Source organism: Dermabacter sp. HMSC06F07 (assembly GCF_001807345.1).
In the GTDB taxonomy this organism is placed as follows: Bacteria; Actinomycetota; Actinomycetes; order Actinomycetales; family Dermabacteraceae; genus Dermabacter; species Dermabacter hominis.
Genome location: NZ_KV788577.1, coordinates 1 through 57,260 on the forward strand (window position 1 = coordinate 1; position 57,260 = coordinate 57,260).

A 57,260-nucleotide genomic window follows, 5' to 3' on the forward strand; every position below is an offset into this window, starting at 1 on the left:
TACGTGTCCACGATTTGCGGGTAACCCCACCGACTTTGCCCCTTCGGGAGACAAGACAGTTCTTGTATCGTTCGGAAAGCATTCGTCGCTGCCGGGGTGAAGTGGCGGTTCCATACGCGGCCGTGATGTGCACCTGTGTTTCGCAGAACGGTGAGTTGTTCGCACCATCGAGCGAGGGGATCTTGGTTGTAGTAGCTCTTCTTCTGCTTAGAGTTCAATCGATCGACGTCGCCAAAGAAACCGAAACTGTGTGCAATACTCCGCTGATCATCAAGAGTGAGGCCATCAAAGAGGATGGAAATATCGGAAAAATCAAGGACATCAGCAAGAACCCAGAATGGGTAATCCCCGTAGTTGACACTGTAGTGATCCACAGCGCGGTTACGTTTTCGCTCGCGATCCACACGCTTCTCAGCAGTCTCTAGCCAGTCTTGATGCCGGAAATCCTCACGAAAGATACCTGGATCTTTGTAAGATAAGGCTCCTTTCGCGACGAGTAGTTCGCCGATCCGTGCACGTAGCGCAACCTCAATCCGCTCAATCCCATCGTAAATAAGTGTGCGCATTTTACGGTCGAATTCGTAGAGAGCGACTATTTCTTCGAACTTCGTGCCTCGCACAAAGCTGTCGGCGCGTTGCGGCTGTTTGGGGTCTTCAGGCTCTGGGAGAATCCGGTAGGCGTACCAATACCCGGACAGCCTGTAGTAAGAGACGCTAGACAGCCACTGCCTTGCTAGGGATTCGTTGAGCTCCATCCCTCGTGAGCGCATGAGGGCAATCTGCACTTCAACCGTGGTGGGATTTTTGATCTTCTTCATCGGGTTTTCATGCCTCGAAAGAAATCCAGCCCGTCTCCAACCTGATGGTCGAAGCGGGCTGAACGATTACCTAAATAATGCCACGGCCCCAGCGCGTTGGGTGGCCTCATTTGGCTACAGGAGCATGACGGCTAGATCGAGAAAAACAAAGACCGGCCCTGGGCTCCCACCAAAATGGGTAGCGGTACCGGTCATGTTGGTATTCAGGCTAGGCGATGACACCTAGCTGTGCAACGGTGAGGGCTCGACAAGCCACTCGATAATGTTTTTGTGTTGGATCCCGTCGCGGCTCATGTCGAACTGGTCCATGCTCAGCACGGTTTTCGGGAAGTTGTCGGTAACCCCGCGAAAGGCACCGAACTCGCGGTCGACGGTGTTTTGGCTGCCGAGCAGGTAACTCACCTGGAAGTACTCAGTGTCGGAACCTTTGCGGGCGATGAAGTCAATCTCGCGCGCGCCGGCTCTTCCGACACTTACCTCGTACCCGCGCGCAAGCAGCTCCACGCACACGATGTTTTCGAGGGTCAGCTCAATGTCGGCCTGGTTCGAAAGGCCGAGCGTTTCACGAAAACCGTGATCCACCGCATAGTACTTCTCAGTTGCCCGAAGCCTCGCCTTCCCCGCAATGTCAAAGCGCGGAACCCGATAAATCAAGAAAGCGTTCACGCAAAACTCAAGGTAGTTCAACACGGTATCAACCGAAACGGTGCGCCCCTCGCTTTTGAAAAAACGCACCAGTGACTGCGCCGAGAAGGTTTTTCCAATATTTGCGAAGCAGTAACCGACGATGCGGTGAAAAATGTCGACGTCGCGGATCTGGTGATACTCAATCACGTCTTTGAGCACAACCGAGTTGTACACCGAGTCAAGGTAGTCGAGCGAGGGTTCCCGGTCGAGGTTGAAGTATTTCAACGCCGGGAAACCGCCGAACTGCACAAAGTGCTGGAAGTGTTCGCTCAGTGTGCGGTCGCTTTGGCGGTGCAGCTCGACAAATTCCGCAAACGAAAACGGTTGGATCAAGAACTCAACGTAGCGACCGGCAAGATGTGTGGCGAGATCACCGGAAAGCATGCGCGAATTCGACCCGGTGACATAGATATCTGCGTCATAGTCGACGCGGATCGCGTTGATGGCTTTCTCCCAGTCGGCGACCTGCTGAATTTCGTCAAAGAAGAAATACGCGCGGGTGTTTTTGTTGAGGTTTTCGGCTTCGATGCGCCGTAGCAGCGCCGCTGCGTCTGTGATGTGAAGCCCGTCAGCGGACTCAAAATTCATCGCAAACACTTGTGGATCAGCGCTGCCCGCGCGAATCACTTCTTGCAGCTGCTGCAGAATCGTAGATTTGCCGCAGCGACGCACACCGGTGAGCACCTTCACGAGGGGTTTGTCGATAAAGGGCTGGATCCGCGAAAAGTATCTCGGGCGTTCAATGATTCTGTCCACCACAAACCTCCCTGTCTTGTCGAGTATAGTCGACAAGCTGCTACTTTGCGGAGGTTTTGTCGATCATAGTCGACAAGAATCGCGCTGGCTCGGGCACAAAACAGCGCACCGCGGGAAGGTTGCCGGCGTGTGCCAGCGTCCAACCCGCGGTGCGCTATTCGGACGGTGCGGCCCGAATCGAGCCGCTGAGCCCTCGAGCCGTTAAGCCCTTGAGCCTAGAAGTCCCAGTCGTCGTCGGTGGTGTCTTCGCCCTTACCGATGATGTAGCTCGATCCTGATCCACTGAAGAAGTCGTGGTTTTCGTTGCTGCCAGGTGACAGCGCCGCGAGAATCTCAGGGTTCACTTCGGTCTCTTCAGCGGTAAACCGCGACGGGTAACCGAGGTTCATCAGCGCCTTGTTCGCGTTGTAACGCACGAACACGGCAACGTCGTCCATCAGGCCGAGCGGCTCGTACAGCTCACCCGAGTACTGCAGCTCAAGCTCGTAGAGCTCTTCCAGCAGGTCGAAGGTGAACTTGCGCATCTCTTCCTGACGCTCTTTGCTCTGCGTCTCGAGTCCGCGCTGGTACTTGTAACCAGAGTAGTAACCATGCACTGCCTTGTCACGCAGAATCAGGCGGATCATGTCTGCGGTGTTCGTCAGCGTCGCGTGCACCGAGAAGTGCAGCGGCAGGTAGAACCCTGCGTACAGCAGCAGCGACGACAGCAGCGTCGAAGACACTTTACGCTTGAGCGGATCATCGCCGTAGTAGTGGTGCAGCACCTTCTTGCAGCGTTCCTGCAGCAGATCGTTGGCAACTGCCCAGCGGTAGGCGTCGTCGATTTCCGGGGTGCTCGTCAGCGTTGAGAACACCGAGGAGTACGAGCGGGCGTGCACCGACTGCATGAACGCAATGTTGGTGTAGACGGCCTCTTCGTGTTCGGTGCGGGAGTCTTGGATCTGCACGATCTCACCGACAGTTGCCTGCACGGTGTCGAGCATGGTCAGACCGGTGAAGACGCGCATCGTGAGGGTGCGCTCTTCCTGGGTCATTTTCTGCCACGCGGGGATGTCGTTTGACAGCGGCACCTTCTCTGGCAGCCAGAAGTTCGCGGTCAGACGGTTCCACACCTCGAGGTCTTTGTCGTCGGTGACGCGGTTCCAGTTAATGGGGCGCAGCCGCGCTGCCGGGTCGTGGCGGTACGACGGCGGGGTGACCGAGATCTCTTGCAGCGGGCGGTCGGTGTTCAACGGATCAGTCATAGTTCAATAAAGCTCTTTCACTAGTGGTGTCTGGTGGTCAGTGCGCGGAGTGCGCGGACGGCGCGCGGTGCGCCCGCGCGCGCAGCACGGGCGCGAACGCGACTACAGCGCGCAGGAAACGCAGCCTTCGATCTCGGTTCCCTCGAGCGCGGGCTGGCGCAGGCGGATGTAGTACAGCGTCTTGATGCCCTTGCGCCACGCGTAGATCTGCGCGCGGTTGATGTCGCGAGTGGTCGCCTCGTCTTTAAAGAATAGCGTGAGCGACAGACCCTGATCCACGTGCTTGGTCGCAGCAGCGTAGGTGTCGATGATCTTCTCGGCGCCGATTTCGTAGGCGTCTTCGAAGAACTCGAGGTTGTCGTTTGTCATGTGCGGAGCCGGGTAGTACACGCGGCCGAGCTTGCCCTCTTTACGAATCTCAATCTTCGAGGCGATCGGGTGGATCGAAGCCGTCGAGTTGTTCACGTAGCTAATCGACCCGGTCGGTGGCACCGCCTGCAGGTACGCGTTGTAGATACCGTGTTCGCGGATCGACTCGCGCAGCTGTTCCCAGTCCGCAACCGTCGGCAGCGCAACTCCAGCCTCGGCGAAGAGCTCACGCACCCGCGCGGTTTCTGGCACCCACTCCTCGGCCGTGTAACGGTCGAAGTAGCTGCCGTCAGCGTAGTCGCTCTTCTCGAAGCCCGCGAAGGTCGCACCGCGGTCAATCGCCAGCTGGTTCGAAGCGCGCAGCGCGTGGTAGGTCACCGTGCGGAAGTACGCGTCGGTGAAGTCAATTCCCTCTTCGCTGCCGTAGTGGATGCGCTGCGAAGCGAGGTAGCCGTGCAGGTTCATCTGGCCGAGGCCGATGGCGTGTGACGCACGGTTACCCTCGGCAATTGACGGCACCGCCTGAATGTCGGTCTGATCCGACACACTCGTCAGCGCCCGCACCGCAATCTCAACGGTTGCGCCGAAGTCCGGGCTGGCCATTGCCTGCGCAATGTTCAGCGAGCCGAGGTTGCACGAAATGTCGTGACCGATCGTCTCGTACCCGATTGCGGCGTCGTACTCAGAGGCGGTGTTCACCTGCAGAATCTCCGAGCACAGGTTCGACATGTTGATGTGCCCCTCGAGCGGGTTCGCACGGTTCACAGTGTCTTCGAACAGCACGTACGGGTAGCCCGACTCGAACTGCAGCTCAGCGAGGGTCTTGAAGAACTCGCGCGCGCTGATCGTGGTCTTGCGGATCCGCGGGTTCGCGACGAACTCGTCGTAGCGCTCGGTGATTGACTGATCCGAAAGCGGAATACCGGTTTCGCGAAGCACATCGTAGGGGCTAAACAGGTGCATATCTTTGTTCTGCTTAGCCAGTTCGAAGGTCACATCCGGAATCACAACCCCAACCGACAGGGTCTTAATGCGGATCTTCTCGTCAGCGTTTTCACGCTTCGTGTCGAGGAACCGCATAATGTCGGGGTGGTGCGCGTGCAGGTACGCAGCGCCTGCGCCCTGGCGAGCGCCGAGCTGGTTCGCGTAGCTGAAGCTGTCTTCGAGGATCTTCATCACGGGAACAACACCGGAAGCCTGGTTCTCGACCTGCTTAATCGGGGCACCCGCCTCGCGGAGGTTTGACAGCAGCAGCGCCACACCGCCGCCGCGCTTGGACAGCTGCAGCGCAGAGTTAACGCTGCGGCCAATCGATTCGAGATTGTCTTCAACGCGCAGCAGGAAGCACGACACGAGCTCGCCGCGCTGTTTCTTACCCGCGTTCAAGAACGTCGGAGTTGCCGGCTGGAAACGGCCCGAGAGGATCTCGGTGACCGTCTTCGAAGCCAGTTCCTCGTCACCCTGACCGAGGAACAGCGCCGTGGCAACAACTCGCTGCTCGAAGTTTTCGAGGAAGAGGCTGCCGTCGAAGGTTTTCAGCGCGTAGGAGGTGAAGAACTTAAACGCACCGAGGAAGGTCTGGAACTTGTGCCCGAAAGCGTCGGCCTGTTCGTGGAGGCGCTCGACGAAGTCCTTGTCGTAGGCGCGCAGGTATTCGGCTTCGTAGTACTCGTTTTCGATCAGCCACTCCAGGCGTTCCCACACCGAAGCGAACTGCTTCGTGTTCGGGATGACCTGCTGGTTCAGGTAGGCCTCCGCCGCTTCGTGATCCTTGTCAAACTGGATCGACCCGTCCGCCGCAAACAGGTTCAGCTGGGCGTTGAGCGCGTGGTAGTCCTTCCGCTCGCCGACCCCGCCAACCCGTGCAGTGTTGGGGGTGGTTGTTTCTGATGGTGTGGCGATCGTCATGCGACGTCCTCCTCATTTGCTTCTGCTTCTAATGTGTTCTGTCGTGCCCAAAATTCGTCTAAACCAGCCTTGACTCGAGCAACGTCGCGGTTGGTGCCAAGAAGTTCAAAGCGGTACAGCTCAGGAACTTTGCACTTGGCTGAGATGATCGGTCCTGCGATGCAGTAGTGCTCACCGAAGTTGGTGTTCCCCGCGGTAATCACGCCGCGGATCAGCGCGCGGTTTGCAGGATCGTTCAGGAACGTAATCACCTGCCGCGGCACCGCCCCGGCCTGCGCTCCGCCGCCGTAGGTCGGAACCACGAGCACGTAGGGCCTGGTCACTCGGATCATTCCCTCTGTGCGCGGTCGGAGTGGGATCCGCACCGCCGGGCGCTCGAGCTTCTCGACGAAGCGGAGGGTGTTCTCCGAAACGCTCGAGAAAAACACCAGGTCAGGTGAATCTTGCCCCTCGAGCACTCGCACCTCCGCGACGCTTCGTGTTCGGCCTTCCCTGCGTTCACTCATCAGCATGTTCTCCTCTCAGCATTTGCACCTCAGCAATCCCACCCCTACATCTAGTCCTGACCCACATTGCGGGCACCACATATAGTGGTTAGCACGAATAATCTCACAAATCTACGACACGCCGAAGTACAGACTACGTCATACCGAACCTGGAGTGCTCTAGGTTTTTAGGTCCAGGTGACTTGAGTGCTGTCCATTGATGCCCTGCCTGTGGGTGGGGAGAATGGATGAATGGTGAAGAAATTCAGCAAGCATACTCCCGAGCAGATTGTTCGTAAGCTCGATAGGGCGCGGGAATTGAAGGAATCGGGATCAACTACAGCTCAGATCCTGACCACGTTGGGGATTAGCGAAGCCACGTTGAACAGGTGGCAGGCTACCTATGGGGCGATGACCAAGAGCGAGGCGAAAGAGCTCCAGCGCCTGCGCGAGGAAAACACGCGCCTCAAACACCTCCTAGGTCAGGCAGAGCTGGAAAAGGCTGCGTGGAAAGAATTGTCGGAGGGAAACTTCTAAGCCCAGCTCGCCGCCATGATGCCGTCTGGCATCTGGTCGGGCTGGGCTACTCCCAAAGACTTGCCTGCCAGATTGTTGGGCTCTCTCGCAGTGCTTACCGGCGCGCTAGGACCCGCGAGAACAAGCCGGATAAGTACGCGGACCTACGGGCGTGGATGCACGACTTCGTTAAGGATCATCGCCGGTGGGGACACCGGCGCGCCTGGAGAAACGCCCTCGCCGAAGGGTACGGGATATGCCGCGAGACTTTCCGCAGGATCTGGCGTGAAGAGGGCTTGCGTGTCTTGCCTAGGAAGAAGCTCAAGCGTCTAGCTGCCGATACCCATCGTGATGTTCCTGCCGGCCAGTACCCGAACAACGTGTGGGCGTTGGACTTCCAGTTCGATTCAACCTGGCACGGCAAGACAATCAAAATCTGTAACATTATCGATGAATACACCCGCGAACACCTCGCCTTCACGGTCGACAAGAACATTAACGCGGTCTCGGTGACCGAACTCCTTGACGTGGCTTGTCTGGAGCACGACGGGCGCCCGCGGGTGATCCGGATGGATAACGGGCCCGAGTTCATCGCTCATGCGCTCCAGGAGTGGGCAGCCGAGGGTGAGACAATCCAGGCATTCATCCCACCAGGCCAGCCCTGGCATAACGGGTTCGTTGAGTCTTTCCATAACCGGATGAGAGACGAACTCTTGGAGGACAACAGTATCGAGAATCTCGAGCATGCCCGCCTACTCGTGGCCCAATGGTCATCACGTTACAATAACTTCCATCCGCATTCCTCACTCGGCTACCTCAGCCCACGGAAATACGCGGAACAATGGAAACAAGAAAACACGGTCAACACTTAAACCGAGTGGGCCTAATTCTTAGGCCACTCCACTCGACGCCCCAGGCATAAGGGCGTTGGTATTCAGGGATGACAAACTCGTAGTCTCCATCATTAAGTAGCCTGCCGACGCTTATTTCCTTTGCATCGAGCTGCCTATTTTCGCCAGTCATTACTTGCCCCTAAGTCGTCGGTTGGATGGCATTCTCTCAAATTGCTCATGGATTGCGGAGTGAACCAGTCAGGCGGCCAAATCGTAGCTCGCGCGCGTTTGTATCCGTCGTGGAATGAAAGTTTCAAGTATGAGGTCTTTGTCGCTGGGGTCCAGCATCTCGACCATCATGTTGCAGACGTTGCGGGGGGTGAAGAACTCTCCTCGGTCCCCGCGAAGGTTCGAACCTACGACCTCTTCATACGCCTTACCCTTGACGTCCACATCGGAGTCAAGCAACGAGAACATCTGAAGCTGCGTGACAATGTATGCCAGAACCTTAGGGTCGAGTTCGATTTGCTCGACTGGTTTGAAAATCTGAGGGTACTGAGTCTTGACGTTCTCGAATAGCTTCCCGATCCGCGAGGAGCACCGCATCAGGCCAGTCATGTTCTGACGTTCCTTAGGTGTTGCGTAAAACTGCGGCGAGCTGGAATCACGTTCATCCTGGATCTTGCAAAATATGAGCTTCAGCAGCTCCCAGAACGCCTCCGGCTTTTGCATCCCCTGATTACCAGCGATATAGCTGTGAGCCCTCCGGAAAGCAAACAGCAAAGAGTCCGATGCAGCCGGGCGCAGTTGGTCGAAACGCGGCGTGCCCGCCTCAGCACTGTCACCACAGTGGGGAATGTCAGGGATCTCAACGGAGACCCGCTGGCCAGACGTCCCCGTTTCAAAGGCGTAGCTCGCCATATCCTCACCGTTGGTCCACATGCCGACTTCGACGTTCGGACATGCGGCCATGTAGCTGAGCATCTGTTCGACACCGTCCTTCTTCATTGAGGGACGGACCTTGGCGCTCTTGCACTCAATGATGAGCCAGGCAGTTGATTGGGTCTGCTCTGACGCCCGAAGGTCGGGCGGGAACACCACGATGTCGACGCGGACCCGTCGACTACCGAACTTGATCGGGAATTCGACCCGAATGTCGCGTTTGTCGTACCCGTACTCGCGCACGAGCGACTTGAGGATCTCCTGACGGACATACTCCTCGGGCGTGTCCTGCCTCAACGTGGCGCCGTCGATGAAGTCGAGCACTTTGCCGGGCGGGACAATCGCAAACCCGCCATGCGGCGCATCGCTCTGGACAACTGGGCGGCTCACCTTCTACCGCCAGACGTTAGTCCTGATCGAAACTCGACCACGTCTCCGTCTTGCATAACGTAATCCTTGCCCTCCATGCGCACCTTGCCGCGGGCCTTCGCTTCTTGCATGGAACCGGCGTCGTCGAGCTCGTCGAAGGAAACGATTTCGGCCTTGATGAAGCCACGCTCGAAGTCGGTGTGAATCACACCTGCGGCTTGGGGCGCAGTCCAGCCCTTGTGGATGGTCCAGGCACGCGATTCCTTGGGTCCAGCCGTGAGGTAGGACTGCAGGTTGAGGGTGTCGTAGCCGACCCGGGCGAGCTGGTCGAGGCCGGATTCCTCCTGGCCCGTCGAGGCGAGCATCTCCGCGGCTTCGTCGGCCTCGAGCTCGATGAGTTCGCTCTCAAACTTCGCGTCGAGGAAGATCGCCTCCGCGGGGGCGACAGCCTTGCGCAGTTCCTCCTGCATCGCGTTATCCGCGAGCCCCTCTTCGTCCGTGTTGAACACGTAGATGAACGGCTTGGCAGTCATGAGCTGCAGCTCTTTGAGGAGCGACACGTCAATTCCAGCGCCGTCGGCCCCCTGGAAAAGGGTGCTTCCGGATTCGAGGAGCTCTTTGGCCTTGAGAACCTCGGGAAGGATCGCGGCATCGATGACCTTGCGCTTCGTGTCTTTCTCGAGGCGCGGAAGGGCGTTATCGATTGTCTGGAGGTCGGCGAGGATGAGCTCGGTCGAAATCGTCTCCATGTCGCCCGCGGGGGTCTCGGAGCCGGGAACGCGCGTGACGTCGGGGTCGCTGAAGGCGCGGGTGACCTGGCAGATTGCGTCGGCCTCGCGGATGTTGGCGAGGAACTTATTGCCGAGGCCTTCGCCTTCGCTCGCGCCCTTCACGATGCCGGCGATGTCCACGAAGCTCACGGTCGCGGGCAGGATCTTCTCGCTGCCAAAGATCTCGGCGAGCCGCGCGAGGCGCGGGTCCGGAAGCGGCACCACACCGACGTTCGGGTCGATCGTCGCGAACGGATAGTTCGCCGCGAGCACCTCCGCACGGGTGAGCGCGTTGAACAGGGTCGATTTACCAACGTTGGGCAGGCCAACGATTCCAATTGTCAAAGCCACGCCCTTCATTCTAGGGGCAGGGCCCGACGCTTGCCTTCCTCAGGGCGTGCCGCACTTTAAATGTCTCACCCCCGTGGTGAGGTAGAAGCATGAACTTTTCGACTCTTGTGACCGTTCTCCTTCCGTTGCTCATCGGGGCTGCTCTCGGAGCAGCGGTCATGTGGATCCTCATGCGCGAGCGGGTTCGTGCTGCTGAAGCCAAGGCCTCGGCGAACGGAACCGACATCGAAGCACTTGCCGCACGCGCGGTTAACGCCTCGAGCACGCAACTGCTGCAGCTCGCTTCGGAACGCTTCGATCGCGATTCGGCTCGGCGCGAAGCAGTCGATGCGGCACGCTCGGAGCAGCTTGCCCGCACGCTCTCCCCCATTTCGGAAACCCTCACGAGTTTGGAGCGCTCGGTTGCGCGCACGGAGGCGGCCCGGCAAAAGGCCGATGGTGACCTGGCTTCGCAGTTGAAGAATCTCTCGGAGCGCACACGCGATCTGGGCATGGGGGCGAACGCCCTCGTCACCGCCCTCAAAGCCCCCACGAGCCGAGGCCAGTGGGGAGAGGTGCAGCTGCGACGCATCGTCGAGGCTGCGGGCATGCTCGAGCACACGGACTTCACCGAACAGCTCAGCGGGAAAAACGTGAGCGGAGAGAAGAACCAGCGCCCCGATCTCGTCGTTCATTTGAGCCACGGGCGCACGATCGTCGTGGACGCAAAGGCTCCCATGGACGCTTACCTGCGTGCTGCCCAAGCCACGGAGAAAAACGAACGGGCGAAATACCTCGCGGACCACGCGCGAGCATTGCGATCGCACGTCACGCACCTCAGCTCGAAGTCGTACTGGGCCTCGCTCGGCGACTCCCCCGAATTCGTGGTGCTGTTTGTGCCGAGCGACGGTCTTCTCGCGGGCGCGCTCGAGGCGGATCCAGGGCTGCTCGATGGTGCCTTCACGCTCGATGTTGTGATCGCCTCTCCCGCCACCCTCATGGCACTTCTTCGAACCGTCGCCCACACGTGGCGCACGGACGCACTGAACCAGGACGCCCTCCGCGTTCTCGAGGCAGGTCGCGAGGTGCATAAGAGGCTCGGCACTCTTGGCGGGCACCTTGCGAAACTCGGCCGTTCGCTCGATTCGTCGGTGCGGGCGTTCAACAACGCGGTGGGCTCGTACGAGGCGCGAGTGGTGCCCGCGGCGCGCTCGATGGAAGAGCTTCACATCGTCGGTGGCGCCCTCGAAGGAGTCGAACCAGTGACGCAGCTCGCACGCGATATCGATCCGTCAAACCTGAATGCCTAATCTCCACTCGTACACGGCGCGTACAGCCAACAGCCCCCATTTCTTCACCAATCCGTTAAACGCCAAGAGCAACGTTGAGGAGCTTCCCCGAAACTCCCAACAGGCACTTAGCGAAAGTGAAGGGTATGACTCCTCAGTCGCGCGGCACGCGCCGCACTCCTGCCATTTACTCCAAATCCCTCGCCGCAGCGGCACTCGGCTTCACTCTTGTCGCGAGCCCCGCAATCGTCCCCGCCGGCATCGCCCCTTCAACGATGAACGCCGCCCAGGCAGCTCCGGCGAGCACCTGGCCGCTCGTCGTCACCGAGATCGCACCGAACAACGCAGGCGACGACCACTACGAATTCGTCGAGGTCACTAACACGACCGACAAACCCCTCACGATCGGTGAGGGCGGCTACTCGCTCGCCTACATCTACGAGGACAGCACTAACACCGCGAAGGACGTCGCCCTCGCATCCGAGAAGCCGATCGAACTGGCCGCCGGGGAGACCGTGACCCTGTGGCTGAGCTACACGAGCGATGACGGCAAGGTCGATTCGGCCGCGCATACCGTCGAAGAGTTCCGCACGCAGTGGGGCATGGATCCGAACGCGCGCGTCGAGCGCATCACCGGCCAAACGGGTATGGCGAACGGCGGCAACCGCGGCATTCGCGTTCTCGACTCGAACGGCGCCGAAGTCTCGCGCTCGTTCTACCCGAAAGGCTCGGTCGCTGAGGACAAGTCCGCACAGTTCCGCACCCCTGCCGATTCGAGCGTGAAGAGTCTCGAGGTTCTCGAAGGCCCGGCTGCTCCCACCGCAGGCAAGGTCGACCCGAAGCAGCTCGAGGACCGCATTGCAGAGCCTCAGCCCGAGAAACCGGCTGAGCCCGCCCCCACCGAAGACGTCCCCGGCCCGGCGGCCGATACGACCGTCGGCCAGCTCCTCATTACCGAGCTCGTTCCCGATTCCACCAACACCGGCGAGGGCGACGGCTACGAATTCATTGAAATCTACAACCCCACTACCAAACCGATCAGCCTCGCTGACTACCAGGTCGCCTATCAATACCCCGGTGAGGGCCGGAAAATGGGCAACCAGGCTGTGTGGCCCATGGAACCTGCCGATAAGGTCGTCAAGCCCGGCGGCACGGTCATCGTATGGATCAAGAACGGCTCTAACGATGCCAAGACCGTCGAAGACTTCGCCAAGAACTACGGTGTTGACCCGAACAGCCTCACCATTGTTGAGTCCTCGGCGGGCGGTATGGCCAACGGCTCGCTTCGCGGTATGGAGATTCAGACCCGCACGGGCCACACCGTAAGCCGCGTCTTCTACAACGAAAACGGCCGCGATGACACCCAGGCGGATCAGGGCATCCACTACGCGGTCAATCCCGAAAACTTCCAGGTGAGCGAGATCGGGGAGATCTCGAAAGCAACGCCGGGTCAGGCGGCTCCCGCGAAGGTTCCCTCGAAGCTCGTGAAGCTCAACGAGGACACCGAAAAGCCAGCTCTGGTGGATCAGACCGCAAAGTCCCTCGACCCGACAAAGGACGCCCAGATCACGATCAAGGCGACCGATAACGTCCAGGTTCGTCGCCTCACCGTCTCCCTCCAGTCGAACACTGACGATAAGCCGATGGCCAAGGACCTCCTCGCGAACGAGGATGGCACCTTCACCCTCACGATCCCCCAGGCGGACCTCACGGGGAAGAAGTACTTCGAGTATTCGGTTGAGGCCTCCGACGGCACCAACATCGCCACCATTCCGCTGACTCGCGTTGAGGTCGAAGGGGCCGAGCAAGGTCCGGTTCGCCTCAACGTCTCGGAAAAGCAGTACGTGAGCGGCACGACCCGCCTCTCGGTTTCGAGCGATCACGAAAACGACACTCGCACGCTTGCCGTCGACGGGACCGAAGTCAACGCGGATATTCCCTCGCTCGAGAAGGAGCCCGTCTTCGCCATCGACGCGACGCAAACCGATGCGTTCTTCCGCAACGGCGTGCTCGTCAAGGACGAGGTCCTCACGATCTTCGACAAGGGTTTCTACGAGAACTGGGAAACCGTGACTGCCGATGTCCCGCTCAAGTACGTCACGAAGGGCGAGTCACTCCAGGTTGACGTCGCGGCGGGCACCAAGGCCAAGCCCGGCATCGACCCGAACGAAAACAACGACGACTTCAACGCCCGCAACGCACGCCTCGTCCTCCCCGACGGGCGCACCTTGCGCGCGGCCGACTACACAGACGCCGAGGGTAAGACGGTCCCGGCCAGCGATCCCACCCAGATCATTAACATGGGCGATTCGAAGGGGAAGGTCGAGATTCTCAACGCGACGTTCTCGATACCGGACGATGCGTTCACCGCGAACGCCTACCAGTGGGACACCACCAAGGTCGCTGACGGCGAGCACAAGGTGAAGGGCACGCTCGTTGGTTCGGGTTCGACGACCAGAATCGCCACTTTCGCTGCCGACTCAATCAGCGACACCTCCGAAGTGGAGACGACCGTCATCGTCGACAACACCGCCCCGGTGATCACCTCCTCGATCGCCGACGGCTCCGAGCAGCGCGGCGAGTTCACCCTGGACTTCGAGGCAACCGACGCCGGCGTCGGCGTCGCGAGCACGTCCGCAACCTTCGACGGCGAGAAGGTCGAATCCGGCACGACGTTCTCCTCGCTTACCCTCGCGGCAGGCACGCACACGCTGACGATCGTCTCGACGGACAAGCTCGGTAACGAGTCGAAGAAGACGATCACGTTCACGACGCCCGTCGAGCAACCGTCGGCCACCCTCGATACGGCGGATGGCGCGGGCCTGAACGTGTGCGTAGACGATTCGCTTTCGGCGACCGCGACCGACCCCAGCAAGGATGACCTCTCGGTCTCCTTCCGTGAGGGCTACTCGACCTCGCTTAGCGAAGGTACGCTCGCGGGCACTGCGGGAAGCGTCCACGACGCCGACCAAGCAGACCGCCAGGGCGATGCGCTCAAGGCCGGTGAGACGACAACCGCGGGTTCGGCACTTCCCTTCCACGAGTTCTCGACCGCCGTGCCCGAGGGCGCAGGCGAAGACTCGGAGATCCGCGTGAGCTGGACCGGTGCTTCCAACAAGGGACAGCGCGTGCGTCTTCTCGTGTGGAACACCGAGAAGAACAGCTGGGAAGAAGTCCAGTCGCTCCTTACGGATAGCGAATCTGGCGAGGCGAAGCTCGAAGCGATCGTCCCGCTCAAGGGTCACAACGTGGATGGCGAGATCAAGGCTCTCGTTCAGCAGGGTGTTGGATACGCCGGTGCAGACCTCTCCGATCGCACAGGAGCGGAGCCCGGCGAGCATGCAGAGGACACCAAGCGCGCGGACTACGACTACACCTTCGCCGTTGAGTCGGACACCCAGTACTACAACGACGCCGCGAACATCTACCACCACCAGGTCGCGATCCACGACTACCTTCTGCGCGTGCGCGAAAAGATGAACCTTCAGTACGTGTTCCACACGGGCGACATCGTCGACAAGATCGACAATGCCGAGGGCTGGGTCCGCGCCGATGAGTCCTACAAAACGCTCGACGACGCGAAGCTCCCCTATGGCGTTCTCGCAGGCAACCACGACGTTGGCCACCACGCCAACGACTATTCGAAGTACGGCGAATACTTCGGAGAGAGCCGTTACAGTGGCAACCCGTGGTACGGCGGTAGCTACAAGGACAATCGTGGCCACTACGACCTCATCAGCGCCGGGGGCCAGGACTACATCGTCCTGTACATGGGATGGGGCCCGGGCGATGAAGAGATCGAGTGGATGAACGAGGTGCTCAAGAAATACCCGGAACGCATCGCCTTCATCGAGCTTCACGAGTACATGCTCACGACCGGCGGCCTCGGCCCGATCCCGCAGCGGATCTACGACGAAGTCATCGCGACCAACCCGAACGTGCGCGCGGTCATGAGCGGCCACTACCACGACGCTCACACGCGCGTGGATAAATTCGATGACAACGGCGACGGCACCCCGGACCGCACCGTGACTCAGATGCTGTTCGACTACCAGGGCCTTGCCGAGGGTGGCCTCGGCTACCTCCGCCTCATGCACTTCGACAACGAGAAGGGCCGCATGATCGTGCGCACCTACTCGCCGTCGCTCAAGGACTATGACTCGGAGGATCCGAGCTTCGAGCCGATCGACCAGGAGTTCGAGGTGAGCTACGCCGATCTTGGCCTCACGCCCGAGAAGAAGCCCCTCACGACCGCCGAAGCTCGCATCGACGTGCTCACGACCAAGGAATTCGGCCACAAAGACGGCGTTGCCTCCGGCGACACCGTGAGCGTCCCCGCGAGCGATCTGCCCGAGGGCGAGTTCTCGTGGTACACGCTCACGACCGACCCGTACGGCGCGAAGCACTACAGCGAGGTGCGCAACGCTTCTGTGACCAAGACCGAGTGCGGCCAGGATGGCGGCACGACAGTCGACCCGGACGGCACGGTCGTGCCCGGTGAGGGAGGCAATCCCGGCAAGCCCGGCGAGACTGAAACCGGCAGCACGGGCAACACCTGCAACACCGGCAACGCCGGTTCTGGCAAGGGGCATCCGGGCGAGGGCTCGCACGGGTCCTCCGCCACTGGCGCTAAGGAGCACTCGACAGGGCTCCCTCGCACGGGTGCCGAGGTGATGGGCATTCTCGCGGCGGGTCTCGTGCTCGTCGCGGGTGGCGCCGCGGTTCTCCGCTCGCGCCGCGTCTCGCGCTGATCGTTATAAGCCCCGCGTGAGCGGGCGCTTCCCGAAGGCCGGCGCTACCCGAAAGAGGGTGGCGTCGGCCCTTTGTTGTGCTTTGGTTATCCACAGCGGCGGGCGGAGCCCACGCAAGCCGAGGCTGGTCTGGCACAGTAGAGACATGCAGGAAAGAGGCGTGGACCTACACCACATGACCGCACTCGAGGGAGGAGAGCCCCCAGCGCTGCCGGCGACGGCCGCGGAAACGACCGCGGAGCGCCCTTGGCCCGTGGGGCTGCTCAGCCAGAAGGTGCGCGATTACGTGAACCGCATGAGTGTCGTGTGGGTGCGCGGCGAACTGGTGCAGGTCAGCCGGGGCAAAGGCGCACTGGTATTCATGACTCTTCGCGATACCGACATTGATGCGAGTTTCTCGGTATCGATGCGTGCGAGCGCGTTTGCGCGCCTGCCCCTCGAACCGCAGCAGGGCAGCGAAGTGGTGGTGCAGTGCAAGCCGACGTTCTGGGGGCGGCGTGGAACGCTCCAACTTGAAGCCGCCGATATCCGCGCGGTAGGAATCGGCGATCTGCTCCAGCGCCTCGAGCGTCTCAAGAGGGCGCTCCACGACGAGGGGCTCTTCGCCGCGGACCGCAAAAAACCTCTCCCGTTCCTCCCCCGCACGATCGGGCTCATTTGCGGGCGTAAATCTGCGGCGGAGCGCGACGTCATCGTCAATGCCGAGAAACGCTGGCCGGCGGTGAGGTTCGAGACGCGCGAAGTCGCTGTTCAGGGCACGCGCGCCGTCGGCGAAGTCAGCGAGGCACTGCGCGAACTCGACTCGCGCGAGGACGTAGACGTCATCATCATTTCCCGCGGCGGTGGCTCACTCGAGGATCTTCTCCCGTTCTCGGATGAATCCCTCGTTCGCCTCGCCGCGGCCGCTCGTGCCCCTATCGTGTCGGCCATTGGGCACGAGATCGATACGCCGCTTCTCGATCTCGTCGCCGACTATCGCGCATCGACCCCCACCGACGCCGCGAAGAGCGTTGTTCCCGATATGGCCCTCGAATGCGCACAGTTGGGCGATGCACGCCGTCGCTCGCACGCGGCTCTCTCTTCGCGTCTCGAGCGGGAGCGGGAGGCACTTGCTACTGTCCGAGCCCGCCCCGCATTCGCACAGCCGCACACGATGATCGACAGCCACGCGCAGGTGATCGACGGCGCGATTGCCTCGGCTCGCGCAACCATTGCGATTGCCCTCGACCGCGCCGGTGAGCGCGTGAGGTCCCTCGCCGATCAAGCTCGGGCGCTCTCACCACTGCATACACTCGAGCGCGGCTACGCGGTCGTACAAAACGCGAATGGAGCCGCGCTCACCGACCCGAGCGAAGCACCCGAGGGAACTCGCGTATCAATCAGGCTCGCGGGCGGTCGCCTATCAGCGACCTCCCTCGGCGAGGAATAACGAACTGTGAAGGAAGAGATCATGGAAAGCGAAGGCACGACTAGCGAACCGCAAGAGTTGCCCGAGGACATTCAGGCGCTCGGCTACGAGGAAGCGCGCGACCAACTGTTCTCGATCGTGCAGACCCTCGAGCGCAACCAGAGCGGGCTCGAGGAATCAATCGCGCTGTGGGAGCGCAGCGAGCTTCTCGCACGGCGATGCGAGCAGTGGCTCGACGGAGCACGCGTACGGCTCGACCGCGCGCTCGAGCGCGAGCAGGATGTACCCGAAGAAAGCTCTTCGCAGGACTAACGCTCGCAACGAGGCGTCTCACGCCTGTGCACGGCTCGACGTCACCGTTTTGTAACGACTAGAGTGACTGCGCACACTTACTTACCGTTATGAGAAAGGCTACTCATGGAGTACCTGAAGCTCATCGGCATCGTGATTATCGTGGTGGGCTTCGTGCTCAAACGAGACACGCTTGCCGTCGTGGTCGTAGCCGGTCTGGTTACGGGCCTCGTGGCTGGGCTGAGCCCACTGGAACTGCTGACCCTTCTCGGCCAGTCGTTCACCGATCAGCGCGTTGCTACGTTGTTTATCCTGACCCTGCCCGTCGTGGGCATCTGTGAGCGCTACGGCCTCAAGCAAAAAGCCGTGGACCTCATCGGATCCGTCAAGAATGCGACGACCGGCACTGTCCTGTCGCTCTACCAGCTGATTCGCGCGGTCGCCATCGCGTTCTCGGTCCAACTTGGCGGCCACCCGCAGTTCGTGCGCCCGCTCATTTCACCGATGGCTGAGGGCGCCGCCGAGGCCAAGTTCGGCTCGATTACCGAGAAGCAGCGCGACTCGATTAAGGGCGCCTCCGCCGCCGCCGATAACTTCGGCAACTTCTTCGCACAGAACCTGTTCCTCGGCGCACCGGGCGTACTGCTCATCGTGTCGACAATGGCGGAGCAGGGCTACACCCAGGTCACCCCGCTTGCGGTGGCACTGTGGTCGATCCCTGTCGCGATTGCAACCATGATCTTTGGCGTCGTGCGCAACTTCCTTCTCGACCGCCGTCTTCGCGCCGAATCGACCTCCGGCGCTGCGTCGGCCGGTACCGAAGGGAGCGTGAAGGCATGACTCCCGATATCGTGATCGGCGAATTTTTCTTCATCCTCGTCGGCGTGATCTTCGCGATTACGGGCGGCCTGTGCGGGAAAGATGCCGCACTCAAGAACCGCATCCCGGCGGCGACCTTCTGGTTCATTCTCGCGTTCGCGTTTATCACCGGCCCTTGGGTACCGGCGTGCCTCATCGGCATCTGCGTCATCGCGCTCGCCACGATCACCGCCGTGTGGGGCGTAAAGCCCGCCGCGGTCGATCGCCCCGACCCCGCGCACGTTGAGGAACGCGCTTCGAAGCTCGGCTACAAAGTCTTTATTCCTGCACTGTCGCTCGCTGTTTTCGCGCTCGTCGCGGCAACCGTGTACCAGAAACTCGAGATGCCGACCTACCTCGCGGTGGGGACCGGCGCCGTGCTCGCCACCGTCGTGGGCCTCGTCGTCACGAAGGCGCCCGCAAAATTCGTGGCGGTCGACGGCGCACGCCTCACAATGGACGTCGGACCGGTGGGAATTCTTCCTCAGCTGCTCGCGGCCCTCGGTGCGGTGTTTACCGCCGCGGGCGTGGGCACGGTCATTGCCGACACCGTCGCGAAAGTCATTCCGGCACACAACCCCCTCGTGGGAGTCATCGCCTACTGCGTGGGCATGGCCCTTTTCACCGTGATCATGGGCAACGGCTTCGCAGCGTTCTCCGTGATTACCGTCGGCATCGGTATCCCGTTCGTCGTCGCGCAGGGTGGAAACCCGATCATCGTGGCAGCGCTCGGCCTGACCGCGGGCTACTGCGGCACACTCCTGACCCCTATGGCCGCCAACTTCAACGTGGTTCCCGCGGTCTTGCTCGAGATGAAAGACAAGTACGGGGTCATCAAGTCTCAAGCCGTGACTGCCACGCTGCTTTTGCTTGTGCACATCGTGCTCATGTACACCCTCGCGTTCTAATTGGAGGAACACCATGTCAATCCTTGTGACCGCATTTGATCCGTTTGGCGGGGAGAAGATCAACCCCGCGCTCGAGGCCGTGAAGGCACTTCCCGCCGAAATCGCGGGAGAAGAGGTCATCACGGTCGAAGTGCCCACAGTGTTCGGCAAAGCTATCGAGGCGGCGACGGCAGCGATCGAGAAGCACCAGCCGAGTGCCGTGCTCTGTGTCGGCCAGGCTGGCGGGCGCTTCGACATCACCCCAGAGCGCGTCGCGATCAACATCGACGATGCGCGCATCCCCGATAACGACGGCAATCAGCCCATTGATGAGCCCGTGGTTGACGGGGCACCGTCGGCGTACTTCGCGACCCTGCCGATCAAGGCGATGGCCGCGGCGATTCGCGACGCGGGCGTTCCCGCCTCGGTCTCGAACTCGGCGGGGACCTTCGTGTGCAACCACATCATGTACGGCGTTCTGCACCACCTCGCAACCAAGGGCCCGAAAGACACCCGCGGTGGCTTCGTGCACGTGCCGTTCATCCCCGAGCAGACCGTGGGCAAGCCTGGTCAGCCCTCGCTTTCCACGGAGACGATCACGAAGGGGCTCACCGCAGCGATCCGCGCGATCGCTGAGAACGCGAGCGATGTGGCCACGGTCGAGGGCACGACACACTGAACCCCACGCACACACCGCACTCGGGGCGCTATGGCGCCACGGATACGAGTGCGTATCGCGGCAGCGCGGATCTCTTACCGCGCTGCCGCGCGTGCGTGAAGGTACGTGCCGAGAACGGCCACCACGAGAGCGACGACGGCAACGCCTGAAACCCACATGCCGATCGCCCCGAAGATGAGCGTGCTCGTGACGGCCGCTCCCCCCTGCACAACGATCCACACGAGAAGCGGGGCGAACAGGAGAACAAAGGCGAGGATCCACGCAGTGACGAGGGCGCCCGTTGTTGTGCACGTGCGCACCGCGACGATGCCCGTTAGCGCAAACAGCGCTGCACCTGCGATCACGCACGCGAGCTGGGCGGTCGAGAAAATGCCTCCCCAGGCAAAAATTGCGAGGAGCGCGGAGGCGACGAGGCCAAGCACGATGACGACGGGGGCGGTTGCTGAGCGCGGGCGTTGCCGGCTCTGCCTTTCTGGGGCCTCTACCGGCGTCGAGGCGGCGGTGGTGCCGGGCGCAGACGTGCGCGCGGGCCTCGCGGTGGGCGTTGACGCAGTTGGGTCGGGACTCGCGACAGGCGCGAGGACCTCGGTGGGGTCTGCACCAAGCGGCGCATCGAGCTTTTCGGTGGCGTCGGCACTACCGCGCGACGGACGGTGGGAGTTGTCGTTCATGGTTCCTCACTTGTTGACACGGTCGAGGGCGGCCTTCATAAGCGCGGCGTGCTCATCTTTCTCTCCTGCCCCGTAAACGATGAGCGTCGTCTCTCGAGCGGAGCATACGATTCCCGACACCGGCTTAGCAGCGTCCGCGTTTGTGTCGCTCGAGGGGGATTGAATTTCGAGATTCGCACACTCCGTGCCTCTGATCTCGAAGTAATCGGTCTGCGTCACTTTTCCGCGGATTCGAGGGGCGAGCGTGGAAAAATCTGTTTGCGCCTGAAGGAGAGTTTCCAGCTCACCGGAAGGCGAGGTGTAGCGCACCTCCCAGTTGGCCGGTTCGGTCGTCGACATTTTCGCCTCACGCACCGTAAACCCTTCCGGCTCGACGTCGGCCGCGCGAAATCCGAGTGACTCACTCGCACGCGCCGCGCTTTCGCCCACATTGACATGTGAACGCGCGGAGGAGGCCGTATCACGATCGTTCCGTCCGAGCCCGACGATGACAACCGCGGCAATAGCTACCACAATGAGGTTCAGTCCGATCGCCCACACAAGGTTCCGTACCGAGGTGTTTTTCTTCGTGGGCAGCTCGCGCTTTTTCCGCTGCGGTCTCTCGTGAGATTCGGCCATACCGCCATTGTTCCAAATTCCGAAGCGTCGCGCGCCGTGACTGAGGACCATGCGGCCCCCGCTGTGATCTGAAACAATACTGGCGTGAGTACCTATCTAACGATCGGCGAAGCGCTGACAGACATCGTAATCCGCAAAGACGCTCCCAGGGCCGAGCTCCCGGGTGGGTCCCCCATGAACGTGGCCGTTGCCCTCGGCCGCCTCGGCCACACCTCGCACCTGCTCACCCACATCGGCGATGACGAGCGCGGGCGCGCCATTGTGCAGCATGTTGAATCCTCGAACGTCTCGCTCACCCCCGGTTCGGTAAGGCCTGGGGCTCACACCTCGACTGCGGCCGCGACGATCGGCGAAGGCGGCGCGGCTTCATACGACTTCGACATCACGTGGGACCCCGATCCACGAGGACTGCCCGCGAAGGTCGATGCGGTGCACACCAGCTCGATCGCCGCGACACTCGAGCCAGGCGCCGATACCCTCCGCACGGTCGTGGCTTCGCTCCGCGAGATCGCCCTCATCTCCTACGATCCGAACGCGCGCCCCACCCTCATGGGAGATCCCGCGATCGCGCGCGAACCAATAGAGGAGAACATCGCGCTCGCCGACATCGTGAAGGCCTCAGACGAAGACCTCGAGTGGCTGTATGAAACGACCGACATCGACCAGGCTGCGCAATCATGGCTTCGCAGAGGCGTGAAGCTCGCGGTCATTACGCGCGGCGAGAAGGGCGCGACGGCGTTCACCGCGCAGGGGCGATTCGATATTCCGGGCGTCCGCGTCGACGTCACCGACACGGTTGGAGCGGGAGACACATTCTCGGCCGGCCTCCTCGATGCACTATCACGCAAGGGACTCCTCGGAGCTTCGGGCCGCGAGAAGATCAGCGCGCTCGAGGGGACGGCCATCGAGGACATCCTCGCGCACGCCGCGCTCCTCGCATCCGTGACAGTATCTCGCGCGGGCGCGAATCCGCCGTGGACGCGCGAAATCGCTGATCGCTGCACGCTTACATCCACGGAGGACTGACATGACTGGCACCGAAGATTTCCGCATCGAACACGACACCATGGGTGAGGTGCGAGTTCCCGTTTCGGCGCTCTACGGTGCGCAAACCCAGCGCGCAGTGGAAAACTTCCCCATCTCCCATCGCCCTCTCGCACCGTCGAACATTCACGCGCTCGCGGAGGTCAAGCGCGCCGCTGCCCTAGCGAACGCCGAACTCGGCGTTCTCGACGAGGAGCGCGCCGAGGCCATCGCCCGGGCCGCCGAGCGCGTGAGCGAAGGCGAGTTCGATGCACAGTTCCCGATCGACGTGTACCAAACGGGTTCGGGCACGAGCTCGAACATGAATATGAACGAGGTGCTCGCGCATCTCGCGAGCACGAACGAACGCCCGGTGCACCCGAACGACCACGTCAATGCTTCGCAATCGAGCAACGACACCTTCCCCACAGCCGTGCATCTCGCCGTGACACGCGATGTCACGACTCTCCTCATACCGGCCCTCGAGTCGCTCGCGAGCGCGCTCGAGCGCAAAGAACGCGAATTTGCGGGGGTCGTCAAGAGCGGTCGCACGCACCTGATGGACGCTACCCCCGTCACCCTCGGCCAGGAATTCGGTGGTTTTGCCGCGCAGGTACGCTACGGGATCGAACGTGTCGAGGCCGCAATCGGCCGCACCGCCGAGCTGCCCCTCGGCGGGACCGCCGTGGGCACCGGCATTAATACCCCCGCGGGTTTCGCCTCGCGAGTCATTGAACTCCTCCGCGAGCGCACTGGCCTCCCGCTCACGGAGGCGCGCAATCACTTCGAAGCGCAGTCGGCACGCGACTCCCTCGTCGAAATGAGCGGGGCGATTCGCACACTCGCGGTTTCTCTCACGAAGATCTGCAATGACCTTCGATGGATGGGATCGGGCCCCAACACGGGACTTGGCGAAATCGCGCTACCCGATCTCCAGCCGGGCAGTTCGATCATGCCCGGGAAGGTCAATCCGGTTATTCCCGAGGCGGTGCTCATGGTGTGTGCACGCGTTGTCGGCAATGATGCGGCGATCGCGTGGGGCGGCGCACAGGGGGCGTTCGAACTGAACGTTCAGATCCCTCTCATGGGAACGGCGCTTCTCGAGTCGATCTCTCTCCTATCGAGCTCCATGCGCGTCCTTGCGACGAAGACAATCGAAGGAATCCGTGCGAATGAGGAGCGGGCACGGTTCTTTGCGGAGGCCTCTCCCTCGGTCGTGACGCCTCTCAATAGGCTGATCGGCTACGAGAATGCGGCCGCGATCGCGAAGTATTCGGTTGCGAACCGCGTTTCAGTCCGCGAAGCGGCTATCGCACTCGGTTACGTCGAGCGCGGTGAGCTCACCAAGGAGCAGCTCGATTCCGCGCTCGACGTGTTCACGATGACCGCTCCCCCTGCCCCTCGGGGCGAGTAGGGGCGCCGTTTACGCGATTGGCGCGTCGAGGACTCGCGTGACGAGTTCGGCGACCTTGGAGCGTTCGGAGCGTTGGAGCGTCACGTGCGCGAAGAGCTCGTTGCCTTTGAGGGCTTCGATCACGGAGGCGACTCCGTCGTACCGCCCGACGCGCAGGTTGTCACGCTGCGCAACGTCGTGCGTGAGCACGACCCGGGAGTTCTGGCCGATGCGCGAGAGCATCGTGAGCAGCACGTTGCGCTCGAGCGACTGCGCTTCATCAACAATGACGAAGGCATCGTGGAGGGAGCGGCCGCGGATGTGGGTAAGCGGCAGCACTTCGAGCAGTCCGCGGCCGAGGACTTCGTCGACCACGGCGCCCGAGACCATCGACCCGAGCGTGTCGAACACCGCTTGCGCCCAGGGCCCCATCTTGTCGTCGTGATCCCCGGGAAGGTAGCCGAGTTCCTGACCGCCTACCGCGTACAGGGGCCTGAACACCATGATCTTGCGCTGGTGGCGCTTTTCGAGAACCGCTTCGAGGCCTGCGCATAGCGCGAGGGCGGACTTGCCGGTGCCGGCGCGGCCACCGAGGCTCACGATGGACAGTTCGTCGTCGAGTAGCAAGTCAATCGCGATGCGCTGCTCGGCGCTTCTGCCAGTCACACCGAAAACATTCCCGTCTCCCGGAACGAGACGCACGTTGCCGTTTGGCAGGACGCGCCCGAGGGCCGAGCCGCGCGGGGACGTGAGCTTGAGACCCGTGTGGACGCCGAGATCGGCGAGCTCCGGGATCTCGATGCCCGTATGGCGGGCACCGCCCTCGTCACTCCACAGCGCCGCCATCTGCTCCTCGGTGATGTCGGCGGAGGTGATGCCCGTGTAAGCGCGGTCGCGTGCGAGTTCTGCACGGTACTCCTCAGCCTTGAGCCCCGATGCACTCGCCTTGATCCGCATGGGAAGGTCTTTCGAGACGAGAATGACCTCGGCACCCTCCACCTGCAGGTTTTTCGCGACGGAGAGGATCCTCGTGTCGTTATCGCCGAGGCGGAAGCCGTCGGGCAGGTTTTCGGGGCTTTGATGGTTGAGTTCAACGCGTACCGTGCCGCCCTGGTCCCCGATCGGCAGCGGTTCGGCGAGCGTGCCGTGCTTTTCGCGCAGGTCGTCGAGGATGCGCAGAGATTGGCGGGCGAAATAGCCGAGTTCGGAGTGGTGCCGCTTCCCTTCGAGTTCGGTGATCACGACGATGGGGAGCACAACGTGGTGCTCCGCGAATCGAAAGATCGAGTGTGGGTCCGCCAGTACAACGGACGTATCGAGAACATAGGTAAGCGGCGCATTCATGGTCTCTCGCTTTCGAAGTCCTTCCGGTCGTCCACGACCGGCTACCGCTTCGATCCTTGCACCGCTTTCGGCTTCTTCGATCGGCTGACGCGCCGCTCATCCACGACGGTCACTTAGCCTTCACCCAAGCGTTACCCGGGGCACTCTTTAGGGGACGACGCCGCGACGATCAGGCCCCGAAACGCCGCTCGCGGCGAGCGAATTCCGTGAGCGCTCCATCAAAGTCGGCACGAGTGAAATCGGGCCACAGCGCCTCACAGAACACTAATTCTGAGTGCACGGACTGCCACAGGAGGAATCCTGAAAGGCGTTGTTCTCCGGAGGTGCGAATGAGCAAGTCGGGGGTGCTTTGCCCAGCCGTGTACAGGTGGTTTCCGACGGTAGCTTCACTCACGGCGTCGCGCAGGCTCGCGAGGTCTCCCCCGCGCGCAATTTCCTCGTCGATGAGGGAGTGAACCGCATCGACTATCTCGCGCCTGCCGCCGTAGCCGATCGCGAGATTCACCTCGAACGCCGTGGAGGAAGCCTCAGCAGGTTTCTGCGGCGCATCGAGCGCGGCGAGTCGTGCGGCGAGAGAGTCGGGGAGCACGCTTTCGGCACCGAGGATGCGAAGCGGAAACCCCATGTGTGCCACCGCGCGCGCGAGGTCAACGATGATGTCAAAAAGCTGCGCGAGCTCGGTGTCGGGCCTACGGAAGTTGTCGGTCGACAGGAGCCACAGCGTTAGCGTTTCGATTCCACTTTCGCGCGCCCACTCGATCGCTTCGAGAATAATCGCTGCCCCGGCGCGATGGCCTTCGTAAGTCTCAAGCCCTCTTAGTTTCGCCCAGCGACGATTGCCGTCGAGGATGATGCCGACGTGGCGCGGCACGGACCCCGCGGGAAGTGCGGAGTGCGGCGTGGTGTCGGCAGGTCTCGAGGAATTCACGCCCTCCATTGTGGCAGGAGCGTCCCAGCCGACGCGCGCTTGCCCGGCATTTCCCACGACTCCTTCACAAAAGTTTCGTGGAAGAGTCAAAAAAGTGGACGTCCCGTGACACCTACGCCACCGTAAGTTACGCTACCGTTATGAGCACCGATCAGCGAAACACGCAGCAGAGCGTAGCGAGCGTCGGAACCTCTCCCACCAACGGCGAAGCGGTGCCCACCGCCGCCAACGGGGCGAGCGTTCCCGAGCTCCTTGGCGCGTACGGAATTCACCTGCCCACGCTCCCTAAAAAGCCGAAGCTGCGCGGAATTATCCACCTCGTGGCTTTCCCCTCCGCACTGATCGCGGGCATGCTACTGATCGCGACCGGCTCGTCACTCGCGGTGCGTCTCGCAACCGTCGTCTTCATCGTCACCGCGGGGATGCTCTTTGGCGTCTCAGCGACCTACCACCGCGGAACCTGGTCGGTACAGGGGACTCTCGCGCTGAGACGTTTCGACCACGCGAACATCTTCCTCATCATCGCTGGCACATACACGCCTCTCGCAGTCGCGCTGCTCAACCCCCACGACGCGACCGTGCTACTCACGGTCTGCTGGATCGGCGCGCTCATCGGCGTAGCATTCAGACTCCTGTGGACGAACGCGCCGCGATGGCTCTACGTACCCGCCTACGTCGCCCTCGGCTGGGTTGCCATCTTCTACATGCCTCAGCTCTACGCAGGTGGCGGCGCGGCCGTCATCGCTCTCATCATCGCGGGCGGTATCGCCTACACACTCGGTGCCATCGTCTACGGCACTAAGAAACCCAACCCCTCACCGGCGTGGTTCGGCTTCCACGAAATCTTCCACTCCTTCACCGTCGTGGGTTTCGTGTGCCACCTGATCGCCGTGTGGCTCGCCGTCGTTTAAAGCGCTACACCTCTTCGTGAGGCTCCGCGGCCTCACGTTCCGCACGCTCGGCCTCCTCCATGCGCAGACGCACGTTTTCTCGGGCGCTCGAGCGCCGCACGCGCCTCGACATATCGAGCGCAAGAAGCACAAGCGCAATCGCCATCACGAAAAACACGACAAAGCCCGGCAGACCCGGCGTCACCGTCGCCGTCGTCATGTCTCCCGTGCCAGGAGGCGTAGTCGGAGCACCATCAGCGAGAATACCCACGGCCGAAAGATGCGCGAGAGTCATTGTCGGATCCCTTCGAACAGGTCGGATTCCGGAAGCGTCACGCCAATACGCGAATGACGCAACTGAAAATCCTCGGTAGGCCACGCCTCGCGCTTAATTTCGTTGGAGACAGCGAAGAAGAAACCGTCCGGATCGACCTGAGTCGCATGCGCGAGGAGCGCGGCATCACGCACGTCAAGATACCTCGAAACATTCACTCGCGTCGTGATCGGTCGCTGATCGAGGCCCTCGAAATACTCCATTTGCGCCTCGAACGGGTTGTCGAGCCCATGCTCGCGCATGTAGCGCGCGTACGCGATCATCTGGGCCGGCGGGAACAGAAGCTGGTAGTAAATCTTTGCGACCGCCCACGGCTCACCGAGCTCAGGCATGTAGCTCGGATCAGCTGCAAGCTCATAGGCGAGCATGCTGATCCTGTGCGAGTGGATGTGGTCGGGGTGGGGGTAGCCACCATTTTCGTCGTACGTGAGCATCACGTGCGGTCGCAGCTCACGCACGAGCTTCACGAGGGGGCGCGCTGCCTCTTCGGGATCGATGAGGGCAAAGCAACCGTCGGGAAGTGCGGGCAGCGGATCCCCTTCGGGGAGCCCCGAGTCGACGTAGCCAAGCCACACCTGGTTGATGCCGAGAATCTCGCGTGCGCGATCCATTTCACGATGGCGCACCGCGCTCAGATCCGCATTTGCCTCGGGATCGTCCTTCAGCCGCGGGTTAAGGATGTCTCCGCGCTCACCGCCCGTGCAGGTCACGACGGTCACCTCGGCACCCTCGTCGACATAGCGGGCCATCGTCCCAGCCCCCTTCGACGACTCGTCGTCCGGGTGGGCGTGAACAGCCATGAGCCGCAAGCGGCAGGGATTCTTCTCGACTTCTGCTTCGGGGTGTCCACCGTGATTCAGGAGCGCCTTGAAGGTCTCATCGCTCGGTGCAAGCGCCGCCTTTGGCACCCCCGTGTCCTCGGGCGCCACGCCTGCGCGGTAGCGCCCCGTCGTCATTACGCAAAGTTCACACACGTGGAACAATGTAGGCATGAGTACCCGCGAGCGCACACTTCAAGAACGCTACGGCGTGAGAAATTCCCCCCAGAAACACCGTTTTGCGCTTGTGGGCACGATCGTAATCGCCGTCGGATTCATCGCAACGGTCGTCTGGGTTGCCTTCGCATTCATCTCTTCGCAGCCGATCAAGACCAATACGCTTTCCTACACCCACATCGACGACTCACGAATTTCTGTGAGCTTCTCGGTCAACGCCTCTCCCGGCACCGCGCTCGACTGCTCGCTCGAAGCCCTCAACTCCGTCCGTGCACAGGTGGGCTATACGGTCGTCCATATTCCTGCTCAAACGGAAAGGCTCACGACCCATCGGGCCGAAATCACGACGCAGGCGAAGGCTGTGAGCGCGATCGTAAGGAGGTGCGAGGCCGCAGAGTAGGCGGGAATACCGTCGACTTGTGGCGCGTGCCTCACCCCTTTTTTCTGACGCTCGCGTTATACTCTTATGACCACTCAGACGTGGATTCGGAGCCCATGGAGCCATGGGGTCCGCATTTTTTTGATTCCAAGGAGAACCATGAGCGAACCCAACCAGGGCACCTGGCTCACTCAAGACGCCTACGACCGCCTCGTCAAGGAACTCGAGCACCTCGAGGGCCCCGGGCGCAGCGAGGTCGTTGAGCGCATCGCGGCCGCCCGCGACGAGGGCGACCTCAAAGAGAACGGCGGCTATCACGCCGCACGCGAAGAGCAGGGCAAACTCGAAGCTCGCATTACCGAGCTCAAGGCCCTTCTCAAGACCGCCGTTGTAGGCGAGACCCCGGCAGACGACGGCATCGTCGAGCCAGGCATGCTCGTCACCATCACCATGGCCGGCAAGGAACGCACGTTCGTGCTCGGCAACCGTGAAATCGCCGAAGGCAAGGACATCGAGGTGTACTCGCCCGAGTCCCCGCTCGGCGCCGCCATCGTGAACGCGAAGGCCGGCGACACGGTCGATTACACCGCCCCTAACGGGAAGGCGATCCCGATCGTCATCAAGGCGGCAAAGCCGTACACGGTGTGAGCCTCAAGCTCGATAAGCAAGAAAAGGGCGTGGAGCCTCCCTCTCGGGAGCGCACTCCACGCCCTTTCTCTATACCCCAGTTTGCGCGGCAGCTACCCTGGCCGCGGGGTAACTAGCTACTTTTTCGACAAAAGGCGCTCGCGCTGGGCGAAGGTCTTCTTCTGCTCGCGTTCGCGTGCCTCGAAGTACGCCATTGTCTTGGTGTCTACGCCAAGCGAGGGATCGGGATCGCGCCCATCGAGGTAGCAGTACAGGGCGTTGAGGAAGGCCAGGAGCGGAATCGAGAAAAGCGCACCGGGGATCCCCGCAACGACTGCGCCCGCAGAGACACCGAGGAAGATCGCGAGCGGGTGAAGCTCCACCGCCTTCCCCATGAGAATCGGCTGCAGGATGTTCGATTCAAGCTGCTGCACGAGGATCACGATGCCGAGCATGATGAGCGCGGGGGTCCACCCCTGGAGCACGAAGACAAGAAGCATCGCGATCGCACCCGACACGATCGCGCCCACAAGCGGAATGAAGCTAAAGAGGAACACGATAAGCCAGATCGGCACTGAGTAGGGGGAAAGTGCAATCGCGCTGCGCCCCATCATGCCGCTCACGACGTCGATACCAACCATGCCGAGCGCAATGCCCGTCGCGTCGACGGCCGCGACGAGGATCTGCGTGCGGCAGTACGACGACAGTGCCTTCCAGCCGCGGCGGAACGCCTCGTGCGTCACGGGACGGGAGTGTGCCGGAACAAAGCCGAGGAACCAACGCCAAATATTCCCGCCATCGGCAAGGAGGAAGAACAGGGCAAAGAGGCACACGAGCAGGCCCGTGCCGAGGTCGCCGACGGTGCTCGCAGCACTCGAGGCCCCCGAGATAATACTCGAGGAGTTCTTTTGAAGCTGCTCGATGGCTTCTTTCTGGATCTGCCCCAGATTTCCGAGACTATCGACGTCAATTTTGAAGTAGCCCGTGATGTCGTTCCACAGCTGTGTGAAGCCCGAAACGGCAGCTTTCGAAATCGCGCCCCACGAGTCCACGAGCTGCCTGCCCGCCAGCACGAACATGCCGACGACGACCACGATGAGCCCCACGAGTGCAATCGCCGCCGAGGCCATGCGCGGAAGGAACGTATGCTTCGTGAGCAGTTTGACGAACGGCTGCAGCATCGAGGCGAGAAGGATTGCCACAAGCACGCTGATAAACAGGGTTGACACCATCCCGAGGCCCTTGAAGATGAGCCAAAGTGCCCCGATCACGACCATGAAGCGCCAGCTCCACGACGCTGCCCGGCGAAGGCCCATGGGCAGCTCTTCGACTTCACGAGGGAGCGTGAGGCTCTGCCCCTTGCGTCCGGTGGGCTTGTCGAGAGGAAGATTTACGCGCCTAGGCATTTGCATATGCACTCCAAGAGGTGGGGTCCGGCGCTCACGGCAGCCGAGACGGAAGGTCCACAGCGTATCGTACCGAACGGCCCACCCGGCTCCCCCGCAAAAGTGAGGTGCCGAACGTGACAGTTGAGGACGTTTCCCGCCTCTTCACCGCACGTGGTTCGCACGGTCGTGGGCGCGGGGGCCCTGGCACGGTAGCCCGCCGTCTCTACGCAGAAACTGAAAACGGCCTGCGAAGACACCTGTTAGATTCGAGTCATGACTGCGATTGACCCATCGGTCGATAACTCGGCCGTAACATCAGCACTGTCCATGCGCGGCCTGCGCAAATCCTTCGACGGCACCGAGGTCCTCCACGGCGTCTCACTCGAAGTTCCGCGCGGTTCGTTCTACGCAATCGTCGGCCCCAACGGCGCGGGCAAAACGACAGCCCTATCGATCGCGACAGGTTTGCTCCGCCCCGACGACGGCAGCGCCGAGGTGCTCGGAACCGACGTCTGGACACACCCCAACGAAGCCAAGGCACAGATGGGCGTTCTCGCCGACGGTCTTCCGACGTTTGACCGCCTCACGGGCCGCGAACTCCTGACGTACGTTGGCCTCATCCGCGGCATGGATATCGACACGGTGAACACTCGCGCGCAGTCACTCCTGGAGGCACTCGGTCTCGCCGATAGCGAAGGCAAACTCGTCACCGACTACTCAGCCGGCATGACGAAGAAGATCCTGCTCGCGTGCGCGCTCATTCACGCGCCGCGACTGCTCGTGCTCGACGAGCCACTCGAAGCCGTCGACCCGGTCTCAGCCCACGGCATCCGCACCTTCCTCACCTCGTACGTTGAAGGCGGCGGCACCGTCGTGATCTCGAGCCACGTTATGGAGCTCGTCGAGGGCCTGTGCACACACGTTGCGATCATCGCCGAAGGCGAGGTGCGCGCCGAGGGCACGATCGACGAGGTTCGCCGCGGCGGCAGCCTCACGGATCGCTTCATTGAAATCGCCGGTGTCGACGAAGCGCAGGGGGATCTTTCGTGGCTGAACCAGTAGACGATCAGGCCCCGGCAGCCGTCGGAACCAAAGAGTTTTTCGAAAACCTCGACCGAGAAAGCTCGACCACCGCCGACGATGGATCGAAGGCAGCGCCTAAGAAGACGCCGAGCCTCATGCGATTGCTCCCACGGCTTCAATGGACACTGCTTAAGCGCAGCTTCCACAAGAACTGGCCTAAGATCATCGGACTCGGATTTGCGCTTTTGTACGGCGTCGGCGCACTCGTGCTCTTTTCGATCGCAATGTCGGGCATGTTGTTTGTTCCCGCCGACTCGGGACTTTTTGCCCTCGTGATTCGCGCGGTGGGCCTCGGCGCCGTGGTTGTGTGGACCCTCCAGTCGCTCTTCGTGTTCGGCGTGGACGACACGCTTTCCCCCGCTCGCTTCGCGCAGTTTGGGCGAGGACCGAAGGATCTCTTGAAGCCGATCCTCGTGGGCTCGTTCATTTCGGTCGGTTTTCTTTTCACGTCGCTCGCAGCGCTCGTGGCGGTTGTGTTCGAGGCGATTTGGCTCATAGGTGCACTGGTCTCGAATAACGGCGCCGCAATCTCGACGCCGGGGGCCATCGTTGCCCTCGTCTCGCTCGTTCCCATGACCGCGCTCGGGCTTCTCCTTTGCGTGCTCATTCCTCGCGCGATTTTCGCGTGGACCTCGACGATCCGCATCGCGAAGCGTAAGAAGGAACGACTGCAGGCATTCCTGCTCATCGCCGTCCTCGTCATCGCCTACGGCGCAAACATCCTTCTCAACTCGGGCGGTGGGGTCATGGATGGTCTTGCTCGCCTCGCGGGGCCCGTGTACGAATTCCTCCTATGGACGCCTTTCGGCGCGCCCTTCGCAGTACCCATGGACCTCGCCGAAGGACTGTGGCTCGCCGCGCTCATCCGTTTTGTTCTCACAATCGCCACCATTTGGCTGTTGTGGCAGTGGTGGGGCCTGAGCTTTGCCGAAGGGCAGCTCCAGGCACTCAAGGGCGCGAGCCAGGAGCAAGATACCAAGATCAAACCTCTCGTACCGAGGTTCCTCAAGCCGGGCCCGCTCGGAGCTTCGGCGGGGCGCTCGCTCAAGTACTGGCGCCGCGATACTCGTTATTCGACGGCGCTCATCATCGCGCCGATCCTCGCGATTTTCATGCTCGCAATGAGCGTCATTGGGGACGGTAATGCTTTCATGGCGTATTTCGCTGTGGCGCTCGTAGCGTGGCTTGCCGGCATCACGATCAGCAACGAGATCGGCTTCGACGGCCCCTCCTCGTGGGTCAACATCGTCGCGGGGATGGATAACCGCGCCAATTTGCTCGGCAGGTATGTCGCTCTTGGCATTCTGATGCTTCCGCTCGTGGTCATCGTCGCGATCGCGGCTCCGCTTCTCCAGTCTCAGCCTCAGTTCATCGCGCTCACGATTCCGGCCTCGCTCGGGTTCGTGGCAAGTTCGTGGGGTGTTTCCCTTCTCACGACGGCGTTCCTTCCTTCTCCCGCACCAAAGCCGGGGACGATGAAGAATTCCAGTAGCGGTGGTGGCAACGGCAACATGTGGATGACTTTCCTCGCGACGTTTGTTGGCACGTGGCTCCCCCTCGCCCCGAGCATCATCCTCATCGTGGTGGGCCTCAAGCTGATCCCGGGGCTTGAGTACGCGGGAGCGGCGCTTGCGCTCGTGATCGGCGCTATCACGCTTTACCTCGGCCAGAGGTTCGCGGTAAAGCACCTCGACGCTCACTACGCGGATGAGTTCCAGAAGATCAGGCGTTTCTCCAACTAGCCCCTCCCCTTTCCGGATTGCATAGGCCCTTGGGTATTGCATAGGGGTTGTGGGGGTTTGTCCCTGGATTGCATAGGGCTTGTGGGGGGTTTGGTGCCTGGAATTGGCGCACGTTCTCCCTTGCCCTGGCACAGTGCAACGTCTCGTCCTCTCGTGCGATTGGGTAAACGGGTTGGCCGGGGTGCGCTGGCGGGTCAAGCTTCCGTTTGGGAAGCGGGGGAAGGATTCCGACGCTTACTCGCCTCACATTGCGGCCACGTGGCGCATCGAGAACGGGCGACAGCACGGTCGATTAGAGCTTGATCGATCAGGGCGCGGTCTATTGCGACACGGAAAATCAGGCGTTTCCCCCACAACCCCTATGCAATAGATCTGAGGGGCGGGCGGGGTACGGCTTCAAACCCCCACAGCCTCTATGGAATCGGGGAGGGGTGCGGAGCGGTCAGTGTTTCTACTCGCGCATTCGGATTCACGGGACCCAACGTGTCGGGCCCACGCTCCGGGACGTTCCGATACTCTTCGGGAACCTCGTCACCAACAAGGCGCGCCTCGCGAAGATCCGAATAGATCCATCGCTTCTGACTCGCCACCGAGACTGTTCCAGCAATCGGCTGCCACGGGCCACCATTTACCGAATACTCACCACTGAACTGCGTCACAAGCGACACCTCGTACCACCCCTGGTAGGCATATCGCATCGAGACATCTCGCGCAGGATACTCCCGGCCAGGGAACGTTGTCGTCAACACAGTCCCATCCCCGAAGTCCCACACATATTTCACCGGGGTTGCCCGCACCTTCACTGCCTGCCCCAGCATCACCACGTCAAAGGTCTGCTCCTTGGACTCGGCCCACGCAATCATGTCGATCCCTACCGGAATCCAACCACCAGGTGGACCGATGTGTGCGGCAAGAGGCTCGATTCCAAGCGAGCGAAAATCCGACTCCGTCACCACCGGCACCGCAGGCGCCGCGCCAGCACCGCCTGACGACGGTCGCGAACAACCAGACCACCGTTCCGTACCGAAAACGGGAGCACCTGTGGACGAGTCAACGTCCCTTCCAATACTCATCGACGCGCCAGGGATCGCGGTCGAACACACAACACCTATTCCACTGCACCCAAGACCCACAACCTGCGCAGCAAAACTACTTCTATCAGCCCGACAACCCAGATCCGGATCATCAGCCGCAGCCCACACCCTCCGAGGCCCATCCGACACCACGCCACCTCGCGCACGGCCCCTGTCATCAGGCAGTTCAGTGGCGTCACCTTGACCAAAATCGTGAAGATCGGCCTCAACCAGAATCGAGCTATTATCTCCGTCCACATCAAACTGAAAATCTGGATCTTCTCCAGACGCGACCGCGAACGGAGGTAGAAGGAATGCCACCAGTAGGGCACCTAGAAGCCAATGCGCACGGAACTTCAAAAGTTTCATTGTGCTGATATTTTTTCCCAAGAAGCGTTCGAGACGACCCACTTGTCGTCTTGCCATGTAAGTAGCAGTGCCGCTTCGTATGTCATCGGCGGAAAACTCTTTCCTTTGTCTCCCTTATCGAACTCATCGGTTTTCCCCCTCGTAAATTTCAAGGCGACCGGCGTTTTTCCCCCGTACTGTTCACGATCGGGCAATCGATCGACAGCATCAAATGTGAGGGTCGGAGGGGTGAGAAAACGGTGATCGCCTCTCCAGCGATCGATCTCGTCCGACACTTGGCTGCATTTGTCGCAAGTCTTCTGATCGCTGATGCCTTTGAAGGGTGACGAGTCACCGGTCGCATAGCCGTAATACATCGCGTCGAAAAAGTACTTTGCGGCCGCTTGCGCACCCTGGTCCGTTGGATAGGAAATGCCAAGGTAATCAGCTTTGTCAGGAGCTTTCAGCGCCTCATTCTCCGGTGGCAGCCCCTTCGTCCGGACATCTGAATCCGCACCACCGGCATCCGAAGCACCACCGCTTGCGCCGCTTCCGCCAGCATCGCTGCTTGACGAAGCTGCAGTGGTGCGCGCAGGTGACGTCGGACCTCCGTTGGTGTTCTCGCCACCGCAACCCGCCAACGCCACCATCAACATCCCCGCGCCGATAGCACCCATGACACGCGTATACCTGCTGTGCATGCACTCCCCCTCTAGAAAACACCCCACTTCCCCGAGCGAGGCCCACGTCACATAGCCAACCATGCACATCCCCCGCGCGCAACGGGTGTGGCACAAATGTGGAAAAGGGGTCCCCTGGGAGCCGTCAAACCCCCACAAACCCTATGCAATCCGGGGAGGGGCGAGGGAAGGGCGGGAGGGGTACAGCTTCAATCCCCCACAACCACTATGGAATTCAGGTGGGGAGGGGTTTGTGCATGACGAAAGCGTCGACCGGCCCCGCGGGCGTTCGGTAATACCCACGTCGCACGCCAATCTCGGCAAACCCCGCGCGCTCGTAGAGCTCACGCGCGCGGACGTTGTCGCGCCGCACCTCAAGAAACAGACCCTCCGCGCCCTCCTCTCGCGCGCGCTCCTCGCACCACGCGAGCAAGGCGCGACCGATTCCCACGCCTTCGCGCACGGTGCCGATCGTCTGCACATCAGCGGCCTCGCCACCAACGAAAATCCCCGCATAACCGAGTACGCCACCGTGCTCGTCCACAGCCGCGACATAGGCGCGACTGGGGTGCGTAATCTCCTCGAGAACCATCTCGAGGCTCCACGCCTCATCGGGAAAGAGCTCTAGCTCGAGACGCGCCAGCGCGGGCGCATCCCCGCGCGTAACCGGACGAAGATTCCAAGGCCCCGAACCGGGCCGCGCGCGCGAAGGCTCCAAAGGCCTACCTATCGCGGGCACAGCTAAAGCGGGCGATCGCCAAGGCCGAGCGCTGACTTACGGCGCTTCGGCTTTGCCGCATCAGCCTCGCGCAAATAGAGAGGCTCGGTCGACGTGAGATCCTCCCCCCGGGCCTCGGCGCTGAGTGCCGCGCGAATCAAGAAGCCCGCATCCGCGTGACGCACCTCGCCCGTCGGCGGCAGAATCTCCGGATACAGATGCGCACCGCTTCCCACGAGCACATCGGCAGCGGTCAGACTCGACGCGACGTCTGCCGGCGCCGCAACACCCGGTTCAAACGTGCGCACAATATGGCGCGAGGAGGCGTCGGAACCCTCACCGCTCACCTCATACAGCGCCCAGTACACCTCGCGGCGACGCGCATCGAGCGCGACCGCAATCGTTTTTGCCTCCGGGCATCCCTCCGCCGCCTCGAGTGCGATCGCATCGAGGCTCGGCACGCCAATCAGGCGGGCCCCGAGGACCGTCGCGATAGAACGAGCCGTCACGAGCCCCACGCGAAGGCCCGTGAACGGACCGGGGCCACGCCCGCCAACAACGCACGTGAGATCGGACCGCGAGGCGCCCGCCTCAGAAAGGGCCGCATCGATCATCTCGAGAAGCACCTCATCGTGGTGGCGCGCGCGCTCATCCATGCGGCGCGACAGGATGCGACAACCGTCGGAAACCGCCACACTCACCGCACCAGACGTATCAATCCCCAACGTCAGCTCTGCCATGTCACTCACCGCCCTGCTCCGGGTTAAACCCTGCCTCGCGCAGATCAATACCGATGCGCACGAGCTCCTCGCGCGTGTATCGCTCGCCGACGAACGTCACGGTGAGGCTGCGCTCCTCATCGGTGTCGTCCGGGTCATCAAGCGGGCCACTCTGGAGGCTCTCCGCGCGGCGAAGCTCCACAATCGCGTACGAGCTCGCGAGATGCTCAACGCGATCGCGGCCCCACTCCACGAGGGTGATTGACGTGTCGAGATCCGAATCCAGGTCGAGATCCTCGATGTCCCAATCCTCGTCGAGTCGATAGGCATCGACGTGCACGAGATTGGGGCCCTCGGCGTTCGCGGGATGCACGCGCGCGATGACGAAAGTCGGCGATGCGACGTTGCCGCGAACATCGAGCTCCCGCGCAAACCCCTGCGTGAATGTTGTCTTCCCAGCGCCAAGCGGACCATCAAGCACGAACAAGTCGCCTGCCTTCGCATGATGCGCAATGGCACGAGCGGCCCTTCGCGTGTCCTCCGCCCCCGACGTGCGCACCGTAAACGAGCGCGGCGCTGGCCGCTCCCCCTCAACGCTCCACGTGCGCTCGTTTGGGTCCGACGCCAGCGGGAGCACAATGCGCGGAACGCGCGAGGACACCGACGTCAGAATCTCGTACGAGATGGTTCCGGCCTCTCGCGCGAGATCCTGCGCGGTCCACACGCCCGGATATCGCTGCGGGTCGCCGAAAATCACGACGCGGTCGCCGGGCTTCGCATCACTGTCGGGGCCGAGGTCCAGCACGATCTGGTCCATCGAAATTGTGCCCACCTGCGGGACAAGCCTCGATGCCGAGGTCGTCTGCACAAGTACCTGGAGCCGATTCGTCAGCCGACGATCGAGGCCATCCGCATAACCGATCGGCACGAGCGCGAGAGTCGTCGCGCGCTCGGTAACAAACCGCGCGCCATAGCCCACGACTTGCCCCGCCTCGACGCTTTTGACGAGCGAGATGCGGGAGGTCAGCGACATCGCTGGACGAAGATCCAGATCGGTCTCCACCGGCGAGTAGCCGTACAGCGTAATGCCCGGGCGCACCATGTCGTAGCGGAACTCCTCCCCCGCGAGCGCCCCCGCACTCGCCGACAGATGCCGAAGCGGAATGGGACCCGCAGAAGCCTCGAGCCGCTCACACATCGCCTCAAACCGCTCAGCCTGCTCTCGCACGCTCGCATCGCCCGGGACATCCGCATTGAACAGATGACTCATGGCGCCTGCGAGCGACACGTGCGGGCTTTCGAGGATCACCGCTCCGATCTGCTCGACCTCGCTTGCAAAAGCACCTTCGCGGCCCATTCCGGTCTCGAAGGAGACATGCACTCGCGCGCGCCGCTCAATGGAGCGCGCGGCCTCAATCACAGCCTCGAGCTGCGCGAGAGAACTCACGGCGAGATCAACGCCCGCGCCGATCGCGTGGGGAAGCACATTCTTCGCGGACACCGGCTCGTGAAGCCACGCGAGAATCGGCACGTCAAGATCGGCATGCGCGAGGTCAAGAGCGGTCATGGGGTGGGCGACACCGAGCCACGTTGCACCGCCAGCGATCGCCGCGCGGGCCGCTTCCACCATGCCGTGCCCGTATCCGTCGGCCTTCACAACCGCCATGAGAGCGATGTAGTCCGGGATCGCCTCACGAAGCTGCGCGGCATTGTGGGCGATCGCCTTGAGCGAAACCTCAGCGCGGTTCGGGCTCATGAGCGGATCGATTTCGGGTGTCAGGTTCATGCTTGGGGCTCCTCATCCCCGCGCGCCCCGCCTCGCGTGTCGCGGGCCTCCAGGACGACCATTGCGGTCGCAAGGTTGCCATCGTGCGAAAGCGACAGGTGCGCAAAACGTAAGGACTGCGCATTCGCGGTCGCAAGCGCAGCACCGCGCAGCACGAGGTAGGGGCGTCCATGCTCGGTGCGGCGCACGATCACGTCGTGCCACGAAAGGTCGCCCGGATTCCCGAGCGCCTTGCCGAGCGCTTCCTTCGCGGCCACACGAGCAGCGAGAGAGGCAAGGCTCAACTCGCGCTCCTCAGGGGCAAAAAGCCGTTCACGAAGGCGCGGAGACCGCTCGAGGCGATCCCCTAGGCGCTCGATATCAACGATGTCTACTCCGATGCCCGCGAACGCTTCGTTACCGAAAGGCAGGAAGCTTCGCTCACACGCAATCGGAGAGTTCGACATGGCCTCCATTGTAGGTCGGGCCGTAGAGCCCCGCCCGGGCTCGTTACTCGACCGTGACCGACTTCGCGAGGTTTCGGGGCTGATCGACGTCGAGCCCCTTGGCGGTCGCGAGTTCGCACGCGAAAATCTGCAGCGGGATGATCGTGAGCAGCGGCGCAAACAGGGTGCGCGTTTCGGGGTATCGGATCACGACGTCGGCGTACGGCTCAACGTCGGTATCGCCTTCTTCTGCGATCACGAGCGTGAAGGCGCCGCGAGCGCGGACCTCCTGAATATTCGAGACGACCTTCGCGTGCAGGGAGTCGCGCCCGCGGGGGCTCGGCACGACGATAAACACCGGCTGGCCCTCTTCGACGAGCGCGATAGGCCCGTGCTTGAGCTCGCCCGCGGCGAATCCCTCCGCGTGAATATAGGCGATTTCCTTGAGTTTAAGGGCGCCTTCGAGCGCGGTTGGGAAACCCACGTGACGGCCGAGGAACAGCACGCTCGTCGCGTCCACCATGTCTCGCGCAAGCTTCTCGACCTGACCGGAGCGATCGAGCACCTCTTGGATTTTGCCGGGGATTTCCTCGAGATCGCGCATGATCGCCTCAATCTCATCCCCGTAGAGGTTACCGCGCACCTGGGCGAGGAACAGCCCGAGGAGGTAGCACGCCGCGATCTGCCCGAGGTATGCCTTGGTCGAGGCAACCGCGATTTCGGGACCAACGTGAAGGTAAATGGCGGCGTCGGATTCGCGCGGGATGGTCGCGCCTCGCGTGTTACAGATCGCGACAACCTTCGCGCCCTGTTCCTTCGCGTAACGGACCGCCATGAGGGTGTCCATCGTCTCGCCCGATTGCGAGATAGCAACCACGAGCGTGCGCTCGTGGACGATCGGATCGCGGTAGCGGAACTCGTGAGCGAGTTCGACCTCGACGGGGATTCGGCACCAGTGTTCGATGGCGTACTTGACGACCTCACCGGCATTGGCGGCGGTTCCACACGCGACCACGATGATCTTGTCGATCGAGCGCAAGTGCGAGGGGTCGATGCGCATTTCGTCGAGAACAATCTCGTTATTGTCGAGACGCCCGAGGAGGGTGTCGGCGATAGCCTTCGCCTGCTCGTGGATCTCCTTCGCCATGAAGGAGGGGTACCCGGATTTCTGAGCGGAGGCCGCGTCCCACTCAATCGTGTACTGCTTCGGCTCGGGGACGGGGGTGCCGTCGAACTCGATCACGTCGACGCGTTCGGCACTCACGGTGGCAATCTGGTCTTGGCCGATCTCGACGGCGTGCTTCGTGTGGTCGACGAACGCGGCGACATCGGAGCCGAGGAAGTTCTCCCCTTCGCCGAGGCCGACAACGAGCGGGCTGTTGCGGCGAGCTGCGACGATCACGTCCGGATTGTCTTCGTGGATTGCGAGCAGCGTAAAGGCCCCTTCGAGGTGCGCGACGCACGCACGCATGGCCGCCGTGAGGCTCTCGGCGGTCTCACATTCGCGCGCGAGCAGGTGGGCGACGACCTCCGAGTCGGTGTCCGAGAGGAACGCGTAGCCGTCGTCGGCAAGCTCCTTTTTGAGGGCGGCGAAGTTTTCGATGATGCCGTTGTGGACAAGCGCTACCTCGCCGTTTTTACCACCGAGGTGGGGGTGGGCGTTCGTGTCGCTTGGACCGCCGTGAGTCGCCCAGCGGGTGTGCCCGATGGCCGCTCGCGCTTTCGAGGATTCGTGGCCCTCGAGCTTGTCGCGAAGGTTTTGAATTTTTCCGGACGCCTTGAAGAGCTCAATTTCCGTTTCGCCGCAGCGGGCGATCCCTGCCGAGTCATAGCCGCGGTATTCGAGGCGACTCAGTCCCCCAAGAACGACCTCACTCGGTCGCGATGACGTGCCCGCTCCGGCGGGCCCTACGTATCCTACGATTCCACACATGAAACAGAGAGTAATCCTCGCCGCATGAAAAAACGCTGCTTCACACGTGCGCGTCACCATAAACTTGAGGAATGCACGAGCATCAAGACCTCTCCGTTCCTTTCGAGCGCGACCCACACCGGGGACGCACACCGATTGATGACTCGCATCTCACGCCGTTCACGGAGATCAGCCGTGCGGACTGGGCCCGGTTAAGCGACCAAACCCCTCTACCCATGACCCCCGAGGAGGTCACGGAGATTCGCGGCCAGGGAGACCCCCTCGATTACGCCGAGGTCAACGACATTTACCGTCCCATTTCGAGGCTCCTGAACCTCCAGGTCATGACCGCCCAGCATCTGCGTAATCTCCGCCAGAGCTTCCTCCAAGAGCACTTCCGCCGCACGCCCTTCGTGATCGGCGTTGCGGGGTCAGTCGCGGTTGGTAAGTCCACAACCGCGCGGCTTTTGCGCCTGCTGACGGCCCGTTGGCCCGAGACCCCCCGGGCTCAGCTCATCACGACCGATGGTTTTCTCTACCCGACCGCCGAACTCAAGCGCCGCGGCATTCTCGAACGCAAGGGTTTCCCTGAAAGCTACGACCGCCGCGCTCTTTTGCGTTTCATCGCCGACGTCAAGAGCGGCAAGGATCGCGTCGAAGCGCCGGTTTATTCACACATCTCTTACGACCGAGTTCCGGGCGAGCGCATCATCGTGGAGCGCCCCGACGTGCTGATCGTCGAAGGTCTCAATGTTCTCCAACCGGCGCGCCCCCGTGCCGATGGCCGCCTCGGCGTCGCCGTCTCCGACTTCTTCGACTTCTCCATTTACGTCGATGCGAAAGAGGACGACATCCGCCGCTGGTACATCGACCGGTTCCTCACGCTGCGCCAAACGGCCTTCTCGAACCCCGAATCGTACTTCCGCAGCTACGCCGACCTGAGCGACAGCGAGGCAATCGAACGCGCTGGTCACGTGTGGGACACGATCAACGGCCCGAACCTCAAAGAAAACGTGCGGCCCACACGCGGTCGTGCTGATCTCATCCTCCGCAAGGGCTCGAATCACCAGATCCACTCGGTGTTGCTACGCCGCATCTAGCACCCCCGGCAGGTGCTCAGCTCAGCTCCGGCAACTGCCCCAGCCGCTGCTCCAGCCGTCTCTCTCTATGAAAAAAATCAGGGCCCGACGGCCTCCCAACCACCGTCGGCCCCCAAATCTTCACAAAGTAAAACGCTCCAGCTAAACCCCCTCAGCCCCCGAGCACTCGGCCGCTGCCCGCCTGCAGCCCCCGGGAACTGCCCCCAGCTCACCCCCGGCCGCTGCCCCCAGCCGCCTCTCTGCATGAAAAAATCAGGGCCCGACGGCTTCCCAACCACCGTCGGACCCCAAAATCTTCACAAACTGAAACGCTCTCAGCGAAGAATAAGGACCCTTAGCCCCCGAGCGTCAGGCGATCACGCACGATGCCCGCGAGCCGCTCGGCGATGCTGTGGGCTTGGTCGTCATCGGCCGCTTCGACCATGACGCGCACGACGGGCTCGGTGCCCGACGGGCGAAGAAGCACGCGGCCGGTATCACCGAGTTCGGCTTCGGCGTCCTCGACCGCCTTTGTCACGACTGCGTCGATCTGGGCGCGGTTCTTGTCGACGCCCTTGACGTTGATGAGGGCCTGCGGCATGCGGGTCATGACGCTCGCGAGCTCGCGGGCGCTCTTGCCGGTTTCCTTCATGCGCTGGAGAAGGTGCAGGGCCGTGAGTTCGCCGTCGCCCGTCGACGCGTGCTCGAGGAGGATGACGTGGCCGGACTGTTCGCCGCCGAGCGAATAGCCGCCGAGAGTCATTTCCTCGAGGACGTAGCGGTCACCAACGGAGGTCTGCCCGAGCTGAATACCGTGCTCACGCATGGCGAGCTTGAGGCCGAGGTTGCTCATGACGGTCACGACGAGGGTGTCGTCGGCGAGCTTGCCTTCTTCCTTGAGGGCGAGGGCAAGGATCGCCATGATCTGATCGCCGTCGATGACGGCGCCGTCGGCATCAACTGCGAGGCAGCGATCGGCGTCGCCGTCGAAGGCAACGCCAATATCGGCGCTGTGCTCGACCACGGCGCCTTGCAGCTGCTCGAGATGAGTCGAGCCGCAGTCCTCGTTGATCTGGCGGCCGTCGGTTCGGTCGCCGAGCACGTGGATTCGTGCGCCTGCACGCTCGAGGGCCCTGGGACCGGTCTCGAAGGAAGCGCCGTTCGCGCAATCGACGACGACGCTCAGTCCGTCAAGGGAAACGTCGAGGGTCGAGAGAAGGTGATCGACGTAGCTGTCGATCGCGTTGTCGTAGGGGGTGATCGAGCCAACCTTTGCGCCGAGCGGCCGCGACCACTCTTCGTGAAGGCGCGCTTCGATCGCATCTTCGACCTCGTCGGGGAGTTTCACTCCGCCGCGCGCGAAGAATTTGATGCCGTTATCGGGGTGCGGGTTGTGGCTCGCGGAGATCATGACGCCAAGATCGGCTTCGGACTCTTTCACGAGGTAGGCGAGGCCCGGAGTGGGCAGTACGCCTGCATCGAGCACGTCAACGCCAGCGGAAGCGAGACCTGCACAGATCGCCGCGGAAATGAAGTCGCCCGAGGGGCGCGGATCGTGGGCGACGATTGCGCGGGGCTTCGCCCGGCCCTCGCCGCTTTCACTCGGTTCGAATGCGCCGAACTGCCCGAGGACGTGGGCTGCTGCGACGGCAAGTTCGACCGCGAGCTCCGCGGTGATGTCTTTGTTCGCCACTCCGCGAACGCCGTCGGTTCCAAACAAACGTGCCATGTGGTGTCTTCCTTCATTAGGGTGCACGAGGCGTGCACGAAAACTCTTCGAGTGTAACGGGGGCGCTTTAGGTGACCATGAATTGCACGAGTAGGAGCTGCACCACGATGCCGAGCGCGTAGACCGCGGCGTAGCCGGAGGCGGTGCGTTCATCGTCGTGGCCGAGGTTGAGTGCGTGCTCGAGAACGACCGACTGACCGACGAAGGCCGCGACGGCACCCGCCGAGCGCTCGAGGCTCACCCCGAGCAGCGCTCCCGCCACGGGAACGAGGGGAAGCATGAGCATGAGGGAGGCAGCCGCGACAAGAGCAACCTTGAGGCCGTCGAGGGTGAAGGCATTCTCCGCGAACGAGGGCCCAGAGATCACCCCTACCGCCGCCAGAAAGACCGACAGACCGAGTTGGCGAATGGTGAGATTCACGGGTCTTGGCAGAGTCCACAGGATGGGCCCCGTGTGCTCCCACCGGCCGAGGATGAGGCCCACGACAAGCGGTCCCGCGGCGCTGCCAAGCGCGAACGACGCGCCCCCGCCGATGGGGATGCTGACGAGCCCCAGGAGCAGCCCGAAGGAAATCCCGAGGCCGAGCGCGAGAAAGTCCACGCTGTTGATGCGCTTTTCGCTGTCGCCAAGGTATTCGGTGATGCGAACGATTTGTTCGCGTGGCGCAACGACGCGGACACGGTCGCCGAGTTCGAGGCGAGTCCACGGCGACGCGACCATGTCTTCATCCCCACGACGCAGGCGGGTCACGATAGCGCCATAGCGCGAGGCGATCCGGGTTTCGCGAAGGAGTCGCCCTTCGAGTCTTGGGTTGGAGACGAGGATGCGGCGGTAGTCCACGGCGCTGCGGTCATCGAGGAGCCGGTGTTCGGCGCGCTCGCCGATTGTCTCGAGTGCCTGATCGAGCGATTCTGGAAAGCCCACAAGCACAACCTCATCGCCTTCGTGCAAAACGGTGTCGGTCCGCACGATCGTCATCATGCCGCGCCTGAGCAGGTACGACGCCGATACCGTCCCCTCGCGCACACCCGGCACATCCATGAGGGCAATCGTTGAGGTCACGCGCACACTCATGTCTCGAATCTGGGAGCCGCGGGGGCGGCCGGGGTCCCTTCGAGACGCGAACTTCGAGCGCACCCACGTGCTCGACATCATGATCGACACGAGAATCATGGGAATGATGACGCCGAACGGGTATGCAATCGCGTAACCCACGGCGGGGATCGTCGAGCCGCCGGTCGCCCTGCTCGCGGCTGCGAGGGCCGGAGTCGAGGTGAGCGTGCCAGTGAATGTGCCCGCGGTCAGTTCTTTCCCGAGCCCAGCGGCGGAGCCGAGAATGCTGACGCCCACGGCATAGATGGCGAAGAGTCCGACGGCGGCTAGCATGAGCCGGTATTGCTTTCGCATGTCGCGGAAGAAACCATTACCGGCACTGAGCCCGATCATGTAAACGAAGAGGGCAAGCCCGAACGTTTGATACACGCCAAAGCTTTCGCCGAGGCGCGGATCGAGCGCGCCGACGATGAGGCCCACGAAGAGGGCACCCGCCGCACCAAACTGGACGGGGCCAAAGCGCATGCGACCGAGGAGCGTGCCGAGCGCCATGACGAGGAACAGCGCTAGCAGTGGCTGCTCGGTGAGAATTTCGAGGACGACCACGTTTACAACCTTAGGCCTTCACACCGTTAACGACCGAAGGCGCCACCGGTGAGGTGACGCCTTCGATGCAGTGCAAAGTGCTGGCGATCAGCGCTTCGAGAACTGCGGAGCCTTACGGGCCTTCTTGAGGCCGGCCTTCTTACGCTCGATGACGCGGGCATCGCGCGTGAGGAAGCCCGCCTTCTTGAGCGCGGGGCGGTTCGCTTCGGTGTCGATCTCGTTGAGCGCACGCGACACGCCGAGGCGCAGCGCACCGGCCTGGCCCGAGGGGCCACCGCCGGAGATGCGGGCGATCACGTCGAAGCGGCCCTGGAGGTCAAGAAGCTTGAACGGATCGTTCACTTCCTGCTGGTGCACCTTGTTCGGGAAGTACTCCTCGAGGGTGCGGCCATTGACCTTCCACTCGCCGGTGCCGGGCACGAGGCGCACGCGGGCGACAGCCTGCTTGCGGCGGCCGGTGCCGTAGCCGGGAGCGGAGATCGACGAGCCCTTGCCGACGGGCGCGTCGTTCGTAGATTCGGTGGTGTAGTTCGAGGCGTCGCCTTCGAACTCCTCAACTTCGGGGGTGGTTTCTGCCACTTGATTTCCTCAGATCTCGTATCGGCGTAGCCGGGCGGGGCCCGTTACTGCGCCACCTGGTCGATGGTGAACGGGACCGGCTTCTGAGCCTGGTGCGGGTGCTCGGGACCCGCGTACACCTTGAGCTTCTTGAGCTGCTGGGTGGCAAGCTTGTTCTTCGGGAGCATGCCCTTGACAGCCTTCTCGATCGCGCGCTCGGGGTTCTTCTCGAGCAGCTCGGCGTACCGAGTCGCGCGCAGGCCGCCCGGGTAACCCGAGTGGCGGTATGCGAGCTTCTGCTCGAGCTTCTTGCCCGTGAGGGCAACCTTCTCAGCGTTGATGATGATGACGAAGTCGCCCGCATCCACGTGGGGTGCGAAGACCGGCTTGTGCTTGCCGCGCAGGAGCTGAGCGGCGTGGGAAGCGAGCCGGCCGAGGACGACATCAGTTGCGTCAATGACGTACCAGGAACGCTCGACGTCGTCGTGCTTCGGGGTGAACGTACGCACTCGTGCCTTCTTCTCTCGTTTAAGTGCCTCGCGACGCCCCTTGTGGGCGCGCAAGAACACGGTTCGAATGGACCGTGGACACGCTTCCTTTGGTTTAAAGCATGACCAAGAAATGTCGTGCTGAACCGGCTGCCCGGGTTTAGGGGCGGGCGTGGGGCTCAGATGCGTGTGAGGAGCTCTTTCGCGCCGAGCGTGAGAAAGCGGCAGCGGCAAAGCGCGCATCTATGGCACAACAGCCCTCTACTCTAGTGCGGATCCGCAGCGAGGGCAACGGGCCGACGGCTGCTCGCCTCTTGTTTTCCCTCACATTTGCAGGGCGAGGGTTCGCCGGTGTTCGGCAACCGTCGGACTTTAACGGCGTTCAAACGGCGCACCGCGCTTGCCGCGCGTTTGCCGGGCCCGTGCCGCCCATTCGGCTTCTTCCGGGTAGTCGATCCGCTCGAGCGTAAGGCCGGAGGGGGCGAACATGGGGGCGCTGCCGGCTTCGTCGCGCCTGGGAATTGTGATGAGCGCAGCCATCCACTCGGCGTCGAGGCGGTGCTCGCCGACCGCGACGCTCGCGCCGACGATCGAACGGACCATGTGATGGCAGAACGCGTCGGCGGTGACGGTGGCGACAACGAGCCCCTCGTCTTTGCCTGTTTCGGGGCGCTCCCACGTGATCTTGTGGAGCGTGCGGATTGTCGTCGCATCTTCACGGGGTTTGCAGAAGGACAGGAAGTCGTGTTCGCCGACGAGTGCGCGCGCGGCAGTGTTCATCGCCTCTGCGTCGAGCGAGCGCTTGTGGAAGGCGACGTCGCGGCGCAGGGGGTCGCGCCGCGCATGCTTGTCACAAATGCGATAGCGGTAGGTGCGCGCAAGCGCGCTGAAGCGGGCATCAAAATCTTCACTGACGACGCTCGCGCGCCGAACGGCGATGTCGCGGGGCAAAACTGCGGCGAGGCGCTGAACGATTGAGTCCTCGCTCGAGCGGTCACTCCTGCCCGGCATTCGCTGCCACCGCTCGTGGGGAATGTCGACGTGCACGACCTGGCCGCTCGCGTGGACACCAGCGTCGGTGCGACCGGCGACCGTGACTCGAATGTCCTCACGCACGATTTTTGCGAGCCCCGCCTCGAGTTCCCCCTGGACAGTGCGTAGCGCCGGCTGAATTCCCCACCCCTTAAAGTCGGTACCGTCGTAAGCGAGGTCGAGGCGCACTCGCAGCCGCGGCGCTGGCTCGAGCGAGGAGTTGGGGGCTGTGGGCTCGGTGTTCACCCCAGAAGCCTAGCCCGAACCGCTAGGGTTAAGGCGTGAAAATTCTCGTAGTGGGCACCGGCGCGCGCGAGCACGCCCTCGTGCGACGCCTCAGCCAAGATTCCATCCCTCACGATCTCCACGCCGCCCCCGGCAACCCGGGTATGGAGGCCCACGCGGCTATCCACGACGTTTCTCTCGGTGATAGCACGGCCCTCACCGCGCTTGCGCTCGAGCTCGGCATCGAACTCGTCGTCATTGGCCCCGAGGCGCCGCTCGTTGCGGGTCTTGCCGACGACATGCGCGAGGCGGGGCTCACCGTGTTCGGTCCGTCGAAGGCCGCGGCGGAGCTCGAAGGCTCGAAGGACTTCGCGAAGCGCATCATGAGCGAAGCGGGAGTGGCGACCGCACGCTCCATCACCGTGACGGACCCCGCATTACTCGAAGCAGCGCTCGACGACATCAACCCGGGAGGGAGCACCCCCTACGTCGTCAAGGCCGACGGCCTCGCTGCCGGCAAGGGCGTCGTGGTTACGTCCTCGCGCGAGGAGGCACTAGCACACGCCCGCGACTGCCTCGCAAGCGGAGCACACGGCTCGCGTGTCGTTCTCGAGGAGTATCTCGACGGGCCCGAGCTTTCGGTGTTCTGCGTGTGCGACGGCGAGAGGGCCGTTCCGCTCGTTCCAGCCCAGGACTTCAAGCGCGCGTTTAAGGGAGATGAGGGCCCGAATACGGGCGGCATGGGTGCCTATTCACCGCTGCCGTGGCTCGACGAAAACGCCGCGATGAACGCGACCGTCGAGTCGATCGCCGAACCCGTCATACGCGCCATGCGTGAGCGCGGCACTCCGTTCACAGGTCTCCTTTTCTGCGGCCTCGCGGCCACCAGCGAGGGACTCAAGGTCATCGAGTTCAACGTTCGCTTCGGCGACCCTGAGACCCTCGTGGTCCTCGAGCGCCTCGGGAGCGACCTCGGTGAGCTCCTGCAGGCCGCCGCGACCGGGGATCTCGCGAGCGTACCTGACCTCGCGTGGCGCGACGAGAGCGTGGTCGCCGTCGTGCTCGCGAGCGAGGGTTACCCACTCGCTGCCCAGACCGGGCGGGAGATCACGGGTCTTAACGAGGTAGGAAAGGAAGGCTGCACGGTGATCCACGCTGGCACCGCGCGGGATTCCGACGGCACCTTGCGCTCGAGTGGCGGCCGTGTTCTCAGCGTCGTGGCGCGCGAGAACACGCTCGAGGGTGCGCGCGTTCGCGCACAGTCGGCCATCGCGCGGGTCTTGCTCGAAGGCTCCCACTACCGAACCGACATCGCCGAGCGGGCAGCTCTCGGCGCTATCGAAAGGGTGACCCAGCTGTGAACACGAATGTGAATGGCGCGCTGACCGAGGCCCCCGCTCTCGAGGGCTGGGACCACGTCTTGAGTGGAAAGGTGCGCGAGCTGTACGTTCCCCACGGGAGCACGCTTGCCGAGGCGCACGAGGTGCTCGTCGTCGCGACCGATCGAATCAGCGCATTCGATTACTCGCTCACCCCGGGAATCCCCGATAAAGGACGAATTCTGACGGCGATGTCGCTTTTGTGGTTCGACCATCTCAAGGGCGTCACGGACAATCATGTGAAGAGCGCCGTCGACGTTCCCGATGCGGTTCGGGGGCGCGCCCTGCGCTGCGAGGCTCTCGACATGGTCCCGCTCGAATGCGTCGTGCGCGGCTACCTGACCGGCTCGGGGCTCGCGGACTACCTGCGCGACGGCGCGGTGGGCGGTCACGTCCTTCCCGAGGGCCTCGTCGACGGCTCCCGCCTCCCGTCCCCGCTCTTTACCCCCTCGACGAAGGCCGAGCAGGGAGAGCATGACGAGAACATCACCGTTCACGAGGCTCGCGCGAGGCTTGGGAAGGACCTCGTCGACGAGCTCGAGGAGCGCACTGTCTCCGTCTATCGAGCAGCGGAGCATTTTGCGCGAGAGCGGGGCATCATTCTTGCTGATACAAAGCTCGAGTTCGGCCACTCGCGACACACCGATAACATCGTGCTGGGTGACGAAGTTCTCACTCCGGATTCCTCGCGATTTTGGGCCGCTGACCAGTACGAACCCGGGCGCGCGCAGGCCAGTTTCGACAAGCAGTTTGTGCGCGATTGGCTCACGAACGAGAGTGGCTGGAACAAGAACACCCAGGTCGCACCGCCTGTACTCCCCGCAAGCATCGTCGAGGCGACTCGCGAGAAATATATCGAGGCCTACGAGCGCCTTTCGGGCGAGAAATTCTAGCCCTCCCCACCTGCCTTCCAGACCTCGGCGATACCATGTGACCGCCGCCACGGAGCGGGCTCAAAGTCCCCTACACATATAGGCCTCACTCCTACGGTGGAACTACCAGCACACCTCACGAGCATGCGGCTTAGCCCCCGCCATGGAAGGAAGGCTCACATGACTGCTGTGGAAGAAAAGAACGCCGGAGCCCAGGGCGAACAGCTCGACCCGTGGCGCGGTTTTAAGACCGGCGACTGGAACGAGAACATCAACGTTCGCGAGTTCATCCAGCTCAACTACACCCCGTACGAGGGCGATGCCGAGTTCCTCGCGGGTGCGACCGACAAGACTCTTCGCGTGTGGGACACCCTCGAGAAGAAGTACCTCTCGGAGGAGCGCCGCCGCCGCGTCTACGACGTGGATACGAAGACCCCCGCCGACATCGACGCCTTCCCCGCTGGCTACATCAGCGAAGATGACGACGTCATCGTCGGCCTTCAGACCGACGTTCCCCTCAAGCGCGCGATGATGCCCTTCGGTGGCTGGCGCATGGTGGAGACCGCGATCAAGGAAGCCGGTAAGGAACCGGATCCGGAGATCAAGAAGATCTTCACCAGGTACCGCAAGACCCACAACGATGGCGTGTTCGACATCTACACCCCGCGCATCCGCGCAGCACGTAGCTCCCACATCATCACCGGTCTTCCCGATGCCTACGGTCGCGGCCGCATTATTGGCGACTACCGTCGCCTCGCGCTCTACGGCGCGGACTTCCTGATCGCCGAGAAGAAGGCCGCGAAAGACGCGGTTTCGGATCAGCCGTTCAGCGAGCACTGGGCACGCTTCCGCGAAGAGCATGCCGAGCAGATCAAGGCTCTCAACAAGCTCGTCATCCTCGGCGACTCCTACGGCCTTGACCTTCGTCGTCCCGCCGCTACCGCTCAGGAAGCCGTGCAGTGGGTCTACATGGCCTACCTCGCCTCGGTCAAGAGCCAGGACGGCGCCGCCATGTCGATCGGCCGTCTCTCGCCGTTCCTCGACGCGTACATCGAGCGCGACCTGCAGGAGGGCCGCATCACGGAGACAGACGCGCAGGAGATCATCGATGCCCTCGTGATCAAGCTCCGTATCGTGCGCTTCCTCCGCACGATCGACTATGACCAGATCTTCTCGGGCGACCCGTACTGGGCCACCTGGTCGGATGCCGGCCTTGGTGAGGACGGCCGTTCGCTCGTCACGAAGACCTCCTTCCGCCTCCTCCAGACCCTTCGTAATCTCGGTCCGGCGCCCGAGCCGAACATTACGATCTTCTGGGATCCGAAGCTCCCGCAGGGCTACAAGGACTTCTGCTCGGCCATCTCGATCGAGACGAGCTCCGTGCAGTACGAGTCCGATGAGCAGATCCGTAATCGCTGGGGCGACGACGCAGCAATTGCGTGCTGTGTGTCCCCGATGAAGGTCGGCAAGCAGATGCAGTTCTTCGGTGCGCGCGTGAACTCCGCGAAGGCGCTGCTTTACGCGATCAACGGCGGCCGCGACGAAATGAGCGGCAAGCAGGTCACCGAAGAAGGTCTGTTCGCCCCCATCGAGGGCGAGGGCCCGCTCGACTTCGACGAGGTCTGGCAGAAGTACGAAGAGATGCTTGACTGGGTGATCGGCACCTACGTTGAAGCGCTCAACATCATTCACTACTGCCACGACAAGTACGCCTACGAGGCGATCGAGATGGCGCTTCACGATTCGGATATCACGCGCACGATGGGCTGCGGCATCGCTGGCCTCTCGATCGTCGCGGACTCGCTCTCCGCGATCAAGTACGCCAAGGTGTACCCGATCCGCGACGAGTCCGGCCTCGTTGTCGACTACCGCACCGAGGGTGACTTCCCGATCTACGGTAACGACGACGATCGCGCCGACGACATCGCCGCGACCGTTGTGCACACGATCATGTCGAAGATCAAGGCAATCCCGATGTACCGTGACGCGATCCCGACCCAGTCGGTGCTCACGATTACGTCGAACGTCGTGTACGGCAAGGCGACCGGCTCGTTCCCCTCGGGCCACGAGAAGGGCACGCCCTTCGCCCCGGGCGCTAACCCGGAAAACGGCATGGATAGCCACGGCATGGTGGCCTCGATGCTTTCCGTTGGCAAGCTCGACTACAACGACGCGCTGGACGGCATCTCGCTGACCAACACGATCACCCCGCAGGGCCTCGGTCGCACGAAGGACGAGCAGGTCAAGAACCTGGTCGGCATTCTCGACTCCGGCTTCATCATGGACGACGAAGACTGATCGTCTGAACCCCTAAATGTGAATCGGTCGGGCGCGAGCCCCTCGGGCTCGGCCGGTTTTCACCCCCACATTTCCATCACTCTGATTGAGGAGAGAATAATGGCAGTCAAGACTTTCGACGAGCGCCTTGAGTCCATGAAGACCAACCGCGCAGCAAACAACATGGAGTCGGGCCTCTACCACGCGAACATCAACGTGCTCAACAAGGAGACCCTTGTCGACGCGATGGAGAACCCGGAGAAGTACCCGAACCTCACGGTTCGCGTGTCGGGCTACGCCGTGAACTTCGTGAAGCTCACGCGCGAGCAGCAGCTCGACGTTCTCAACCGCACCTTCCACCAGGGCGCCTGAGACATCCCCTTTACACGCATGATGCGCAATAATTGACGCATCGAAGCGTTCACCTGTTGGGCCTGGAAGCTCCGGTTTCCGGGCCCAACTCTTTAGGGCGCATGCCCCCGATCGGCGGCACGTGTGCCCACCACGATTTTCACGAGAGGCGTTTCATGACCGAGTCCGAGGCCAAGAGCATCAGCCAGGTTGACCTTCCGCTTCACAAGAGGCGCCAGGGCGCCGGCATTGAGGGGCTCGAGGAAACGCACCTGGAGCGCCCTGATCGACTCCAGGCGGTACGCGAAGGCGAACTCGCCTCGATTCACTCGTGGGAACTTGTGACGGCAGTCGACGGCCCCGGCACTCGCCTCACGATCTTCTTCAGTGGCTGCCCGCTTCGCTGCCTGTACTGCCACAACCCCGACACGTTCGAGGCGAAGAACGGTCAGGACGTGACCGCTGACGAGATCATTGGGAAGATCCGCCGCTATCGCCGCATTTTCAAGGCCTCGGGCGGCGGCATTACGCTCTCGGGCGGCGAGGTTCTCCAGCAGCCCGCCTTTGCCAAGCGAATCCTCGAGGCTGCCAAGGACATGGGTGTCCACACCGCGATCGATACGTCGGGTTTTCTCGGCCGCAATGCCTCAGACGACCTGCTTGAGTCGGTCGATCTCGTGCTTCTCGACGTTAAGAGCGGCGATCCCGACGTGTATAAGCGCACGACTGGCCGCGACCTGCAGCCGACGATCGATTTTGGCGATCGCTTGAACGCGAAGGGGATCGAGGTGTGGGCGCGTTTCGTGCTCGTTCCTGGACTCACCGACGACTATGACAACGTCGAGAAAGTCGCCGACATCGTTGAGCGGTGGCGCTCGAACGTGAGTCGTATCGAGGTGCTGCCCTTCCACCAGATGGGCACCGACAAATGGGATTCACTCGGCCTCGACTACAAGCTGCGCGATACCCGGCCGCCGGAGAAGGAACTCGTCGAGCGCGTGCGTGAGCAGTTCCGCGCGCGCGGAGGCTTCGAGGTTCATTAATTCCGCCGCGCCGCTGCGCCGCTAAAAACTGAGGGTACGACCCTGCCCGGGTTCGGTACCCACGGGCCAATCTCGCACTTCGCATTCCTTGGGAGCGAAGGCGCGCGACTGTTTCAGATAGATCGCTCGCCCCTCGGCAGAGGCCACGCGATCGTGCACGGGGATCGCCACGGCAGGTTTCACAATTCTGAGGAAATCGATCGTTTCGTGCATTTTCGACCACGGCGCGACGAGGGGAAACGACAGAACGTCAGCCCCGACGATTTCGGGGTGCGGGGCGAGCGAGTCACCGGTGTGCACAAGTGTTTTCTCGCCGGCCGCTTCGACGATAAGCGCCACGTTTCCCACGGGCGGGATAGACGGGTGGATGGTCGCGTGGGCTCCCCCGGCTGCGGTGACGGTGACGGGGAAGGGCCCGACGCTCGCTCGCTGACCTGGCGCGAGAGGCGTGAAGCGCTCCCGAAAGCGTGAGGTCTCGGGGTTGTCGCTTAGAGCCTGCGCGGTTTGAGGCTCGAGAAGGATTGCTGCCTCGGGGTTGTGCGCGAAAAGCTCCGCAAGGAATGGCGGGTGCGCGTGATCGGGATGCTGGTGGCTGATCGCAATCGCGTCAAGATCGGTAAGGTGCGTGAGCGAAGGCTCGCTCAAATTGCCGGGGTCGATGAGGAGCCGGGTGGTGTCGGACTCTCCCGCCCCTCCCTCCCCCGCGCGCGCTCCGGTGCCGCCGCGGTACGAAACGAGCAGAGCGGAATGGCCAAAGTGTGTAATGTCCATGCCGCCACAGTAGGGGCAAAAGATGAGGACAGGCCGCACTGGCCGGTAGAATCATCGTGTGCGCGACGCGCGCAGTTTTCGACGACACTTTCGTGCCTACTGTTTTCTGGAGATGACATGCCCCGCCTCATCGTCGACGTAATGCCGAAACCCGAGATTCTTGACCCACAGGGAAAGGCCGTTCTCGGCGCTCTTGGACGACTCGATTTCGAGAACATCACCTCGGTCCGTCAAGGCAAGCGTTTTGAGCTCGAGGTTGAGGGCGACGTGACCGACGACGTGCTCGAGCGCGTGCGCGAGGCGGCAACCGAGCTGCTCTCGAACCCCGTTATCGAAGATGTCGTGTCGGTGCGCGTCGAGGAGGAGCAGGCCTGATGCCCGCAATCGGTGTGGTGACCTTTCCCGGGACCCTCGACGATCGCGACGCACTTCGCGCCGTCACGATCGCCGGCGGTGAGCCGGTTGCGCTGTGGCACGCGGACGACGACCTGCGTGACGTCGATGCGGTGATCCTTCCGGGCGGCTTCAGCTACGGGGATTATCTGCGGGCGGGCGCTATTTCCCGTTTCGCGCCGATCATGGAACGCGTGGTCGATGCGGCCAAGGGCGGCATGCCCGTGCTCGGGATCTGCAACGGCTTCCAGATCCTCAGCGAGACGCACCTGCTTCCCGGTTCGATGATCAAGAATGCGCACCGGACGTTCGTGTGCCGCGATCAGCCGCTTCGCGTTGAGAACACGCGAACGGCGTGGACAACCGCATACGCCGAGGGCCAGATCATCCGAATCCCTCTGAAGAATCAGGACGGCCTCTACGTCGCTGATGAGAAGACTCTCGACGAGCTCGAGGCCGATAATCGCGTGGTGTTCCGTTACGCCGAGGGCGCCGTCGGCGGCCCCGCTGGTTTCGAGGACAACCCGAACGGCTCCTATCGCGGGATTGCCGGAATCACGAACAAGTACGGCAACGTCGTGGGGCTTATGCCGCACCCGGAGCACGCCGTCGAGGCAGGCTTCGGCCCGGACATGCCGGGAGAAGGTACCCGCACGGGCGTGGATGGCCTCGGCTTTTTCACCTCGGTCATGAAGTCGATCCTCGCCTAAGGAGCTCCCCAGCGTCCTTACTTTTTCGCGCTGAGCACGGTGAACGTGCGGTCCCGGCTCACCTCTCGGGTGGCGGCAAATCGCCGCTTAAGGAGGGGCCGGTAGCGCAGGTGCGAGTTATGCACGAGGAGCAGTTCTCCGCCCGGCTCGAGAATGCGGTACGCCGCCTCGATGAGCGGCTCGACGAGCGTCGCATCGATACGCGTGCCGTCGTGGAACGGCGGGTTGAGGAGCACGAGGTCGGTCGAGGATTCGGGGTGCTGGGCAGCGGCAGAATCCCACGTGAGAGTGAGAGTGGCGCCGGGTTGTGCCCGGTAGGGCTCTAGCGTGGCGCGCGTCGAGCGAACCGCATCGAGGTCAATATCCGTCGCGGCGAGCGTGAGGGCACAGGCCGTTCGCGCAGCCGCCTCGCATACCGCGAGCGAGAGCATGCCGTTGCCGCAGCCAAGGTCGAGGACGCGCGTGGCGGGCGCCGCATGCTGTGGGCGGGCCGCGAGCCATGAGGCCGCTGCATTCGCGAGCGCCTCTCCCCCGCGGTCAGGCTTAGCGCCCGAGAACACGCCGCCGAAGGCGGTAAGCGTCCCGCCGCCCCACCGCTTCGTGCGCGGGGGCATTACCGTCACGGATTCGCGCGGCGTGGACGCCTCGAGGCACCTAAATTTCCCCTTTCCCAGAAGACCCCGGACTTCGGTGAAGCCGGTCGCGAGCGCATCGTTCATCGAGCGCGTCATGTGCTTCGTGGCGCCACCGAGCACCACGATCATGTCTGTGCCGCTTCGACGCGCGTGCCTCGCGAGCATCCGCGCGTTCTCTTCTAGCGCGGCGAGTGATTTTGGCAGGTGCCCGAGCACAAGTCTCCCCGAGAATCCGTGGGCGGCAAGGAAGGATTCGAGATCGAGCTCGCTTCCGTCGAGACCTGCGATGAGCACTCGATTTCGATCCGCCCGACCCGACGTCGCGGCGGCCTCGTGCGCCGCCGCTTGCACGGTCGATGCATGAGCGCGCGACACCGTGCGCACGAACACCCGCGAATGCGGCCCCACGTGCGCGAGTGCCCATTGAGTCAGTGCGCCGGAGCGGTCATCGAGAACGAGGATGTCTCCATCGCCGCTACCGGGCTGTGCGACGTGCGCGCTCGCATCGTGCATGATGAGGCGGTCGAGGGCGTCGGTACGTGCGTCGGGAAATGTCATGCTCACGAGCCTACGGCACGTGACGAGGGGGCGCGCCAACCTCCACTGGGTTGGCGCGCCCCCTCAGGTGCAAGGAGCGTTCGCGGGTATGAACGCTTCTTTGCCTTACGCGTTCGCGGCGCGCGGCGCCCCGATGCCCGGATCGATCTTCGGCACGTCGCCTGCGCCGGGGCGCACGTCGATGTCGAAGATGGCGGTCGGGATGTACACGGTCGCGCACGAGTTCGGGATGTC

At 62.5% G+C, this 57,260-nt stretch carries 53 protein-coding genes (1 of these 53 running past the window's edge); 24 read left to right on the top strand and 29 right to left on the bottom strand.

Going from position 1 to position 57,260, the window contains the following annotated elements; translation table 11 throughout:
* The 5 genes from HMPREF3157_RS02320 to nrdI all read right to left on the bottom strand — a co-directional run.
* The coding region (locus tag HMPREF3157_RS02320; RefSeq protein ID WP_016664113.1) for an Abi family protein at positions 1 to 818 on the bottom strand (818 nt) is incomplete at its 3' end.
* Between the two features lie 222 nt (positions 819 to 1,040).
* Positions 1,041 to 2,261, bottom strand: a complete 1,221-nt coding sequence (locus tag HMPREF3157_RS02325; RefSeq protein ID WP_034372399.1) for an ATP-binding protein — start codon at positions 2,259 to 2,261, stop codon at positions 1,041 to 1,043.
* Between the two features lie 215 nt (positions 2,262 to 2,476).
* Positions 2,477 to 3,505, bottom strand: a complete 1,029-nt coding sequence (gene nrdF, locus HMPREF3157_RS02330; RefSeq protein WP_016664111.1) for a class 1b ribonucleoside-diphosphate reductase subunit beta — start codon at positions 3,503 to 3,505, stop codon at positions 2,477 to 2,479.
* A 102-nt stretch (positions 3,506 to 3,607) separates the two neighbouring features.
* Positions 3,608 to 5,782 carry a class 1b ribonucleoside-diphosphate reductase subunit alpha gene (nrdE, locus tag HMPREF3157_RS02335; RefSeq protein ID WP_016664110.1) on the bottom strand — a complete coding sequence of 725 codons (2,175 nt, stop codon included), beginning with the start codon at positions 5,780 to 5,782 and terminating at the stop codon, positions 3,608 to 3,610.
* Positions 5,779 to 6,294 (bottom strand): class Ib ribonucleoside-diphosphate reductase assembly flavoprotein NrdI, encoded by a 516-nt coding sequence (gene nrdI / locus HMPREF3157_RS02340; protein ID WP_019174207.1) that lies wholly within the window; start codon positions 6,292 to 6,294, stop codon positions 5,779 to 5,781. Before nrdI ends, nrdE begins: the two co-directional genes overlap by 4 nt.
* Positions 6,295 to 6,519: 225 nt before the next feature.
* Here nrdI and HMPREF3157_RS02345 point away from each other — a divergent pair, with 225 nt between their 5' ends.
* Positions 6,520 to 6,804 (top strand): transposase, encoded by a 285-nt coding sequence (locus tag HMPREF3157_RS02345; protein WP_083288025.1) that lies wholly within the window; start codon positions 6,520 to 6,522, stop codon positions 6,802 to 6,804.
* Positions 6,774 to 7,655 carry an IS3 family transposase gene (locus HMPREF3157_RS02350; RefSeq protein ID WP_083288026.1) on the top strand — a complete coding sequence of 294 codons (882 nt, stop codon included), beginning with the start codon at positions 6,774 to 6,776 and terminating at the stop codon, positions 7,653 to 7,655. Before HMPREF3157_RS02345 ends, HMPREF3157_RS02350 begins: the two co-directional genes overlap by 31 nt.
* Before the next feature lie 219 nt (positions 7,656 to 7,874).
* Here the strand turns inward: HMPREF3157_RS02350 and HMPREF3157_RS02355 are convergent, their stop codons facing one another.
* Positions 7,875 to 8,948, bottom strand: a complete 1,074-nt coding sequence (locus tag HMPREF3157_RS02355; protein WP_016664105.1) for a type I restriction enzyme HsdR N-terminal domain-containing protein — start codon at positions 8,946 to 8,948, stop codon at positions 7,875 to 7,877.
* On the bottom strand, positions 8,945 to 10,048 hold the full coding sequence (ychF, locus tag HMPREF3157_RS02360) for a redox-regulated ATPase YchF (RefSeq protein ID WP_034372396.1): 1,104 nt from the start codon (positions 10,046 to 10,048) through the stop codon (positions 8,945 to 8,947). Before ychF ends, HMPREF3157_RS02355 begins: the two co-directional genes overlap by 4 nt.
* 89 nt (positions 10,049 to 10,137) lie before the next feature.
* Between ychF and HMPREF3157_RS02365 the strand changes: the two genes are divergently transcribed.
* The 7 genes from HMPREF3157_RS02365 to pcp all read left to right on the top strand — a co-directional run bounded on the left by HMPREF3157_RS02365 (position 10,138) and on the right by pcp (position 20,190).
* Entirely contained in the window at positions 10,138 to 11,337 is a 1,200-nt protein-coding gene (locus HMPREF3157_RS02365; RefSeq protein ID WP_016664103.1) for a DNA recombination protein RmuC, read from the top strand.
* Between the two features lie 125 nt (positions 11,338 to 11,462).
* Positions 11,463 to 16,067 carry a lamin tail domain-containing protein gene (locus HMPREF3157_RS02370; RefSeq protein WP_070435432.1) on the top strand — a complete coding sequence of 1,535 codons (4,605 nt, stop codon included), beginning with the start codon at positions 11,463 to 11,465 and terminating at the stop codon, positions 16,065 to 16,067.
* Positions 16,068 to 16,227: 160 nt separating this feature from the next.
* On the top strand, positions 16,228 to 17,496 hold the full coding sequence (gene xseA, locus HMPREF3157_RS02375) for an exodeoxyribonuclease VII large subunit (RefSeq protein WP_016664101.1): 1,269 nt from the start codon (positions 16,228 to 16,230) through the stop codon (positions 17,494 to 17,496).
* Between the two features lie 21 nt (positions 17,497 to 17,517).
* Positions 17,518 to 17,787, top strand: coding sequence for an exodeoxyribonuclease VII small subunit (locus tag HMPREF3157_RS02380; RefSeq protein WP_070435543.1), 270 nt, complete (start codon positions 17,518 to 17,520; stop codon positions 17,785 to 17,787).
* 105 nt (positions 17,788 to 17,892) lie between these two features.
* Positions 17,893 to 18,606 carry a DUF969 domain-containing protein gene (locus HMPREF3157_RS02385; RefSeq protein ID WP_034372390.1) on the top strand — a complete coding sequence of 238 codons (714 nt, stop codon included), beginning with the start codon at positions 17,893 to 17,895 and terminating at the stop codon, positions 18,604 to 18,606.
* Complete coding sequence (locus HMPREF3157_RS02390) at positions 18,603 to 19,532, top strand: DUF979 domain-containing protein (RefSeq protein ID WP_016664098.1); 930 nt, start codon at positions 18,603 to 18,605, stop codon at positions 19,530 to 19,532. Before HMPREF3157_RS02385 ends, HMPREF3157_RS02390 begins: the two co-directional genes overlap by 4 nt.
* Positions 19,533 to 19,545: 13 nt before the next feature.
* Positions 19,546 to 20,190: a pyroglutamyl-peptidase I gene (gene pcp, locus HMPREF3157_RS02395; RefSeq protein ID WP_016664097.1), complete on the top strand. Its 645-nt coding sequence runs from the start codon at positions 19,546 to 19,548 to the stop codon at positions 20,188 to 20,190.
* 74 nt (positions 20,191 to 20,264) lie between these two features.
* Here the strand turns inward: pcp and HMPREF3157_RS02400 are convergent, their stop codons facing one another.
* Together HMPREF3157_RS02400 and HMPREF3157_RS02405 are read right to left on the bottom strand one after the other, a co-directional pair.
* Positions 20,265 to 20,861: a hypothetical protein gene (locus tag HMPREF3157_RS02400; protein ID WP_070435433.1), complete on the bottom strand. Its 597-nt coding sequence runs from the start codon at positions 20,859 to 20,861 to the stop codon at positions 20,265 to 20,267.
* Between the two features lie 6 nt (positions 20,862 to 20,867).
* A complete protein-coding gene (locus HMPREF3157_RS02405) occupies positions 20,868 to 21,479 on the bottom strand; it encodes a DUF4245 family protein (RefSeq protein ID WP_040386493.1) in 612 nt (203 codons plus the stop codon).
* An 84-nt stretch (positions 21,480 to 21,563) separates the two neighbouring features.
* Between HMPREF3157_RS02405 and HMPREF3157_RS02410 the strand changes: the two genes are divergently transcribed.
* The gene (locus HMPREF3157_RS02410) at positions 21,564 to 22,505 is read left to right on the top strand and encodes a carbohydrate kinase family protein (protein ID WP_070435434.1); all 942 of its coding nucleotides are present in this window, start codon (positions 21,564 to 21,566) and stop codon (positions 22,503 to 22,505) included.
* 1 nt (position 22,506) lies between these two features.
* A complete protein-coding gene (locus HMPREF3157_RS02415) occupies positions 22,507 to 23,916 on the top strand; it encodes a class II fumarate hydratase (protein ID WP_070435435.1) in 1,410 nt (469 codons plus the stop codon).
* Positions 23,917 to 23,925: 9 nt separating this feature from the next.
* Here the strand turns inward: HMPREF3157_RS02415 and HMPREF3157_RS02420 are convergent, their stop codons facing one another.
* Together HMPREF3157_RS02420 and uppS are read right to left on the bottom strand one after the other, a co-directional pair.
* Entirely contained in the window at positions 23,926 to 25,239 is a 1,314-nt protein-coding gene (locus tag HMPREF3157_RS02420; protein ID WP_034372374.1) for a PhoH family protein, read from the bottom strand.
* Positions 25,240 to 25,408: 169 nt separating this feature from the next.
* Positions 25,409 to 26,224, bottom strand: a complete 816-nt coding sequence (gene uppS / locus HMPREF3157_RS02425) for a polyprenyl diphosphate synthase (protein WP_246816492.1) — start codon at positions 26,222 to 26,224, stop codon at positions 25,409 to 25,411.
* A gap of 20 nt (positions 26,225 to 26,244) precedes the next feature.
* Here uppS and HMPREF3157_RS02430 point away from each other — a divergent pair, with 20 nt between their 5' ends.
* Entirely contained in the window at positions 26,245 to 27,078 is an 834-nt protein-coding gene (locus HMPREF3157_RS02430) for a PAQR family membrane homeostasis protein TrhA (protein WP_034372371.1), read from the top strand.
* Between the two features lie 4 nt (positions 27,079 to 27,082).
* On the opposite strand, the gene HMPREF3157_RS02435 is transcribed toward HMPREF3157_RS02430, so the two are convergent.
* On the bottom strand, positions 27,083 to 27,352 hold the full coding sequence (locus HMPREF3157_RS02435; RefSeq protein WP_034372368.1) for a hypothetical protein: 270 nt from the start codon (positions 27,350 to 27,352) through the stop codon (positions 27,083 to 27,085).
* A complete protein-coding gene (gene mca, locus HMPREF3157_RS02440) occupies positions 27,349 to 28,347 on the bottom strand; it encodes a mycothiol conjugate amidase Mca (RefSeq protein ID WP_141740589.1) in 999 nt (332 codons plus the stop codon). Before mca ends, HMPREF3157_RS02435 begins: the two co-directional genes overlap by 4 nt.
* 34 nt (positions 28,348 to 28,381) lie before the next feature.
* Between mca and HMPREF3157_RS02445 the strand changes: the two genes are divergently transcribed.
* Together HMPREF3157_RS02445 and greA are read left to right on the top strand one after the other, a co-directional pair.
* Positions 28,382 to 28,786, top strand: coding sequence for a DUF4307 domain-containing protein (locus HMPREF3157_RS02445; RefSeq protein WP_070435436.1), 405 nt, complete (start codon positions 28,382 to 28,384; stop codon positions 28,784 to 28,786).
* A 138-nt stretch (positions 28,787 to 28,924) separates the two neighbouring features.
* Positions 28,925 to 29,413 (top strand): transcription elongation factor GreA, encoded by a 489-nt coding sequence (greA, locus tag HMPREF3157_RS02450; protein ID WP_061211139.1) that lies wholly within the window; start codon positions 28,925 to 28,927, stop codon positions 29,411 to 29,413.
* A 116-nt stretch (positions 29,414 to 29,529) separates the two neighbouring features.
* Here greA and HMPREF3157_RS02455 read toward each other — a convergent pair whose 3' ends face one another.
* A complete protein-coding gene (locus HMPREF3157_RS02455; RefSeq protein WP_246816493.1) occupies positions 29,530 to 30,798 on the bottom strand; it encodes an AI-2E family transporter in 1,269 nt (422 codons plus the stop codon).
* Positions 30,799 to 31,053: 255 nt separating this feature from the next.
* Here HMPREF3157_RS02455 and HMPREF3157_RS02460 point away from each other — a divergent pair, with 255 nt between their 5' ends.
* Positions 31,054 to 31,842, top strand: coding sequence for an ABC transporter ATP-binding protein (locus HMPREF3157_RS02460; RefSeq protein ID WP_070435438.1), 789 nt, complete (start codon positions 31,054 to 31,056; stop codon positions 31,840 to 31,842).
* Positions 31,827 to 33,605 (top strand): hypothetical protein, encoded by a 1,779-nt coding sequence (locus HMPREF3157_RS02465; RefSeq protein ID WP_141740590.1) that lies wholly within the window; start codon positions 31,827 to 31,829, stop codon positions 33,603 to 33,605. The genes HMPREF3157_RS02460 and HMPREF3157_RS02465 overlap by 16 nt, the downstream gene beginning before the upstream one ends.
* Positions 33,606 to 34,018: 413 nt before the next feature.
* Here the strand turns inward: HMPREF3157_RS02465 and HMPREF3157_RS02470 are convergent, their stop codons facing one another.
* The 7 genes from HMPREF3157_RS02470 to glmS form a co-directional block, all read right to left on the bottom strand.
* Positions 34,019 to 34,468, bottom strand: a complete 450-nt coding sequence (locus tag HMPREF3157_RS02470; RefSeq protein ID WP_070435545.1) for a PKD domain-containing protein — start codon at positions 34,466 to 34,468, stop codon at positions 34,019 to 34,021.
* Positions 34,469 to 35,043: 575 nt separating this feature from the next.
* Entirely contained in the window at positions 35,044 to 35,703 is a 660-nt protein-coding gene (locus HMPREF3157_RS02480) for a DUF6318 family protein (RefSeq protein WP_070435441.1), read from the bottom strand.
* A 238-nt stretch (positions 35,704 to 35,941) separates the two neighbouring features.
* Positions 35,942 to 36,445 (bottom strand): GNAT family N-acetyltransferase, encoded by a 504-nt coding sequence (locus tag HMPREF3157_RS02485; protein WP_371440677.1) that lies wholly within the window; start codon positions 36,443 to 36,445, stop codon positions 35,942 to 35,944.
* A gap of 2 nt (positions 36,446 to 36,447) precedes the next feature.
* Positions 36,448 to 37,164, bottom strand: coding sequence for a tRNA (adenosine(37)-N6)-threonylcarbamoyltransferase complex dimerization subunit type 1 TsaB (gene tsaB / locus HMPREF3157_RS02490; RefSeq protein ID WP_070435443.1), 717 nt, complete (start codon positions 37,162 to 37,164; stop codon positions 36,448 to 36,450).
* Between the two features lies 1 nt (position 37,165).
* Positions 37,166 to 38,929 (bottom strand): alanine racemase, encoded by a 1,764-nt coding sequence (alr, locus tag HMPREF3157_RS02495; RefSeq protein WP_016664078.1) that lies wholly within the window; start codon positions 38,927 to 38,929, stop codon positions 37,166 to 37,168.
* Positions 38,926 to 39,375: a holo-ACP synthase gene (locus HMPREF3157_RS02500; RefSeq protein WP_101686762.1), complete on the bottom strand. Its 450-nt coding sequence runs from the start codon at positions 39,373 to 39,375 to the stop codon at positions 38,926 to 38,928. Before HMPREF3157_RS02500 ends, alr begins: the two co-directional genes overlap by 4 nt.
* Before the next feature lie 43 nt (positions 39,376 to 39,418).
* The gene (gene glmS, locus HMPREF3157_RS02505; protein WP_016664076.1) at positions 39,419 to 41,287 is read right to left on the bottom strand and encodes a glutamine--fructose-6-phosphate transaminase (isomerizing); all 1,869 of its coding nucleotides are present in this window, start codon (positions 41,285 to 41,287) and stop codon (positions 39,419 to 39,421) included.
* Between the two features lie 71 nt (positions 41,288 to 41,358).
* On the opposite strand from glmS, the gene coaA reads away from it, so the two are divergent.
* Positions 41,359 to 42,366 carry a type I pantothenate kinase gene (gene coaA, locus HMPREF3157_RS02510; protein WP_016664075.1) on the top strand — a complete coding sequence of 336 codons (1,008 nt, stop codon included), beginning with the start codon at positions 41,359 to 41,361 and terminating at the stop codon, positions 42,364 to 42,366.
* A gap of 334 nt (positions 42,367 to 42,700) precedes the next feature.
* On the opposite strand, the gene glmM is transcribed toward coaA, so the two are convergent.
* From glmM to truA, 5 genes are all read right to left on the bottom strand, one after another.
* On the bottom strand, positions 42,701 to 44,074 hold the full coding sequence (glmM, locus tag HMPREF3157_RS02515; RefSeq protein ID WP_070435444.1) for a phosphoglucosamine mutase: 1,374 nt from the start codon (positions 44,072 to 44,074) through the stop codon (positions 42,701 to 42,703).
* 67 nt (positions 44,075 to 44,141) lie between these two features.
* Entirely contained in the window at positions 44,142 to 45,734 is a 1,593-nt protein-coding gene (locus HMPREF3157_RS02520) for an aspartate:alanine exchanger family transporter (protein WP_016664073.1), read from the bottom strand.
* 87 nt (positions 45,735 to 45,821) lie between these two features.
* Positions 45,822 to 46,313 carry a 30S ribosomal protein S9 gene (gene rpsI / locus HMPREF3157_RS02525; protein ID WP_016664072.1) on the bottom strand — a complete coding sequence of 164 codons (492 nt, stop codon included), beginning with the start codon at positions 46,311 to 46,313 and terminating at the stop codon, positions 45,822 to 45,824.
* A gap of 44 nt (positions 46,314 to 46,357) precedes the next feature.
* A complete protein-coding gene (rplM, locus tag HMPREF3157_RS02530) occupies positions 46,358 to 46,801 on the bottom strand; it encodes a 50S ribosomal protein L13 (RefSeq protein WP_016664071.1) in 444 nt (147 codons plus the stop codon).
* A gap of 351 nt (positions 46,802 to 47,152) precedes the next feature.
* Complete coding sequence (truA, locus tag HMPREF3157_RS02535; protein WP_070435445.1) at positions 47,153 to 48,058, bottom strand: tRNA pseudouridine(38-40) synthase TruA; 906 nt, start codon at positions 48,056 to 48,058, stop codon at positions 47,153 to 47,155.
* 35 nt (positions 48,059 to 48,093) lie between these two features.
* On the opposite strand from truA, the gene purD reads away from it, so the two are divergent.
* The 5 genes from purD to pflA all read left to right on the top strand — a co-directional run bounded on the left by purD (position 48,094) and on the right by pflA (position 53,959).
* The gene (purD, locus tag HMPREF3157_RS02540) at positions 48,094 to 49,398 is read left to right on the top strand and encodes a phosphoribosylamine--glycine ligase (protein WP_070435446.1); all 1,305 of its coding nucleotides are present in this window, start codon (positions 48,094 to 48,096) and stop codon (positions 49,396 to 49,398) included.
* The gene (locus HMPREF3157_RS02545; RefSeq protein ID WP_070435447.1) at positions 49,395 to 50,309 is read left to right on the top strand and encodes a phosphoribosylaminoimidazolesuccinocarboxamide synthase; all 915 of its coding nucleotides are present in this window, start codon (positions 49,395 to 49,397) and stop codon (positions 50,307 to 50,309) included. Before purD ends, HMPREF3157_RS02545 begins: the two co-directional genes overlap by 4 nt.
* Positions 50,310 to 50,468: 159 nt before the next feature.
* Positions 50,469 to 52,586, top strand: a complete 2,118-nt coding sequence (locus HMPREF3157_RS02550) for a pyruvate formate lyase family protein (RefSeq protein ID WP_016664067.1) — start codon at positions 50,469 to 50,471, stop codon at positions 52,584 to 52,586.
* Positions 52,587 to 52,685: 99 nt separating this feature from the next.
* Positions 52,686 to 52,937, top strand: a complete 252-nt coding sequence (gene grcA2 / locus HMPREF3157_RS02555; protein ID WP_016664066.1) for an autonomous glycyl radical cofactor GrcA2 — start codon at positions 52,686 to 52,688, stop codon at positions 52,935 to 52,937.
* A 155-nt stretch (positions 52,938 to 53,092) separates the two neighbouring features.
* A complete protein-coding gene (gene pflA, locus HMPREF3157_RS02560; RefSeq protein WP_016664065.1) occupies positions 53,093 to 53,959 on the top strand; it encodes a pyruvate formate-lyase-activating protein in 867 nt (288 codons plus the stop codon).
* A gap of 21 nt (positions 53,960 to 53,980) precedes the next feature.
* On the opposite strand, the gene HMPREF3157_RS02565 is transcribed toward pflA, so the two are convergent.
* A complete protein-coding gene (locus HMPREF3157_RS02565) occupies positions 53,981 to 54,730 on the bottom strand; it encodes an MBL fold metallo-hydrolase (RefSeq protein ID WP_016664064.1) in 750 nt (249 codons plus the stop codon).
* Positions 54,731 to 54,847: 117 nt separating this feature from the next.
* Between HMPREF3157_RS02565 and purS the strand changes: the two genes are divergently transcribed.
* Together purS and purQ are read left to right on the top strand one after the other, a co-directional pair.
* On the top strand, positions 54,848 to 55,105 hold the full coding sequence (purS, locus tag HMPREF3157_RS02570) for a phosphoribosylformylglycinamidine synthase subunit PurS (protein WP_016664063.1): 258 nt from the start codon (positions 54,848 to 54,850) through the stop codon (positions 55,103 to 55,105).
* Positions 55,105 to 55,833 (top strand): phosphoribosylformylglycinamidine synthase subunit PurQ, encoded by a 729-nt coding sequence (gene purQ, locus HMPREF3157_RS02575; RefSeq protein WP_070435448.1) that lies wholly within the window; start codon positions 55,105 to 55,107, stop codon positions 55,831 to 55,833. The genes purS and purQ overlap by 1 nt, the downstream gene beginning before the upstream one ends.
* A gap of 17 nt (positions 55,834 to 55,850) precedes the next feature.
* Here the strand turns inward: purQ and HMPREF3157_RS02580 are convergent, their stop codons facing one another.
* Positions 55,851 to 57,026 carry a class I SAM-dependent methyltransferase gene (locus tag HMPREF3157_RS02580; protein ID WP_016664061.1) on the bottom strand — a complete coding sequence of 392 codons (1,176 nt, stop codon included), beginning with the start codon at positions 57,024 to 57,026 and terminating at the stop codon, positions 55,851 to 55,853.
* Between the two features lie 105 nt (positions 57,027 to 57,131).
* On the bottom strand, positions 57,132 to 57,260 hold the end of the coding sequence (gene fmdA / locus HMPREF3157_RS02585; RefSeq protein ID WP_016664060.1) for a formamidase. Its footprint extends 1,128 nt past the window's final position; 129 of the gene's 1,257 nt are visible here — the last part of the coding sequence; its start codon lies off the right edge, out of view; its stop codon occupies positions 57,132 to 57,134.

What these genes read in the sequence shown, in the direction of transcription:
- HMPREF3157_RS02550 (WP_016664067.1), top strand. Translation starts at nt 50,469, where the DNA reads ATGACTGCTGTGGAAGAAAAGAACGCCGGAGCCCAGGGCGAACAGCTC.
- pcp (WP_016664097.1), top strand. Translation starts at nt 19,546, where the DNA reads ATGTCAATCCTTGTGACCGCATTTGATCCGTTTGGCGGGGAGAAGATC.
- HMPREF3157_RS02365 (WP_016664103.1), top strand. Translation starts at nt 10,138, where the DNA reads ATGAACTTTTCGACTCTTGTGACCGTTCTCCTTCCGTTGCTCATCGGG.
- glmS (WP_016664076.1), bottom strand. Translation starts at nt 41,287, where the DNA reads ATGTGTGGAATCGTAGGATACGTAGGGCCCGCCGGAGCGGGCACGTCA.
- mca (WP_141740589.1), bottom strand. Translation starts at nt 28,347, where the DNA reads ATGACGACGGGGCGCTACCGCGCAGGCGTGGCGCCCGAGGACACGGGG.
- coaA (WP_016664075.1), top strand. Translation starts at nt 41,359, where the DNA reads ATGCACGAGCATCAAGACCTCTCCGTTCCTTTCGAGCGCGACCCACAC.
- glmM (WP_070435444.1), bottom strand. Translation starts at nt 44,074, where the DNA reads ATGGCACGTTTGTTTGGAACCGACGGCGTTCGCGGAGTGGCGAACAAA.
- HMPREF3157_RS02500 (WP_101686762.1), bottom strand. Translation starts at nt 39,375, where the DNA reads ATGTCGAACTCTCCGATTGCGTGTGAGCGAAGCTTCCTGCCTTTCGGT.
- pflA (WP_016664065.1), top strand. Translation starts at nt 53,093, where the DNA reads ATGACCGAGTCCGAGGCCAAGAGCATCAGCCAGGTTGACCTTCCGCTT.
- HMPREF3157_RS02370 (WP_070435432.1), top strand. Translation starts at nt 11,463, where the DNA reads ATGACTCCTCAGTCGCGCGGCACGCGCCGCACTCCTGCCATTTACTCC.
- HMPREF3157_RS02470 (WP_070435545.1), bottom strand. Translation starts at nt 34,468, where the DNA reads ATGATTGCGTGGGCCGAGTCCAAGGAGCAGACCTTTGACGTGGTGATG.
- nrdE (WP_016664110.1), bottom strand. Translation starts at nt 5,782, where the DNA reads ATGACGATCGCCACACCATCAGAAACAACCACCCCCAACACTGCACGG.
- HMPREF3157_RS02445 (WP_070435436.1), top strand. Translation starts at nt 28,382, where the DNA reads ATGAGTACCCGCGAGCGCACACTTCAAGAACGCTACGGCGTGAGAAAT.
- grcA2 (WP_016664066.1), top strand. Translation starts at nt 52,686, where the DNA reads ATGGCAGTCAAGACTTTCGACGAGCGCCTTGAGTCCATGAAGACCAAC.
- HMPREF3157_RS02345 (WP_083288025.1), top strand. Translation starts at nt 6,520, where the DNA reads ATGGTGAAGAAATTCAGCAAGCATACTCCCGAGCAGATTGTTCGTAAG.
- greA (WP_061211139.1), top strand. Translation starts at nt 28,925, where the DNA reads ATGAGCGAACCCAACCAGGGCACCTGGCTCACTCAAGACGCCTACGAC.
- nrdF (WP_016664111.1), bottom strand. Translation starts at nt 3,505, where the DNA reads ATGACTGATCCGTTGAACACCGACCGCCCGCTGCAAGAGATCTCGGTC.
- HMPREF3157_RS02435 (WP_034372368.1), bottom strand. Translation starts at nt 27,352, where the DNA reads ATGACTCTCGCGCATCTTTCGGCCGTGGGTATTCTCGCTGATGGTGCT.
- HMPREF3157_RS02580 (WP_016664061.1), bottom strand. Translation starts at nt 57,026, where the DNA reads ATGACATTTCCCGACGCACGTACCGACGCCCTCGACCGCCTCATCATG.
- HMPREF3157_RS02455 (WP_246816493.1), bottom strand. Translation starts at nt 30,798, where the DNA reads ATGCCTAGGCGCGTAAATCTTCCTCTCGACAAGCCCACCGGACGCAAG.
- nrdI (WP_019174207.1), bottom strand. Translation starts at nt 6,294, where the DNA reads ATGCTGATGAGTGAACGCAGGGAAGGCCGAACACGAAGCGTCGCGGAG.
- HMPREF3157_RS02460 (WP_070435438.1), top strand. Translation starts at nt 31,054, where the DNA reads ATGACTGCGATTGACCCATCGGTCGATAACTCGGCCGTAACATCAGCA.
- HMPREF3157_RS02400 (WP_070435433.1), bottom strand. Translation starts at nt 20,861, where the DNA reads ATGAACGACAACTCCCACCGTCCGTCGCGCGGTAGTGCCGACGCCACC.
- alr (WP_016664078.1), bottom strand. Translation starts at nt 38,929, where the DNA reads ATGAACCTGACACCCGAAATCGATCCGCTCATGAGCCCGAACCGCGCT.
- HMPREF3157_RS02405 (WP_040386493.1), bottom strand. Translation starts at nt 21,479, where the DNA reads ATGGCCGAATCTCACGAGAGACCGCAGCGGAAAAAGCGCGAGCTGCCC.
- HMPREF3157_RS02480 (WP_070435441.1), bottom strand. Translation starts at nt 35,703, where the DNA reads ATGGGTGCTATCGGCGCGGGGATGTTGATGGTGGCGTTGGCGGGTTGC.
- HMPREF3157_RS02380 (WP_070435543.1), top strand. Translation starts at nt 17,518, where the DNA reads ATGGAAAGCGAAGGCACGACTAGCGAACCGCAAGAGTTGCCCGAGGAC.
- HMPREF3157_RS02420 (WP_034372374.1), bottom strand. Translation starts at nt 25,239, where the DNA reads ATGAATGCGCCGCTTACCTATGTTCTCGATACGTCCGTTGTACTGGCG.
- tsaB (WP_070435443.1), bottom strand. Translation starts at nt 37,164, where the DNA reads ATGGCAGAGCTGACGTTGGGGATTGATACGTCTGGTGCGGTGAGTGTG.
- purQ (WP_070435448.1), top strand. Translation starts at nt 55,105, where the DNA reads ATGCCCGCAATCGGTGTGGTGACCTTTCCCGGGACCCTCGACGATCGC.
- purS (WP_016664063.1), top strand. Translation starts at nt 54,848, where the DNA reads ATGCCCCGCCTCATCGTCGACGTAATGCCGAAACCCGAGATTCTTGAC.
- HMPREF3157_RS02565 (WP_016664064.1), bottom strand. Translation starts at nt 54,730, where the DNA reads ATGGACATTACACACTTTGGCCATTCCGCTCTGCTCGTTTCGTACCGC.
- HMPREF3157_RS02390 (WP_016664098.1), top strand. Translation starts at nt 18,603, where the DNA reads ATGACTCCCGATATCGTGATCGGCGAATTTTTCTTCATCCTCGTCGGC.
- HMPREF3157_RS02385 (WP_034372390.1), top strand. Translation starts at nt 17,893, where the DNA reads ATGGAGTACCTGAAGCTCATCGGCATCGTGATTATCGTGGTGGGCTTC.
- HMPREF3157_RS02415 (WP_070435435.1), top strand. Translation starts at nt 22,507, where the DNA reads ATGACTGGCACCGAAGATTTCCGCATCGAACACGACACCATGGGTGAG.